Source organism: Capnocytophaga sp. G2 (genome assembly GCF_035282625.1).
In the GTDB taxonomy this organism is placed as follows: domain Bacteria; phylum Bacteroidota; class Bacteroidia; order Flavobacteriales; family Flavobacteriaceae; genus Capnocytophaga.
The window spans coordinates 57,672-115,342 of the sequence record NZ_JAYKBU010000002.1 but is presented as its reverse complement, the minus strand read 5'-3'; the positions used below and the strand labels follow the sequence as shown (position 1 = coordinate 115,342).

Annotated in this window: 55 protein-coding genes and 1 other RNA gene (2 of these 56 cut by a window edge); 29 read left to right on the top strand and 27 right to left on the bottom strand. The window is 39.3% G+C overall.

Going from position 1 to position 57,671, the window contains the following annotated elements; translation table 11 throughout:
• Window positions 1–680 carry the 3' portion of a helix-turn-helix domain-containing protein gene (locus tag VJJ03_RS02100; protein WP_323973533.1) on the top strand. The gene continues 130 nt to the left of window position 1, outside the view, so the window shows 680 of its 810 coding nt (coding positions 131–810); its start codon lies off the left edge, out of view; the stop codon is at window positions 678–680.
• A 66-nt stretch (window positions 681–746) separates the two neighbouring features.
• On the opposite strand, the gene VJJ03_RS02095 is transcribed toward VJJ03_RS02100, so the two are convergent.
• Both VJJ03_RS02095 and VJJ03_RS02090 read right to left on the bottom strand, forming a co-directional pair.
• On the bottom strand, window positions 747–1,817 hold the full coding sequence (locus VJJ03_RS02095; protein ID WP_323973531.1) for a hypothetical protein: 1,071 nt from the start codon (window positions 1,815–1,817) through the stop codon (window positions 747–749).
• Window positions 1,818–2,007: 190 nt separating this feature from the next.
• On the bottom strand, window positions 2,008–2,649 hold the full coding sequence (locus VJJ03_RS02090; RefSeq protein WP_323973529.1) for a helix-turn-helix transcriptional regulator: 642 nt from the start codon (window positions 2,647–2,649) through the stop codon (window positions 2,008–2,010).
• Window positions 2,650–2,734: 85 nt separating this feature from the next.
• On the opposite strand from VJJ03_RS02090, the gene VJJ03_RS02085 reads away from it, so the two are divergent.
• From VJJ03_RS02085 to VJJ03_RS02065, 5 genes are all read left to right on the top strand, one after another.
• The gene (locus VJJ03_RS02085) at window positions 2,735–3,586 is read left to right on the top strand and encodes a CPBP family intramembrane glutamic endopeptidase (RefSeq protein ID WP_323973527.1); all 852 of its coding nucleotides are present in this window, start codon (window positions 2,735–2,737) and stop codon (window positions 3,584–3,586) included.
• 454 nt (window positions 3,587–4,040) lie between these two features.
• Entirely contained in the window at window positions 4,041–5,666 is a 1,626-nt protein-coding gene (locus VJJ03_RS02080) for an OstA-like protein (RefSeq protein ID WP_323973525.1), read from the top strand.
• Window positions 5,666–6,178: a hypothetical protein gene (locus tag VJJ03_RS02075; protein WP_009746454.1), complete on the top strand. Its 513-nt coding sequence runs from the start codon at window positions 5,666–5,668 to the stop codon at window positions 6,176–6,178. The genes VJJ03_RS02080 and VJJ03_RS02075 overlap by 1 nt, the downstream gene beginning before the upstream one ends.
• 165 nt (window positions 6,179–6,343) lie before the next feature.
• Window positions 6,344–6,886 (top strand): bifunctional pyr operon transcriptional regulator/uracil phosphoribosyltransferase PyrR, encoded by a 543-nt coding sequence (gene pyrR, locus VJJ03_RS02070; protein WP_009746455.1) that lies wholly within the window; start codon window positions 6,344–6,346, stop codon window positions 6,884–6,886.
• 28 nt (window positions 6,887–6,914) lie between these two features.
• Window positions 6,915–7,844: an aspartate carbamoyltransferase catalytic subunit gene (locus tag VJJ03_RS02065; protein WP_323973523.1), complete on the top strand. Its 930-nt coding sequence runs from the start codon at window positions 6,915–6,917 to the stop codon at window positions 7,842–7,844.
• 9 nt (window positions 7,845–7,853) lie between these two features.
• Here VJJ03_RS02065 and dapA read toward each other — a convergent pair whose 3' ends face one another.
• Both dapA and VJJ03_RS02055 read right to left on the bottom strand, forming a co-directional pair.
• Window positions 7,854–8,732 carry a 4-hydroxy-tetrahydrodipicolinate synthase gene (gene dapA, locus VJJ03_RS02060; RefSeq protein WP_323973521.1) on the bottom strand — a complete coding sequence of 293 codons (879 nt, stop codon included), beginning with the start codon at window positions 8,730–8,732 and terminating at the stop codon, window positions 7,854–7,856.
• A complete protein-coding gene (locus VJJ03_RS02055; protein ID WP_009746458.1) occupies window positions 8,729–9,241 on the bottom strand; it encodes a DUF6913 domain-containing protein in 513 nt (170 codons plus the stop codon). The genes dapA and VJJ03_RS02055 overlap by 4 nt, the downstream gene beginning before the upstream one ends.
• A 76-nt stretch (window positions 9,242–9,317) precedes the next feature.
• On the opposite strand from VJJ03_RS02055, the gene VJJ03_RS02050 reads away from it, so the two are divergent.
• Together VJJ03_RS02050 and VJJ03_RS02045 are read left to right on the top strand one after the other, a co-directional pair.
• On the top strand, window positions 9,318–10,085 hold the full coding sequence (locus tag VJJ03_RS02050) for a 5'-nucleotidase C-terminal domain-containing protein (RefSeq protein WP_009746459.1): 768 nt from the start codon (window positions 9,318–9,320) through the stop codon (window positions 10,083–10,085).
• A gap of 3 nt (window positions 10,086–10,088) precedes the next feature.
• Window positions 10,089–11,006, top strand: a complete 918-nt coding sequence (locus VJJ03_RS02045) for a metallophosphatase (RefSeq protein ID WP_323973519.1) — start codon at window positions 10,089–10,091, stop codon at window positions 11,004–11,006.
• 84 nt (window positions 11,007–11,090) lie between these two features.
• On the opposite strand, the gene VJJ03_RS02040 is transcribed toward VJJ03_RS02045, so the two are convergent.
• The 4 genes from VJJ03_RS02040 to VJJ03_RS02025 form a co-directional block, all read right to left on the bottom strand.
• A complete protein-coding gene (locus VJJ03_RS02040) occupies window positions 11,091–12,806 on the bottom strand; it encodes a TonB-dependent receptor (protein ID WP_323973517.1) in 1,716 nt (571 codons plus the stop codon).
• 7 nt (window positions 12,807–12,813) lie between these two features.
• Complete coding sequence (locus VJJ03_RS02035; RefSeq protein WP_323973515.1) at window positions 12,814–15,801, bottom strand: tetratricopeptide repeat protein; 2,988 nt, start codon at window positions 15,799–15,801, stop codon at window positions 12,814–12,816.
• 73 nt (window positions 15,802–15,874) lie between these two features.
• Window positions 15,875–16,903 (bottom strand): ferredoxin--NADP reductase, encoded by a 1,029-nt coding sequence (locus VJJ03_RS02030; RefSeq protein ID WP_323973513.1) that lies wholly within the window; start codon window positions 16,901–16,903, stop codon window positions 15,875–15,877.
• A 98-nt stretch (window positions 16,904–17,001) separates the two neighbouring features.
• Entirely contained in the window at window positions 17,002–18,339 is a 1,338-nt protein-coding gene (locus VJJ03_RS02025; RefSeq protein WP_323973511.1) for a dihydroorotase, read from the bottom strand.
• Between the two features lie 150 nt (window positions 18,340–18,489).
• On the opposite strand from VJJ03_RS02025, the gene VJJ03_RS02020 reads away from it, so the two are divergent.
• From VJJ03_RS02020 to VJJ03_RS02010, 3 genes are all read left to right on the top strand, one after another.
• The gene (locus VJJ03_RS02020) at window positions 18,490–19,710 is read left to right on the top strand and encodes an HD domain-containing protein (protein WP_323973509.1); all 1,221 of its coding nucleotides are present in this window, start codon (window positions 18,490–18,492) and stop codon (window positions 19,708–19,710) included.
• 218 nt (window positions 19,711–19,928) lie between these two features.
• On the top strand, window positions 19,929–20,591 hold the full coding sequence (gene folE / locus VJJ03_RS02015) for a GTP cyclohydrolase I FolE (RefSeq protein WP_323973507.1): 663 nt from the start codon (window positions 19,929–19,931) through the stop codon (window positions 20,589–20,591).
• A gap of 108 nt (window positions 20,592–20,699) precedes the next feature.
• On the top strand, window positions 20,700–23,021 hold the full coding sequence (locus VJJ03_RS02010) for an ATP-dependent helicase (protein WP_323973505.1): 2,322 nt from the start codon (window positions 20,700–20,702) through the stop codon (window positions 23,019–23,021).
• Between the two features lie 134 nt (window positions 23,022–23,155).
• Here the strand turns inward: VJJ03_RS02010 and VJJ03_RS02005 are convergent, their stop codons facing one another.
• The 3 genes from VJJ03_RS02005 to VJJ03_RS01995 form a co-directional block, all read right to left on the bottom strand.
• Window positions 23,156–23,758, bottom strand: coding sequence for a murein L,D-transpeptidase catalytic domain-containing protein (locus VJJ03_RS02005; protein WP_323973503.1), 603 nt, complete (start codon window positions 23,756–23,758; stop codon window positions 23,156–23,158).
• Between the two features lie 51 nt (window positions 23,759–23,809).
• Window positions 23,810–25,222, bottom strand: coding sequence for a TolC family protein (locus VJJ03_RS02000; RefSeq protein ID WP_323973501.1), 1,413 nt, complete (start codon window positions 25,220–25,222; stop codon window positions 23,810–23,812).
• Between the two features lie 115 nt (window positions 25,223–25,337).
• Window positions 25,338–25,898, bottom strand: coding sequence for a Crp/Fnr family transcriptional regulator (locus VJJ03_RS01995; RefSeq protein ID WP_009746470.1), 561 nt, complete (start codon window positions 25,896–25,898; stop codon window positions 25,338–25,340).
• Between the two features lie 223 nt (window positions 25,899–26,121).
• Between VJJ03_RS01995 and VJJ03_RS01990 the strand changes: the two genes are divergently transcribed.
• Together VJJ03_RS01990 and msrB are read left to right on the top strand one after the other, a co-directional pair.
• Complete coding sequence (locus tag VJJ03_RS01990) at window positions 26,122–26,946, top strand: 5'-nucleotidase, lipoprotein e(P4) family (protein WP_009746471.1); 825 nt, start codon at window positions 26,122–26,124, stop codon at window positions 26,944–26,946.
• Window positions 26,947–27,186: 240 nt separating this feature from the next.
• Window positions 27,187–28,254: a peptide-methionine (R)-S-oxide reductase MsrB gene (gene msrB / locus VJJ03_RS01985; RefSeq protein WP_009746472.1), complete on the top strand. Its 1,068-nt coding sequence runs from the start codon at window positions 27,187–27,189 to the stop codon at window positions 28,252–28,254.
• A gap of 29 nt (window positions 28,255–28,283) precedes the next feature.
• Here the strand turns inward: msrB and VJJ03_RS01980 are convergent, their stop codons facing one another.
• The 4 genes from VJJ03_RS01980 to VJJ03_RS01965 form a co-directional block, all read right to left on the bottom strand.
• On the bottom strand, window positions 28,284–29,024 hold the full coding sequence (locus VJJ03_RS01980; protein ID WP_009746473.1) for a shikimate dehydrogenase family protein: 741 nt from the start codon (window positions 29,022–29,024) through the stop codon (window positions 28,284–28,286).
• 140 nt (window positions 29,025–29,164) lie between these two features.
• Window positions 29,165–30,085 (bottom strand): ribosome small subunit-dependent GTPase A, encoded by a 921-nt coding sequence (rsgA, locus tag VJJ03_RS01975; RefSeq protein ID WP_009746474.1) that lies wholly within the window; start codon window positions 30,083–30,085, stop codon window positions 29,165–29,167.
• Between the two features lie 152 nt (window positions 30,086–30,237).
• Window positions 30,238–31,152, bottom strand: a complete 915-nt coding sequence (locus VJJ03_RS01970; protein WP_323973497.1) for a DUF6291 domain-containing protein — start codon at window positions 31,150–31,152, stop codon at window positions 30,238–30,240.
• 235 nt (window positions 31,153–31,387) lie between these two features.
• Entirely contained in the window at window positions 31,388–31,639 is a 252-nt protein-coding gene (locus VJJ03_RS01965; RefSeq protein WP_009746476.1) for a hypothetical protein, read from the bottom strand.
• A 299-nt stretch (window positions 31,640–31,938) separates the two neighbouring features.
• Between VJJ03_RS01965 and VJJ03_RS01960 the strand changes: the two genes are divergently transcribed.
• The 13 genes from VJJ03_RS01960 to cls all read left to right on the top strand — a co-directional run bounded on the left by VJJ03_RS01960 (window position 31,939) and on the right by cls (window position 45,028).
• Entirely contained in the window at window positions 31,939–33,792 is a 1,854-nt protein-coding gene (locus VJJ03_RS01960) for a M1 family metallopeptidase (RefSeq protein WP_323973495.1), read from the top strand.
• A 96-nt stretch (window positions 33,793–33,888) separates the two neighbouring features.
• Window positions 33,889–34,311 (top strand): SufE family protein, encoded by a 423-nt coding sequence (locus tag VJJ03_RS01955; RefSeq protein ID WP_009746478.1) that lies wholly within the window; start codon window positions 33,889–33,891, stop codon window positions 34,309–34,311.
• Between the two features lie 3 nt (window positions 34,312–34,314).
• Window positions 34,315–34,647, top strand: a complete 333-nt coding sequence (locus VJJ03_RS01950; protein WP_009746479.1) for an iron-sulfur cluster assembly protein — start codon at window positions 34,315–34,317, stop codon at window positions 34,645–34,647.
• A gap of 10 nt (window positions 34,648–34,657) precedes the next feature.
• Window positions 34,658–35,395 carry a 3-deoxy-manno-octulosonate cytidylyltransferase gene (gene kdsB / locus VJJ03_RS01945; RefSeq protein WP_009746480.1) on the top strand — a complete coding sequence of 246 codons (738 nt, stop codon included), beginning with the start codon at window positions 34,658–34,660 and terminating at the stop codon, window positions 35,393–35,395.
• A 28-nt stretch (window positions 35,396–35,423) separates the two neighbouring features.
• The gene (locus tag VJJ03_RS01940; RefSeq protein ID WP_009746481.1) at window positions 35,424–38,060 is read left to right on the top strand and encodes a WD40/YVTN/BNR-like repeat-containing protein; all 2,637 of its coding nucleotides are present in this window, start codon (window positions 35,424–35,426) and stop codon (window positions 38,058–38,060) included.
• Window positions 38,061–38,204: 144 nt separating this feature from the next.
• On the top strand, window positions 38,205–38,804 hold the full coding sequence (locus VJJ03_RS01935) for an NUDIX hydrolase (protein WP_009746482.1): 600 nt from the start codon (window positions 38,205–38,207) through the stop codon (window positions 38,802–38,804).
• Window positions 38,805–38,939: 135 nt separating this feature from the next.
• A complete protein-coding gene (locus VJJ03_RS01930; protein WP_256378933.1) occupies window positions 38,940–39,074 on the top strand; it encodes a hypothetical protein in 135 nt (44 codons plus the stop codon).
• Between the two features lie 191 nt (window positions 39,075–39,265).
• Window positions 39,266–39,487, top strand: coding sequence for a DUF2795 domain-containing protein (locus VJJ03_RS01925; RefSeq protein WP_009746483.1), 222 nt, complete (start codon window positions 39,266–39,268; stop codon window positions 39,485–39,487).
• Window positions 39,488–39,526: 39 nt separating this feature from the next.
• The gene (locus VJJ03_RS01920) at window positions 39,527–40,054 is read left to right on the top strand and encodes a CvpA family protein (RefSeq protein WP_323973493.1); all 528 of its coding nucleotides are present in this window, start codon (window positions 39,527–39,529) and stop codon (window positions 40,052–40,054) included.
• 82 nt (window positions 40,055–40,136) lie between these two features.
• Complete coding sequence (locus VJJ03_RS01915; RefSeq protein WP_323973491.1) at window positions 40,137–40,991, top strand: hypothetical protein; 855 nt, start codon at window positions 40,137–40,139, stop codon at window positions 40,989–40,991.
• Complete coding sequence (locus VJJ03_RS01910) at window positions 40,978–42,333, top strand: peptidylprolyl isomerase (protein WP_040358530.1); 1,356 nt, start codon at window positions 40,978–40,980, stop codon at window positions 42,331–42,333. The genes VJJ03_RS01915 and VJJ03_RS01910 overlap by 14 nt, the downstream gene beginning before the upstream one ends.
• 162 nt (window positions 42,334–42,495) lie before the next feature.
• On the top strand, window positions 42,496–43,428 hold the full coding sequence (locus VJJ03_RS01905; RefSeq protein WP_009746487.1) for a malate dehydrogenase: 933 nt from the start codon (window positions 42,496–42,498) through the stop codon (window positions 43,426–43,428).
• Between the two features lie 148 nt (window positions 43,429–43,576).
• Window positions 43,577–45,028: a cardiolipin synthase gene (gene cls / locus VJJ03_RS01900; protein ID WP_040358100.1), complete on the top strand. Its 1,452-nt coding sequence runs from the start codon at window positions 43,577–43,579 to the stop codon at window positions 45,026–45,028.
• A gap of 12 nt (window positions 45,029–45,040) precedes the next feature.
• Here the strand turns inward: cls and VJJ03_RS01895 are convergent, their stop codons facing one another.
• The 9 genes from VJJ03_RS01895 to VJJ03_RS01855 all read right to left on the bottom strand — a co-directional run bounded on the left by VJJ03_RS01895 (window position 45,041) and on the right by VJJ03_RS01855 (window position 53,208).
• Window positions 45,041–47,167, bottom strand: a complete 2,127-nt coding sequence (locus VJJ03_RS01895) for a suppressor of fused domain protein (RefSeq protein WP_323973489.1) — start codon at window positions 47,165–47,167, stop codon at window positions 45,041–45,043.
• Between the two features lie 51 nt (window positions 47,168–47,218).
• Window positions 47,219–47,317, bottom strand: an RNA gene (ffs, locus tag VJJ03_RS01890) — signal recognition particle sRNA small type.
• Window positions 47,318–47,603: 286 nt separating this feature from the next.
• Window positions 47,604–48,647, bottom strand: a complete 1,044-nt coding sequence (locus VJJ03_RS01885) for an endonuclease/exonuclease/phosphatase family protein (RefSeq protein ID WP_009746491.1) — start codon at window positions 48,645–48,647, stop codon at window positions 47,604–47,606.
• 250 nt (window positions 48,648–48,897) lie between these two features.
• Window positions 48,898–50,013 (bottom strand): hypothetical protein, encoded by a 1,116-nt coding sequence (locus tag VJJ03_RS01880; RefSeq protein ID WP_323973487.1) that lies wholly within the window; start codon window positions 50,011–50,013, stop codon window positions 48,898–48,900.
• Window positions 50,014–50,137: 124 nt separating this feature from the next.
• Window positions 50,138–50,617 carry a hypothetical protein gene (locus VJJ03_RS01875; protein WP_323973485.1) on the bottom strand — a complete coding sequence of 160 codons (480 nt, stop codon included), beginning with the start codon at window positions 50,615–50,617 and terminating at the stop codon, window positions 50,138–50,140.
• Window positions 50,611–50,976 (bottom strand): 3-hydroxyacyl-ACP dehydratase, encoded by a 366-nt coding sequence (locus tag VJJ03_RS01870; RefSeq protein WP_009746494.1) that lies wholly within the window; start codon window positions 50,974–50,976, stop codon window positions 50,611–50,613. The genes VJJ03_RS01875 and VJJ03_RS01870 overlap by 7 nt, the downstream gene beginning before the upstream one ends.
• An 18-nt stretch (window positions 50,977–50,994) precedes the next feature.
• Window positions 50,995–51,600, bottom strand: coding sequence for a hypothetical protein (locus VJJ03_RS01865; RefSeq protein ID WP_323973483.1), 606 nt, complete (start codon window positions 51,598–51,600; stop codon window positions 50,995–50,997).
• Entirely contained in the window at window positions 51,578–52,198 is a 621-nt protein-coding gene (locus tag VJJ03_RS01860; protein WP_040358536.1) for a LolA family protein, read from the bottom strand. The genes VJJ03_RS01865 and VJJ03_RS01860 overlap by 23 nt, the downstream gene beginning before the upstream one ends.
• 41 nt (window positions 52,199–52,239) lie before the next feature.
• The gene (locus VJJ03_RS01855) at window positions 52,240–53,208 is read right to left on the bottom strand and encodes an alpha/beta fold hydrolase (RefSeq protein WP_323973481.1); all 969 of its coding nucleotides are present in this window, start codon (window positions 53,206–53,208) and stop codon (window positions 52,240–52,242) included.
• A 238-nt stretch (window positions 53,209–53,446) separates the two neighbouring features.
• On the opposite strand from VJJ03_RS01855, the gene VJJ03_RS01850 reads away from it, so the two are divergent.
• Together VJJ03_RS01850 and VJJ03_RS01845 are read left to right on the top strand one after the other, a co-directional pair.
• Window positions 53,447–54,376 carry a hypothetical protein gene (locus VJJ03_RS01850; RefSeq protein WP_323973479.1) on the top strand — a complete coding sequence of 310 codons (930 nt, stop codon included), beginning with the start codon at window positions 53,447–53,449 and terminating at the stop codon, window positions 54,374–54,376.
• 97 nt (window positions 54,377–54,473) lie between these two features.
• Window positions 54,474–55,007 (top strand): acyl-CoA thioesterase, encoded by a 534-nt coding sequence (locus VJJ03_RS01845; protein WP_009746499.1) that lies wholly within the window; start codon window positions 54,474–54,476, stop codon window positions 55,005–55,007.
• Here VJJ03_RS01845 and VJJ03_RS01840 read toward each other — a convergent pair.
• Window positions 55,001–56,287 carry a replication-associated recombination protein A gene (locus VJJ03_RS01840; protein ID WP_323973476.1) on the bottom strand — a complete coding sequence of 429 codons (1,287 nt, stop codon included), beginning with the start codon at window positions 56,285–56,287 and terminating at the stop codon, window positions 55,001–55,003. The genes VJJ03_RS01845 and VJJ03_RS01840 overlap by 7 nt on opposite strands.
• Window positions 56,288–56,325: 38 nt before the next feature.
• Here VJJ03_RS01840 and VJJ03_RS01835 point away from each other — a divergent pair, with 38 nt between their 5' ends.
• Window positions 56,326–56,892 carry a methylated-DNA--[protein]-cysteine S-methyltransferase gene (locus tag VJJ03_RS01835; RefSeq protein WP_323973474.1) on the top strand — a complete coding sequence of 189 codons (567 nt, stop codon included), beginning with the start codon at window positions 56,326–56,328 and terminating at the stop codon, window positions 56,890–56,892.
• Here VJJ03_RS01835 and VJJ03_RS01830 read toward each other — a convergent pair.
• On the bottom strand, window positions 56,882–57,427 hold the full coding sequence (locus tag VJJ03_RS01830) for an RBBP9/YdeN family alpha/beta hydrolase (protein WP_323973471.1): 546 nt from the start codon (window positions 57,425–57,427) through the stop codon (window positions 56,882–56,884). The genes VJJ03_RS01835 and VJJ03_RS01830 overlap by 11 nt on opposite strands.
• A gap of 8 nt (window positions 57,428–57,435) precedes the next feature.
• On the bottom strand, window positions 57,436–57,671 hold the 3' end of the coding sequence (locus VJJ03_RS01825) for an aminotransferase class I/II-fold pyridoxal phosphate-dependent enzyme (protein ID WP_323973469.1). Its footprint extends 1,030 nt past the window's final position; the window shows 236 of its 1,266 coding nt (coding positions 1,031–1,266); the start codon falls outside the window, past its right edge — the gene reads right to left on this strand; the stop codon is at window positions 57,436–57,438.

The following is a 57,671-nucleotide window of genomic DNA, read 5'->3' as shown; positions in this document are numbered from 1 at the left end:
ATTTTGTGCTCGAAGCCGGACAAACGATGATTATTCCTTATCAGCAGTTTATAGAGGCCGTTGTGCCCTCACCCTACTTGCAAGCTACTTGTATCTACCTCACTCCTGAATATGTTGAATACTGCACCCCGCGTAGCAATTACGGCATACGGGGGGCTTTGGCACTGTTTGCAAACCCTATTATGCTCCTTACCGAAAAGCAGTTTGCCCAATTGCAATACGATTTTCAGCAAATAAAACACCGACTGACCGATACCACTCACGCTTTTCAAGAGGAAGTACTACACAGTGCGGTGCAAATGCTTATTTTAGATTATTTTGATATTCATACCTCGCTGTTTGGGAAGCAGAAAATAACCTTTCAGGACAACGATCTTATGGTGCGTTTTATGGCATTGTTAGAACAAGAAGAGTATGTGCAACATCGCGAAGTGGGCTATTATGCCGATAAGCTCTTTGTCTCGCCTAAGCATCTATCGGAAGTATGCAAACAGGTGAGTGGTCGCAATGCCCTCTTTTGGATTAACCGATTTACTACCATACATATACGTAAACTATTGCAACAAAAAACACACTCTATCACCTCCCTTACCGACCTTTTTGGTTTTTCTTCTACCGCCTATTTCTCTCGCTTTGTACAGCAACACTTGGGAGTGAGTCCGAGTGCATTTTATCAGTAATAATAAAACTCCCCGTGTGGTATGTGTATCACACAGGGAGTTTATTTTTGTAGCTACAGAAGCTTACTATGGTAATTTTGGACCTTTCCAGCCTCTGGTTACTAAAACATATTGAAAATAATCGGTAGTATATTTACCCTCCTCAGGCGTTATTTTTCCGATAAGAAAACTAATAGGTGATTTGAAACCAACAACATCTTGACAGCGTGCATAAGGAGAATCTTTACTGTTGAGCTTGTAAAGCACTATTGAAGGATTTTCAGAGGCTTCTTTGAAATTTTCTGCATTTGTGAAATAGGAGATAGGCCCATCGCAGTTTGCCCAAGAAATCATCTCGTTAGGGCTCGTTGGCATACCCAAACCTTTTGGAAGATACATTTCTGAATCAAAAGGGCGATGCATCACAGAAATCACTGTATAATCTTTCTGTTTTAGAAGAGTAGCAAAACATTTTCTTGCGTTGTATTTTTCCTGATAGATATGTCCGCTACCCAAAGAGCAATAATAGTTTCTTTTTGTATCACTCACACTATCTAACTGATTGATAGTTAAATCAAAATTACTCATCATAACACTATCGCGATTGTGCTTAAAGGCTTCTTGTTTACCTAAAAGTCCATAAACTCGTATCTTCTGATCCTTTGGTAGTGTTTGATTATAGTTGTAAAGTATCTTCCATTTTTCAAGATACTCCTGTGTTTGGCGCTGCGGGATATTCTCTTTAAGATTGTTGAAGTGTTGTTTCAACAACGTTTCATCAGGAATGTCAGCATTTAGATATTGATTTAGAAGTTCAGCATCTTCGGTAAAAAATTCATTAAAATAATCAGTAACTCCAAACTTTTTATTCAGGTACATCAAGAGTTGAGCGTCAAAAAGTTGTGTCTTGGTAAATCCGTGAATCTCACCAAACATAAACACAGTAGGTGTATTAACCTCTGTAAATAATGTTGTATCGGAGATTGTGCTTTCTGGCGGTAATATTATGCTATTAGCTTTAAGGTAATTTACTTTTTCTTCACTAATATTACCACGAAGGAAGAACCCATAAATAAAGAAATACGCTATGGGCAATACGGTTAAGAGCAAGAAAATAACAAGGATAGTAAGTAGTATTTTCTTTATTACTTTTTTCATAACATAACTATTTAGTTAATAAATATAAACTCACAAGAATCTAAGTAAAAAGAATCTCATTTCCTTAAATTCACAACAAAAGTATAAAATTAATTTTAATGAATAGATAATTAATGAATATTTTTTGTACGGCAACATTTAGAGGTAAGTCCGAGTGAATTTTATTTATTGCGTGTTGTGCTACGACCAATTATCTTATTGCTTCAATCATATTATCTACTTGTAGTTTTTCGAGGATATTTTGGCGGTGGCGGTTTACGGTATGTATGCTGATGTTCAGTTTTTCGGAGATTTCTTTGCTGAACATTCCCTCTTTGGCAAGGGCGAGTATCTCTCTCTCGCGCGGAGTGAGCAGGACATCGGTAGCACTTTCGATAGTGAAAGGTACAATCTCATCGGTAAGGCAGTTTTTTATCTGAAAACGAACTGAAGTGTTTGCCGATTGTTCAGGAGCGATGTCTATGATACCCATTGCCAAAAAATTATCCCCTTTGAAGGCTAATATGCGCATTTGATAAATCATTCGTACATACTTCCCTCTATCCCATACTCTCATCTCATAGATGTATTTGTAAGCCAATTTTTCCTCCTCGGGGAGTGTGTCTAAAAACTCCCATACTTTTTTATCAATTCTTCTTACGATCTCCCAATCATCAGGATGCACCAATTTTTCAATGTCAATTTCTTGAGACGCTTCTATATATTCGGTTACATAATAGTAATGCCCGAATCTATCCGATAGAAAAACAGCAAAACTACCCGCTTGTTCCAAGATTTTCATATAAGAAATGTATTCTTGGGCTATTTCCTCTATGCTTTTATTGGTTGTCATCTTTAAAAATGGTTATTATTCAGTATTGTGTAGTGATGCGCACTGGTGTAATTTTGCGATAAAGATAATCAAATATTTTTAAAACATGAGGAATCAAATACAAACAATTCGCAATTTATGCCTTTTCATTTTCGTAGCCCTCAGCTGCGGCTGGGTAGGCGTATGGGTAGATGCTCTCACAGGAGAAACAACAGGTAATTTCAGCGACACCTACAATGGTACCAGCGGAATGGGTATTTTTATTGTTGCCCCAGTGCTTACTTGGCTCCTATTGCGTGCCTTCATGGGCGATAGCTGGCGTGATGCAGGTTTGCGTCCGCTTATCAAGAGAAACTTGCGTTGGTATGGGGTAGCAACCCTTATTTACCCTGCGGTGATCGCTCTTACCTTGCTTATAGGGGAACTCTTCGGGTGGCTAAAAGTAGAAATCCGTTGGACGGACTACCTCGGTGGGTTTGGTATCTTTGTATTAGCCGAATTTGTAAAGAATTTCTTTGAAGAATCGGCATGGCGGGGGTATCTTACCGCCCGTTTGCTCAGTTTGAAGATTAAAGATGTGTGGCTCTATCTCATCGTGGGAGTGGTGTGGTGCTCGTGGCACTGGCCTTACTTCTTCTACTTTGTAAAACCCGAACAGCTATTTGCTGTATTCCCTTACGACAAAGTAACTTTCTGCATCATGGCATTGGTGTGCTGCACCTCGTGGACGGTAATGTATACCGAGCTTTTCCGCCTTACGGGCTCTATCTGGGCTGGAGTGTGGATGCACGCTATTGAGGATACCACCATCAACAGTTTGATATATGATAAGCACATTCTTATTGAAACAGGTAAAGAAATTATCATTTCTCCTGTTTCGGGGATGATCCCTTGTCTGTTGTACCTTGTCGTAGGTCTATGGCTAAGAAAAATCAGAATCACCCGAGAGGTACAATAATAGTAGAAACTCCCCGTACGATACTCTTACTACACGGGGAGTTTTATTGCCTGTTGTGCTATAACCTAATTAACGTGAGTGTTTCTCAAAGAAATTTAACAATACTTCAAGATTCTTTTATAACTTTGTTCTAAGTTAATCATTGTATTTAATTATTTGTAAACCAATTAAATATACGATTTTTTTTAATCAAAAAACACAATGAGTTGTTATAAATATTCAGACCAACTATTCTTTTTCTCCATCATCTTATCTTTATAAAACCAAGAGTTTTTCTACTTAACAAAGACTAATACCTCTAAAGTGTTATCCTTTAATGATGGTGATAGGTATACCTTTACTTTCTAAGGAAAAGGTAGTCATTTTCCCACAATATAACAAATTTTTCACTTTTCATTTTTAACTTAAATATGTATCTTTGCACAAAATTCTTATACATAGGACAAGACCCTTTATGCTAAAGATATATTACCTATTTATTACCTTTTTCTTCTTATTGTCAATGGCAAAAGCGCAGGATACAACCTCCAAACAGATAGAGATTGTCTATGCAGGTACACTTACTATTGATAATGACAAATATCCAGGAGCAACGATTTTCAATTCTGATGAAGAGCGTAAAGTGCAGTTTCGTCACCAAGGGATGGATATCTGGTGTGATGTAGCAATACTCTATCAGAAGACAAACCAAGTAAAAGCCTTTGGGGATGTTTTCATACAACAAGGGGATTCGCTAAAGATGAATAGCAACTTCATAGAATACAATGGAGATACTAAGATTGCCATTGCCAAAGAGAATGTAAAACTACGCAATGAAAAGATGACCGTTGAGACCCAAGAACTCTTCTTCGATCGCAATACCCAACAGGCTTATTACCTGAACTATGGGAAAATTTTTGATGATGAGAATGTACTTACCAGCAAGGAAGGTCGCTACTTTGTAACCCCTAAGAAGAGCCAGTTCACTACTCAGGTGAAAATCACCAATGCTAATTTTGAAGTGAATTCGCTTACCTTGGACTACTACCATGCCACGGGACACATCTATATGTTTGGACCTACCACCATTACTGGAAAGGATTATGTAGCCTATGGGGAAAGAGGGTTCTATGATTCCAAAATAGAACAAGGATACTTCATGGATCGGGCACGAATAGACTATGATAATAAGATACTTACAGGAGATAGCCTTTACTTTAACAAATTCAAGAGTTTTGCCTCAGGAACCAATAATATCATTATCAGAGATACTATCAATAAAACCCTTGTTAAGGGACATTACGGAGAAATATATAAGGCTCAGGATTCCATGTATATTACCAAAAAAGCCATTGTTATCAGTGAGGTAGAAAAAGGAAAAGATTCCCTATACATTCATGCTAAGAGAATCATGGTAACAGGAAAAACAGGAGCTCGCATCATTCGTGCTTACCCTAATGCACGTATCTTCAGGACAGATATGCAAGGCAAATGTGATTCCATTCACTCCAGCCAACTTACAGGGCTTACCAAACTCATCGGAAATCCTGTCGTTTGGAGTGGTAAAAGCCAAATGACAGGGGATCATATCCATATCTTAGCCAATACTCAAACAGAGAAATTGGACTCCTTAAAAGTATTTGATAATGCTTTCCTCATTGAAAAAGATTCTCTTGGGACAGGCTTTAACCAAGTTAAAGGAAAAATTTTAAAGGGAAAATTCCAAGAAAACAAACTAAATAACGTAAATTTGTATCAGAATACAGAGGTTATCTATTACGCTTATAATGATCAACAGCAATTAGTGGGGATTAATAAATCCAAATGTAGCCAAATCCGTGTAAACTTTGATGAAAACCAACAAATAAGTGAAGTTATTTTCTATACTAATGTAGATGGGAGCATTTATCCAGAGGATAAAATCAGTAAGAAAGAGCTACTTTTTGCTAATTTCAATTGGCGTGGTGATGAGATGATCCAAAGCAAAGAGGATATTTTCCCAGAAGAAGAAAAGAATATACAACTTGTCCCTATTCGCGGTATAAAGTCGGAAGAAATAGACTTAATTGAAGAAAAATTACAACCTAAAGTAGAAAATTAATGTCCTTGTGGAAGAAATATTTGCTTTTCCTATGGAAATCCACCAATGAACATGGTGTACACTCCCCTTTTGTATATCAATTGGTTACCCAATGCTTTTACAATTCTAAAAGAATCCCTTGTGAGTACTATCCAAAAGGAATTTCAAAGAAAAAAGGACAATTTTTGTTGCGACTTATAGCGTATTTCACACCTAAGAGCCTGAAAATATATGGTGATACTAAGGATTTTCTAGCACTTTTTCCCATTGCTATGATAGAAGCCACCTCTCAAAAGAAGGATATGATCCTGCTTTATCAGTGTAAAAGTTTTCCAAGTGTGGAATACTTATTGGCAGAGATGCACAATGACAGCATACTTGTATTAGTAGCACCGCATCACAGGAATAATGAGACTTTTTTCAAGCAATTATCCCAAAACAAAGCCTTTAGTGTAGTGATAGATACTTTTTCATTTGCTTTATTTTTTATCCGAAAAGAACAAGAAAGAGAATGTTTTGTGATACGAGCATAGTAATGAGTAGTTAGTCCTATGTTAGTACAAGCTACAAGCCCTATCATGATAGGTGTAAACTAAAGTCGCTGAATACTTGCAAGCGAATATGTAACTCGCATCAGCGAAAATTAGAGTTTTTATATTTCAACTTTTGATTCATAATGAATACCTAAACCCTAAAATATGGAAAAAAAACAATTATTAAGTAACACAGAATTACAAGTTATCCTACACCGTTTGGCATGTCAGTTGATAGAGAATCATACTGACTTTTGCGATACAGTACTCATAGGCTTACAACCTCGCGGGGTATTTTTAGCGCAACGCTTGGTGGCAATGCTTACAAAGGAATACCAAATAGCGGACATACAGTATGGAGCATTGGATATTACCTTCTTTCGAGATGATTTCCGGCGAGGGGAAAAGCCCCTAACTGCCAATACCACTGATATTCCTTTTTTGGTAGAAGATAAAAAAGTGGTTTTCATAGATGACGTTCTCTATACGGGACGTAGTATCCGTGCAGCCCTTACAGCTCTGCAATCCTTTGGTCGTCCCAGTAAAGTAGAGCTCTTGGTACTGATAGACCGCCGGTTCAGTAGAGACCTTCCCATACAGCCCGACTATATAGGAAAGGCAGTAGATGCCATCAATAAGGAACGGGTGGTCGTACATTGGACAGAACAAGACGGGGAAGATTCCGTGTATTTGACAGAGAAAATATAACTCCTAATTATAATCTAAAAACATCACAATGAATCAGTTAAGCGTTAATCATCTGTTGGGTATCAAGTACCTTACTGCTGAGGATATAGAACTTATCTTCACCACTGCCGACCAGTTCAAGGAGGTCATCAATCGTCCCATCAAAAAAGTTCCTTCCCTTAGGGATATCACCATCGCTAATTTATTTTTTGAGAATAGTACTCGTACGCGCTTATCTTTTGAATTGGCAGAGAAGCGTCTTTCTGCCGATGTAATTAACTTCTCTGCGGGACAATCCTCCGTAAAAAAAGGAGAAACCCTCATTGACACAGTCAATAATATCCTAGCGATGAAAGTGGATATGATAGTTATGCGCCATCCGAATCCAGGGGCAGGTGTTTTTCTCTCCCAGCATGTAAAAGTTCCTATTGTTAATGCAGGGGATGGTGCTCATGAACATCCTACGCAAGCCTTATTAGATTCCTATTCCATACGAGAACGTTTAGGGAGTGTTGCAGGGAAAAAGGTGGTCATTGTAGGGGATATATTGCACTCACGGGTTGCTCTCTCCAACATATTTGCCTTACATAAGCAAGGAGCTGAGGTAGCCGTTTGCGGACCCAAAACACTTATTCCAAAATACATACATGAATTAGGGGTACAGGTAGAAACAGACCTTAGGAAAGCACTTCGCTGGTGCGATGTAGCCAATATGCTCCGTATCCAGAATGAGCGTTTGGATATTCCTTACTTCCCTTCCACACGGGAATATGTGTTACAATATGGGCTCACCCAAGAGATTTTGGATGAATTGGGTAAGGAAATAGTTATCATGCACCCAGGTCCTATCAACCGAGGTGTAGAACTTACCAGTGAAGTAGCCGATGGCAAGCAATCCATCATCCTCGACCAAGTAGAAAACGGGGTGGCTATTCGCATGGCGGTCATTTATCTACTTGCCTCACAGATAAAAATGTAAAGACTTCTTCTATTTCATTTTTTGTAGGAATTCCTTAAGCTGCTTTTGTAGCTGTTCAGAGGCAGTACACAAAGGAAGACGTACCTGAGGGGTTCCTATTCCCAAGAGAGAGAGCAAAGCCTTAATTCCCACTGGGTTTCCTTCCTTGAATATCAAATCCATAGCCTCAAGTAAGTGATACTGAGAGGCATTGGCTTCATTGTTTTTAGCTTCCAAGCCATGATGTATCATCTGAGAACATTGTTTAGGAAATGCTTGTCCTAAAACAGAAATAACCCCATCACCTCCCAAGAGCACTGTAGGTAAAGCGGTGGCATCATCCCCAGAAATAATCAGAAAATCCTTTGGGCGCCCCTGAAGCAAGTGCATAATCTGAACAATATTCCCTGAAGCCTCTTTGATTCCTATGATATTAGGCACCTCCTTGGCTAAGCGTAAGGTAGTATGATAATCCATATTAATCCCTGTTCGTGAAGGCACATTATAGAGCAAGATAGGGAGCGGAGAAGCCTGAGCTATTGCCTTATAATGTTGGTAGATTCCCTCTTGAGAAGGCTTATTATAATAAGGGGAGACCGAAAGAATAGCCTGGTAATCATCCTTCTCTACGGCTTGTACTTGTTCTACGATTGCTTTCGTATCATTTCCTCCTACTCCGAGCACCATAGGGATCCTACCATTATTAGCACGCTTTACAGTCTGTTTGACAAGTTGTTTTTCCTCAGTAGAGAGGGTTGGAGTTTCTGCTGTAGTTCCTAAAACTACTAAATAATCAATACCGTTTTCCACTTGGAAATGTACCAACTGTTCAAGGGCTTGTACATCTACGGATTTGTCCTGTTTGAAAGGTGTGGTTAGTGCCACACCTGTTCCTTGTAATTTTTTCATTGTAGTGTATTTATGATTTTTTTGGCTTCTTTAATAAAGGTCATTCCATCCTTAAGGGGTGTATCAATGATAATATCATTGAAAATAGGGTCAATTCCTGTAACTCCTATACGCAACTTGGCTCTTACTCCTGAGGAGAGCAATAATAGAGGGAGCTTTGGAGAAGAAAAGCAATTAATCAGAAGGTCATACTCCAACTCCCATAACCTATCTGCGTGATAGTTACGTATATTTCCAGAATAGTTAATATCCTTCCATGAGAAAAGGGGGATTCCTTGTATTTGAATATCCATACCCCTATCTTGGTATCCCAAAATCACATAGTTCTCAGAATTGATTCCATAGCTTTTTATGAAATCCTTTAAGAATTCCACCTTAGAAACTTCCTCTGTATCCACAATGCAGCCAATACGATGAACATGTAATTTACTACCATTCAGTTTATTATCTATTCTTTTTAGATTTTTTCGTATGCGCCTATTAATGGCAATATTCTTAAATAGTTTCAAAATAATTTTTCTAAAGATTTCCCTGCAAATTTAATCAATTTTTATTAATTTTGCACACTGGAACTAAAACATTTTTATGAAAAAAATATTCTTGGGAGTCTTTGCTTTATTACTATTATTATCATCTTGTAAATCAAGCGGTTACTACACTCAAGCTCTTCAAGGGGAGCAGCTTCAGATTGGTAAAGAGACCGAAGAAGATGAGCAAATAAAGGATTATCTTTCTCCTTTTCGGTATCACTTGAACAAATATTTGGACAAGGTACTCTCCTATAACAAAACAGCCATGATTAAGGTTCTTGAGGCAGACGTTATGAATATGCCTATTGGAAATTTCTTTGCGGATTCCCAATGTGAACAGGCGGATTCTTATTTTCTCAAGAAGAAAAAAAGGCATATTGATTTTGCTATGTTCAATTGGGGAGGAATCCGAACTGAGATCCCTCAAGGGGACATTACTATACGGCAAGTATACCAGATCATGCCTTTCGAGAATCAATTAGTAGTGGTAGAACTCACCGGGGATACCCTCTATAAGATGGCTAAATACCTTATTGAGAATCAACTTCCTCATCCTCTTTCCAAACAAGTACAACTAACCATTAACAAAAGAGGAGATGTTGTAAGCTTTCTCATCAATAAAAGACCTGTTCAACGCAAAAAGCGCTATTTTGTATGTACTTTTGATTATCTGTATCAAGGGGGAGATCGTATGAATTTTTTCAAAGATGCCCTAAGTGTTACCAATATTAACTATCCTTCAAGAGATGCTATCATTGATTACCTTAGGAAAACAGATACTTTAGACTTCAAAACCGATGAGCGCTTCAGAATAAAGAAATAGATTATGGAAAGACGTAATTTTGTAAAAAATATAAGTGCGGGAGCCTTATTATTAGGAATGGGAGGTGTTTCCTTTGCTCTTGGCAAGGAAAAGACTCCCTTAAAAAATCACAAGAAGCACATTACAATTCTTCATACCAATGATACACATAGCCATATAGACCCTATGCCTGTAGATGATCCTCATTATCCTGATAAGGGGGGGGTAGCTCGCCGTGCTGTACTGATAGAACAGGCACGAAAAGAGAATCCTCATACCTTGCTCTTTGATGCTGGCGATATTTTCCAAGGGACACCCTATTTTAATTACTATGGAGGAGAATTAGAATTCCGCTTAATGTCCATGCTCAAGTATGATGCTGCTACCTTTGGCAATCATGATTTTGATAATGGATTGGAGGGATTACTCTCACAACTCCCTCATGCTAAGTTTGACTTTATCTGTTCCAATTATAACTTCAAGAATACTATTTTAGAAGGGAAAACCAAGCCTTATAAAGTATTTGTAGTAGATGATGTTCGCATAGGAGTCTATGGTTTAGGAGTAGAACTCAAAGGATTGGTTACTAAAGAGAACTACCGAGAGACTCAGTATCTTGACCCTGTGGAGATAGCCATTGACATGGAGAACAAGCTAAAAAGGAGCGAGAAATGTGATATTGTTATCTGCCTCTCGCATCTTGGTTATCAGTATCATTCTAATAAGGTGTGTGACCTGACTATTGCCAGAAGAACCTACGACACAGACCTTATTATAGGAGGGCACACTCATACTTTCCTAAATGAACCTGTTATTGTAAAAAACAAAAATAATCGTGAAATCCTTGTCAATCAAGTAGGTTGCTATGGTATTAATTTAGGACGTATTGACTTCTATTTAGACAATAAGATTACAAGCAGTGGTACACAAATCCTAGTATAATAAAAATATTTTTTTATCATAGATGATTTTCTGAAAGAGAGAGGCAATTCACAAATGAATTGCCTCTATTTTATTTTTTAAAGTTTACTTTATATTGAAGCTATACTTTACTCCTGCCAGGAATTGGAATCCTTGTACAGGATAGTTTGTCCAACGGAGGTAATTCTCTCCTGCTACATTATTGAGATTGACAAAGATTGTCCATTGCTTTAGGAAGGTATAATCGGTAGAGAAATTAAGGTCAAAGAAGCCCTTGAGAGTTACCTGCTCACGGGGCTGAGTAGAAAGCGTATGCTTTAGATCCTTTCTTTCACCTACATAAAAGAACTCAGCGGCGATATTCCAATTTGGAATAATTTGATAATGAGCAGCAAGTGCAGAGGTAAAGGAAGGTTGGTTCCAAGCCTCTTCCTCCTGCTTATCCATTGAGAATCCATTCGCCTTAAGAGAAAAATCCATATCAAACTGATCCGATATTTTGCCTGTTAGGTGAGCTTTTATTCCATATTCCATAGCATCCTGATAAATTATTTTATAAGTATTATCATACTGATAAGGAGCATACTGAATTAAGGACAGTTTTTCATTGGCTTGGAAAAGAGGCATATTCTCCAAGCGCTTGTAGAAGAGATTTATATTATAGGAGAATCCCTGCCCCAAAGCACCTTTTACCCCGCCAAATATATCATAAGGGGTAAAGGTAGGATGTAGCTCTTGGGTTGGAGAAAGGTATGGGTTTTCAAGGCTTTGCTTACGATAAGAGAGTTGTTCTATATTCCCTGTAATCCCTCCATAGAGGATGAAATTATCTCCAAAGGCATCATAAGAGAGTTCTGCATCAGGGAAGATTTTGAGATCATGACCATTCTCATAGTCTTTTTCCTTGGCATAATAAGCACCCAAGCCTAATTTGATAGAGAAATTAGGAATAGAAAAGCGATAGGAAGGCTTTATCCCTATAAGGGCTGAACGATATTCTATCTTATTGTTATTGGAAAAATGTTGGTCAAAACTTCCTTGCAAGTAATCCACATCCAATATAGCAGTAACAAACTGTTGTTGGTTGATATCAAACTTAAAGGTGGGACGTAGTTTGACCTGTGTTTCTCCACTTTGGAAGTGATCCTTTGCTCCCTGAATCCAAAAATCTATTCCATTAAATACACTTTTATTCATAGAGAAAAAGCCTGAGAGCCCTCCACTGAGGTAGCTTTGCCTAAGAGAAGCCTCAATAGGAAGTAAAGTTTTGTCCTCCACTCCATACCAATGCATTAAGCGATTGGCGACATTGGCTGAGAGTCCCAACTGATAGTCATTATCCCCATAGCGATAACTTGCCTGTGCCTCTGTATTAGAGAAATTATTATCTAAGGTTACCCCCTTCACTTTTCCTTTGGAAGAATGATGTGTAAAATCCAATGAGAGATCAGATTCTTCATTCAGCGGGATAGCTACAAATCCATCTCCATAGAATGAAGCATAACTTCCTGCTCCTAAAGCAATATAGGAATGATAAAGAGTATCCTTACGTTGGGAAGCGGTAATCCTTACTGCTTTTCCTTTTTCAGGAACAAAGGTAGAGGCAACCGGCACCGAATGAATGGTATAATTGATTTTCTTTTTAGCCACTGTTACAGAGTCCTTCTTAGGAGTTTCCTCTTGTGGCTTATGTACATCGGCGATAGTAGGGGTATAAGGCTTGACAATATCCACAGAGATGGTTCCCAACTTATCCTGAGCATAAGTAGAGAAGGTTGAAAATAAGAAAAGAGTGGTAAATATATGGTATAACTTTTTCATTTTCTTTTTATTTAGTAGGTTTATTTTCATCCTCTTTAACCTGAGCGAGCACCTCTTTGGCTTGGGTGATTACCTCAGGATATGCTTTAAAATTGGCGATTACGCTATTGAGAATATAGTTGGCTTGGTAGAGGTCTTTCAGTCCATAGAAGTTCTTAGCCATTACCACCAATCCTTTAGCAGAGAATTCCTTATATCCTCCATATTCCTTAGCCAGTTTTTGGATTACTTCGTTAGATTTTTTGTATTGTCCTGCTTTGTTCTTAAAATAAGCATCATAGTACAATGCCTCTGCCATAAGGGCGTCGGTCGCTGTTTTACGTACCTCTGCATATTGTTTTTCTGCTTCTTCCTCAGCTCCTGTAGCCATATAAGCCCTTGCCATAATCACACGAGCATCATTCTTTAAGCGGTTATCAGCATTTTTTTCGGCTAATATCTTTTTAGCATATTCTATTGCTTGGGGATAATCTTTTTGTCTATAGAAACCCTTCATCAAGTTAGATCGTGCAAAAATCAAATTTTGAGCGACTGAGGAGGTTTTTTCAATTTCCTTAAGCAAAGGAATCACTTTATCTATTTCTTCTTTCTCTAAATAGATATTACTCAACCTGACCAAGACTTGTTCAGAATATTCATTACGTCCTTCTTCTAACACTTTTTCATAGAGAGGGAGTGCTTTTTCTTTTTGGTTTGCTTCAAAGTATAATTGAGCTAAATAGAAACGGGCTTGTGCTGTATTGGCTCCTTTAGGAAACTCTTTTAGATATTTTTCCAGAGCTCCTTTTGCCTCTTGCTTTTTATTTTGTATATATTGTCGTTCAGCCGCTTCAAAGGCAGCGTTATCCAATTCATTATCAGATACCTCCACATAACCTAAACTTTTTGCCCATTGTGCATACTGCTCTACCTTACCCATTTCTACATAAATACTTTTAGCCGTATTTATCGCCTGCATAGCTTCTGGGGAATTGGGATATTTTTCTGTAATTTTTCTAAATACAGTTAAGGCTTTTTGATTTTCATTTTTGTTATAGAGCATGAGCCCTTCACGAAGCATAGCACGAGCTGTGTAAGTACCTCCCTGATATTGATTTTGCAATTGTTGATATAAGGCAGCTGCTTTTTCATTATTTCCTTGTGCCACATAGGTATTTGCCAATTCATAAATAGCATCCTCACGCAGATTGGATTTAGGATAATTTTTTATAAAAGCATTGAGTTCCTCTATTTTTTTAGGAACTCTATCCACAATACCATAGCTAATAGCCTTTTGGAAGGCAGCATAATCTGTATCTCCTACATTAATGGTCATTACTTTATTATAGTTTTCCATAGCAGGCCAATACTTACCAATGGCAAAATAGCTATCGGCAAGGCGCAAGTGAGCATCGGCAAGGCGGGAAGCCGTTGGTTTTGTCTCTATATATTTGGAAAAATTCTCTGTAGCTTCAAGATATTTCTTTTGATTGAAAAGAGCATATCCCAAGCCATAGTAAGCATTAGGGTACTCAGGAGCTGATTTCAGACCCAGTGATAGGAAATCATGAAAATCTTTCTGTGCTTCTGCATATTGTTGGAGTTGATAATGAGTTTCTCCAGACCAATAGATAGCTCTTGCACGGAGTAGTTCATTGGATTTTCCTTGTGCTTTTTGGAAATAAGAGAGTGCCTCCTTATAGTTACCATCGGCATAAAGTTGCAAAGCGTAGAAGAAAGCTACTTTTTGGTATATTTTCTCATCGGCAGAGGTGGATTTCTCCAAGAGATTCATTGCAGATTGAAAGTTTCCGGAAGTAATATAAGAATCTACCAATAGTTCCTTAAGTTCTTGAGTATGGTCATTAGGATAGGTCTCCATGTAGGATTGTATCACCTCAGGGGTGGATTCATAAGCATTTCCCACCTCATAGCTCAAGCGCGCATAATTTAGGTGAGCATCTTTTTTTATCTCAGGGACAAAATTCATTTGAGAAGCATTACGGAAGGCATTTAGAGCCTGTTGCTTCTGGTTGGTATTGAGATAACATTCAGCCAAGTGGTAATAAGCATTTTGAGCAACTTCATTCTTGCCATCAATAATTCTATTAAACTGACCTATTGCCTTTTGATAGTCCTTTTGTTTGTAGTAAGCATAGCCCAAGTAATATAGGTCGGTATTGGTATATTTACCTTTTTTTCCTCTATAAGCTTCCAGATAAGGAATTGCTTTATCATATTGCTTTAAGTTAAAATAACTTTCTCCAATAATCTTATTAATCTCAGAGCGATACTGAGGGTTATTGGTTTTCTCCAACTGATGAAGTCCTTCTTCTAAGGCTTTTTGGAAGTTTCCTTGCTTGAAGTTCATATCTGCCTGATAGTAGGAGAGATTTTTATTAAGTTCTTTTTCCTGTCCTACCTTTTGAAAAAATTCATTGGCTTGCTTATAATCATCGGCATCATAGGCAATATACCCCAAGTAATAGGAGGCTTTCTTTCCATATTCTTTAGAGTCTTTCACTTGGGAGAGATATCGTTGAGCGGTTTCCTTATCCCCATGAGCGAAGAGGGCATAACCATATTGGAAGTTAAATTTTTCTCTTTGGGCAGCTGAAAGAGAAGAGATTTGCACCTTATCATACCAAGCAATGGCACTCTTAGTATTTCCCTTACTAAAATAGTATTCTCCTATTTCAAAATTAGCATTTGTAGCATAAGGAGAGGAGGGATAATCCCTCAAATATTGCTCCATTTGGGCATTAGCTCCGGCTTGTCCGAGTCTTAGTGCAGAGGAAGCTATATAGTACAAGCATTGTTCACGAGTGGTTTCATCGGTTTGCTTCTGTAATTCCTTTTTAAGAAGATGTTCCGAAGCCTTATACTGCTTTTGATGATATAAAGAAAGTGCTTTCTGTAAAGAGGCATTTCCAGCGGTATAATGAGCCGTACGCTGAGCAAGAGTTGCTCCTGAGACTAACAATCCTGTTAGAAAAAAAATATTTTTATACTTCATAATCCATATTTTAGAGACAAAAGTAAGGCTTTTTATCCAATAAAAAGAGAGTATATGGTTAATTAACAAAAACTTAGTAATCGAACTCTACCCTAATTTGTTGAGAGGTAGGGTGAGCTTGGCAGGTAAGTATCATTCCCTTAGCTATTTCTTCTTCAGAGAGTACTTGATTTTTATCCATCTCGGCACTTCCTTCAGTTACCTTTCCCAAACAGCTGCTACATGCTCCCGTTAAACAGGAATAGGATACTTCCAATCCCTTAGCGAGGAGCTGACTTAGTATATTTTCCTTACGTTCTATAATGAAGGTATATTCTTTATTTTCTAAGCGTACTGTAATCTCTGAAGTTCCTTTATATTCTTTTTTAGAGGTCTGCGTTACGGTAAAGAGCTCTGTATGAATTTTCTTTTTGTCATAATCCTTTAGGAGTTTTTCCTTAATAGCCTCAACCATTGATTGGGGTCCACAGATATAGAAACGACCGAATTCCACCTCCTTGTAGGTCTCTTTGAGCAATTGCTCCACCATAGGTGGATCTATATGTCCTGAAAGGGCACCCTCTTGCTGGGTCTTGCTATAGACATATTGCACCAAAAGCCTATTGGGATACTGCGCCCTAAGTGCCTCTATATCCGAGAGAAACATAGTAGTCTCAGGCGTTCTGTTTCCATAGACTAAGAGTATCTTGCAAGAGCTTTTCACAAGGGCGACCTTAATAATGCTAAGCATAGGAGTAATACCACTTCCAGCGGCGAAAAGTCCTAAATTCTCAGGAGATATTTCAGGGATATAGGCAAACTTACCCTCTGGGAGAAATACCCCCAAGGTTTCTCCTTCTTGCAACTGCTTACAAGCATAAGTGGAGAACACACCATTGGGTACTTGCTTAATGGCTACACTGATAATATCCTCATAAGGCGAGGAACATATAGAATAAGCACGCCTTACAGCCATCCCCTCAATTTCTTTTTCGAGGGTGATGTATTGTCCTGCAAAGAAGTCAAAGGAAATTTTATGTTCTTGAGGAATTTTAAAAGATACTTTAACCGAATCCGAAGTGAGTTTTTCTACCTGTGATACGGGTAAGGAAACTGATTTCATTGAATAACTATTATTGTTATAATTTTTAGGCAAAAATACGAAATTAATGAGGATTGAAGAAGAATGAGCAACTAATTTTTTAAGTACTTCAGAGATGATTAGTTATCAAAAAGGACTCGCTTTCCTTTTTCTTGGGTAAGAAGTGTTCCTTGATCATATACCAAATTTCCATTAACAAAGGTATAAGCTACCTTATAATCAAAGGTTGTTCCTTCCAAAGGAGACCAACCACATTTGTAGAGGATATTCTCTTTAGAGACTTGCCAAGGGGTATGTTCAGCTACGCAAGTGATATCGGCATAATAACCTTCCCTGAGGTAACCTCTCTCGCGGATTCTAAAAAGGATGGCCGGATTATGGCACATTTTCTCCACTAAGCGTTCTAAGGGGATTCCTCTTTTTCGAAACATTGTAAGGGCAGCTACTAAGGAATGTTGTACCAAAGGGGCTCCAGAGGGAATCCTCTGGTATTCCTTTTGGCTTTTCTCTTCTAAGGTATGGGGAGCGTGGTCGGTAGCTATCACATCTATACGATTGTCCAAGAGAGCTTTCCAGATGCCTTCACGGTCTGCTTGGGATTTCACTGCCGGATTCCACTTAATAAATACTCCTTTCTGGTCATAGTCCTTATCAGAAAACCAAAGATGATGGATACAAGCCTCTGCTGTAATTTTCTTTTGCGACAAAGGAATTGTATTGTCCAAGAGCTCTGTTTCCTTAGCTGTGGAGAGGTGAAACACATGCAATCTTGCACCTGTTTGTTTAGCAAGCGCTATTGCTCGTGAGGAGGAGAGATAGCAAGCCTCCGCACTGCGGATAAGTGGATGACACTCAATGGGGATTTGAGCTCCATAGAGGGAAAGATAGTGTTCCAAATTACGCTTAATAGTTTGTTCATCTTCACAATGGGCAGCAATGAGGGTAGGTACATTCTTAAATATCCTTTCAATAGTTTTCTCATTATCCACGAGCATGTTTCCTGTGGAAGAGCCTAAGAAGAGCTTCACTCCGGCAGTATTCTTAGGATTGATCCGCTTGAGTTCCTCTATATTATCATTGGTTCCGCCGAGTAGAAAAGAGAAATTAGCTACTGAGCTACTGGCAGCTATGGCAAACTTATCCTCCAGAGCATCAATGGTTGTGGCTTGGGGAATGGTATTGGGCTGGTCAAAAAAGGTAGTTGTTCCTCCCGCCACAGCAGCTATACTCTCAGAGGCAATGGTCGCCTTATGGGTGAGTCCAGGTTCACGGAAGTGTACTTGGTCATCAATCACGCCGGGGAATACCAGCATCCCTGCAAGGTCAATAACTCTCTGTGCTTCTTTGGCAGAGATCGCTGAGGCAATCTTAGCAATACGCTCATTCTCAATAAGTAAATCGGCTTCTTGAATATGGTTGTCAGAAATGAGCTTACCGTTCTTTAATAAAGTTTTCATGAGAAATCAAGGATTAGAAATTTGGTGACAAAAGTAATTGTTTTTGTCATTTAAAAATACTTTTTTATACTTTTTTTAATTGTGTTCTAAGAAATTTACTTATAATATTGGTAATATAGCAAAAAATGTATATCTTTGCCCAAAAAAGTGATGAAAATACATAACAGGCTTAAAATAGTGAATGATCCTGTATATGGGTTTATTCATATCCCCAATACTTTTATTCTCGCTCTTATAGAACATCCTTATTTTCAGCGCCTTTGCAGAATTTCTCAAATGGGACTTTCCTACTTGGTATATCCAGGAGCAAGGCATACACGCTTCCATCACGCCTTAGGATGTATGTACCTTATGCAACAAGCGGTGCAAACACTCCGCTACAAGCAGGTAGAAATCACCCCAGAAGAGGAAGAGGGCTTATATATAGCTATTCTCCTACATGATATTGGTCATGGTCCCTTCTCCCATGCTATGGAACACAGTATTGTGGAAGGAATCTCTCATGAGGAAATATCCTTGGCGTTCATGGAAGAACTCAACAGACAATTTGAAGGAAGGCTCTCAGTTACTATAGAAATCTTCCAAAAGAAATATAAAAAACAGTTCATGAATCAGCTCATCTCCAGCCAATTGGACATGGATAGGTTGGATTATCTCAAGCGAGACAGTTTTTACTCAGGGGTAAGTGAAGGCAATATTAACTCCGAGCGAATTATTGCCATGCTCACCGTCAAGAACGATACGCTCATTGTAGATGAAAAAGGCATCTATTCCATAGAAGAGTTTCTGGTAGCTCGCCGATTGATGTATTGGCAGGTATACCTACACAAAACCAGTATAGGGGCAGAATTTGTTCTTATCCGGATATTGGCACGCGTAAAGGAGCTTACAGGACAGGGGAAAAAGCTACCCATGACCACCGCACTACGTTTTTTTGTAGAGAATCACATTACAAAAGAGACTTTTGACCGTCATGCCTTACACTTATTTGCTCAATTAGATGATTATGACATCATCTCAGGACTTAAGGAATGGCAATATGGGGAGGATTGGGTCTTAGCTAAGCTCAGCCAAATGATTCTTAACCGCGATTTGCTCCGTGTTAAGCTTTACAAAAGCCCTGTAGAAAAGGAAAAAATACAACAACTCTTACAAGAGACTGCTAAAAAATATGACCTTCCAGAGGAATTAGCACATTACTTTGTTTTCACCGGAGAAGTCTCCAATACTGCCTACCGAAAAGATGAGCAGAATATCCTTATCTATACTAAGAACAATAAGGTTATAGATGTTACCCAAGCCTCTGATCAAATGAATTTAGATGCACTATCCACCAAAGTTACTAAGTATTACCTATGCGCTCCTAAGTGAAAAGTGAAAAACGAAAAATTGCTATAATCATTAAAAGTTAATCATTAATTATTGTTCTCTTCGCTGGTGCGAGCCTGATACTCGCTTGCAGGTATTCAGCAACTTTAACTCATGCCTACCCTATTAGCGAAAAGTGAAAAGTGAAAAAAAATTCACTATTCACTATTCACTATTCACTTTATTTCGTACTTTTGTCCCCTTAAACAAATAAGTAGCAAATGAACCATTCAGATGATTTTATAGGTAAAAACCACCTCAGTACCTCAGCTAAGACTCCCTTGCGAGCTGATGCCTTTGCCCTTTCTGATGAACAGAAAATCGCTCGCATTCAAAAATCAATGGCAGAGATTATGGAAACTCTTGGACTTGACCTTACGGATGACAGTCTCAAGGGGACTCCCCTAAGAGTGGCTAAAGCCTATGTAAAAGAACTTTTTGCAGGACTTGATCCCAAGCGCAAGCCCAGTTCCTCTACTTTTGAAAATAACTACCACTATGGGGAGATGCTCATAGAAAAAAATATTGTCCTCTACTCCACTTGTGAACATCACTTTCTCCCCATTGTAGGACGTGCTCATGTGGGCTATATCTCCAACGGAAAGGTATTAGGACTCTCTAAGATGAACCGTATTGTGGATTACTATGCCCGTCGTCCTCAAGTACAGGAACGCCTTACTATACAAATTGTACAGGAAATGCAACACCTCTTAGGCACGCAAGATGTAGCTTGTGTGATTGATGCCAAGCACCTCTGTGTTAATTCCCGTGGTATCAAGGACATTGAAAGCAGTACTGTTACTGCTGAATATGGCGGTCAATTTAAAGATCCTATTGTAAGAAAAGAATTCTTAGAATACATAAAAATGGAAACAAAATACTAAGCAATGAAAACAAATGATGTATAACGAAAGGTAAATAACCTTTCGTATTCTTAGCAACTATTTTTCATTACTTACTGTTCACTTTTTAACTCAAAACTCAGAATTCAATTGAACTACTTAGACGAACTTAATGAGGCACAGCGTGCTCCTGTAGTACATAAGGATGGTGCCGTGATGGTCATCGCAGGGGCTGGTTCTGGGAAAACACGTGTACTTACCTATCGCATTGCTTACCTTATGCAACAAGGAGTAGATCCCTTCAACATTCTTGCACTGACTTTTACCAACAAGGCAGCCCGGGAAATGAAGGAGCGCATTGGACGCATCGTAGGACAAAGCGAAGCACGTAACCTATGGATGGGAACCTTCCATTCTGTCTTTGCCCGTATTCTTAGGGAGGAAGCCTATAGGCTGGGCTTTCCAAGAGATTTTACCATCTATGACCAACAGGATTCCCAACGGCTTATCTCCGCTATTATCAAGGAAATGGGCTTAGATAAGGAGGTGTATAAGTATAAACAAATAGCCTCCCGCATTTCCTCCTATAAGAATAACCTCATTACCGTAAAAGCTTACTTTGAGAACCATGACCTTCAAGAAGCCGATGCTATGGCAAAGCGTCCTCGCATAGGAGATATTTATCGCAACTATGTAGAAAGATGTTTTAAAGCTGGAGCCATGGATTTTGATGACTTACTGTTACGTACCAATGAGTTACTTAACCGATTCCCTGAGGTGCTCGCTAAGTACCAAAATCGTTTCCGCTACATCTTGGTGGATGAGTATCAAGATACGAACCATTCCCAATACCTTATTGTACGTGCCCTTGCCGATAGGTTTCAGAATATCTGTGTTGTGGGGGACGATGCACAGAGTATCTATGCCTTCCGTGGGGCAAATATTGATAATATCTTTAATTTCCAGAAGGATTACCCGAAGGTAGGCATCTATCGCTTAGAGCAGAACTATCGCTCCACTAAGAATATTGTGGAGGCAGCCAACAATGTCATAGAGCATAACAAAGCTCGCTTAGAGAAGGTAGTCTGGACAGAAAATGAAAATGGAAGCCGTATCAAAGTACACCGTAGTCCTACCGATGCCGATGAGGGACGCTTTGTAGCAGGTACTATTTTTGAAACTGCCATGCAGAAACAACGCTCCTATGGAGATTTTGCTGTTCTCTATCGTACCAACTCCCAATCTCGTGCTATAGAAGATGCCCTGAGAAAGCGAGATATTCCCTATTACATATACGGGGGACTTTCTTTCTACCAACGTAAGGAAATTAAGGATATCTTGGCTTACTTTAGGCTGGTCGCCAATGAGAATGACGAGGAAGCACTTCAGCGTATCATCAACTTCCCTGCTCGTGGTATAGGGGATACCACTATGGAAAAACTTACCCTCTGTGCCAATGAATTCAAAGTACCTATCTTTACCATTATTAAGAACTTAGCAACCATGGACTATGGGCTTAAAATCAATTCGGCAACCCGAAACCGCCTATTGGAGTTTGCCAATATGATTCTTAGTTTCCGTATTATGATGGAGACCCATGATGCTTTTTCTCTGGCAGAACACATCACCAAGCGCACTGGGATTCTCAATGAGTTCAAGAAGGATGGCACCCCCGAAGGCGTGGAACGCATGCAGAATATAGAGGAACTCCTCAATGGTATTCGCGATTTTGTGGAAGGACAACAGGAGGTGGAGGATGCCTCCAACTCTCTGGTTGAATTCCTACAAGATGTAGCCTTAGCGACTGATATGGATAAGGAAGTTGAGGACGATAACCGTGTATCGCTGATGACCATACACCTCGCCAAAGGATTAGAGTTCCCTTATGTATTCATTGTAGGCATGGAGGAGGATTTATTTCCTTCAGCCTTGAGCCAGAATACTCGTGCCGAGTTAGAGGAAGAGCGACGTCTATTCTATGTAGCGCTGACCCGTGCCGAGAAGCAGGCGTACCTTACCTATACAGAGAACCGTTACCGATGGGGAAAGCTCATGGATGCTGAACCCAGTCGATTTATTGAAGAGATAGACGAACGTTACTTAGAATACCTTACCTCCAAAGAGAACTATCGTTACAAGCCCCTCATCAATGTAGATACTTTTGCGCCCATTGATAAGAGCAAACTACGTCAGCAAAAGCCCACTAATACACCTCCACCCGCCTACAAAAAGCCTAATGAGGAACAACTCAAGAAGCTCCGCCTACAAAAGCCCGAGCAAGCTAAAGCAATCTCGGTAGGAGATATTCCAAAAGTTGTGGTAGGAAATACCATTATACACGAACGCTTTGGAAAAGGAAAAATTACAGAAGTGGAAGGCGCAGGTGCTGACCGCAAAGCAAGAGTACGTTTCGAGAATGGAGGAGAGAAAACCCTCATCCTTCGCTTTGCAAAATTCAAAATAATAGAATAATCATTGAAGCTATATAAAGTAATAGAGCCACATGAGGACAACTCTTTGTTGTTACCCCCTCTGTTATTAAGAATACTCGGCTTGTATAAGGCTTGAATTTTTGGGGTTAGTCTTCTTTGAAGCTGACATTATCTCTAAAGAATCCATAACAATACAGGCTTTTTGCTTTCCTGGAGCATGGTATCCAAAAGTTGCATAAATGCATTAGAGACGGCAGGGCAACCCCAACTTAGGGGACTATAACGAGGATAAATCTCCCTATCGGCGACAGCCTCCCAAGAATGTAATACAATCACTCGCTTCTGAGCATTGTTATTACTTGTTTCCAAACCTTGTAGCCAATACTTTACCTTGATACCCCACGAGCTATAATCTCGCTTTCCTATTTTATATTTGCCCTTAGCTGAACAATGGCTATTGGCTTGATTACTGTATTTGGCTACTTCAAATTTGTTAGGATTGGGTTCTTTTACATCACAGCTACCATGAGTAACCAACTTCTCATAAAGGTTCTTCTCTTGCTTGAAATCATACACAAAAAAACGGTTTTTGCCCGAATGTAAACTCAGATCAATCAAGAAATAGAAATCCTCATTCATTTTATGTGCCTTGCAGTAAGCCAGTGCTTGAGTATGCTGTAACGTATAGTCCTTTGCTAAGGGCTGCGCTGTGGAGGATTGCCCCTGATGACAACCAAAGCAAAAAATAAAACACAAGGGAAATAAAAATCTTCTCATTATGATAACATTCATTTTTCACTGCTTACTTATCTTCTCGCTCAGGCGACTTTACTTTTTACTTAAATAATTAGTGTATTCTTGGCTAAGTCCACAGGTTTCCAAGAGTTGAGCAAGCACCTTATCCATTTCGAAGAGGGCTTGGTAACATTTTATTTCAATGGAGGCTAAGTAGAGGTTCGCATCGGCGACATCAGTGGAAGATGAGAGTCCTTCCGCAAAAGCCTTATTCCTTACCCGTACCAATTCCTGAGCGAATTCTAAGCTTTTTTGTAAACTTTGAAGCTGTTCACGCTGTTTCTCTATCTCCGTATATTGTTTTTTCACTAAAGTTTGTATGTCTTTTTCAGCCTGAGCGGTAATGAGCTGCACACTTTCACGTTGGGCTTTTGCTTGTTCTATCCTATTCTTATCGGAGAAGCCATTAAAGAGATTCCACTGTAGACCGACGCCTACCACCCAGTTATCCGGTTCAGTGATAGGAAGGTTTTTTGACCATAAATATTTTTTACCAATAAGGGCTACATCGGGCAGGAAAGCGGCTCTCTGTGCCTTCACATTCTGGTCGGTAAGTTGTTTTTTAAGTCGGGCTTGTACAATAAGCGGATAGTTTTCCTTGGCTTGCTGTTGATAGTAATCCACAGGTTGCAGGGGAGCCACTTCAAACAGGGAAGAAGAAAGGGTCGTAAGGGGAGGAAGCTGTTCACCAATAACTCCATAAAGGGCAGTTTGTGCCAGTTCTATATCCTTCTGGCAAGCAAGTACTTCGCGTTGTGCATCGGTAACGGCTTTCTTGGCTTGCATGGTTTCCACAGGAGCCACCATACCATTTTTCTCAAACTTTTGAGCATTACCATAGTGCTGTTCAGCTGTTTCGAGAGCTTTCTGTCGTACTCGTAGCGCTTCTTGGGCTAATTGTACTTGAAAGTAACGTTCTGCTAGTTCGGAGATTAGCATATTCTCTGTTTTCTGGCTTTCTACTTTGGCAATTTCACTATTGAGCTTGCTTACCTTATTCCCTACACGTACCTTACCCCCTGCATAGAGTACCCAACGAAGGTCTGCAGAGAGCTTCCAAATATCCTGCTTTTGAAATTCATACCTCCAATCCTGTGCAAAAAGAGGTTGGAGCCTGCCCAATAAAGGTCTGAAAGCTGGTTGTAAAGGGGCAGGAATAGCCCCTGCTAAGGAGGTAAGTCCACTTTGCAAAGGTGTTTTATATTCATTAAAACTTAAAGAAAGAGGGTCACTCAAGTGTGCATAGCTTGCATTAATGCTCAACTGTGGTAAGTACAAACCTCTCATTGATTTTTCTGTATAAGAGGAGGCTTGTGTTTGTTTTTCAACTCCTTTGAGCTTCTGGTTAGCGCCTTGCATACGTGCTAAGGCATCGGAGAAAGAAAGGGATTGAGCAAGGCTGAATGTAGTAACACAAAGAAAAACAAAAGTATATATATGTTTCATTCTGAATACATTTTAAAATAAACAACTTACAAATTATCGGATTGCAAAAATAGAGTAGATTTGTGAAATAAGAAGCTCTTTTTTGCAATAAGTTTTTAAGATAGATTAAAAAGCGTTATTTACCTGAACGAATTACACTGAGGGTTTGCTGAGTAATCCCTAAGAAAGAAGCAATATGCCCCAAGGGAACTCTCAGAAGTATCTTAGGATAATTCTTCAATAACAACTCATAACGCTCCTGAGCAGTTTGGAACTTAATGGCATAAATCCTATCGGAAAGACTCTTGAGAAAAGAAACCAGAAGCATCCGCATAAAACGCTCCAACTGAGGATTATTATTAATAATTTCTTCCACTTGGGCGAATTCTGCCACCCGTACCAAGCAAGGTTCTAAAGCCTCTAAAGCGAAAGGATAAGGCTGGTGAAAATAAATATTCTCTACAGGCATATAGAAATCATTTTCCATATAGAAAGCATGGGTAATATCCTTCTCTTCCTTCGTATAGAACTGTCGCATGATCCCTTCCTCTATATAGAAGACTTCCTTAGAGGGGCTTCCTGCCTTAAGAAGATAGCTATATTTCTTGTACTGCTTAGGAATAAAAAGAGTATCCAATGCCTTAAGGGTCTCATTATCAATAAGTGTTTTCTGATGTATATAGTCAATAAAATTCATAGGGCAAAGATACAAATAATAATGCTTCATAAGTCAAGGAATCATCAATTTTCATATCCCCAACTTATTCTCAGAAACAATTTTTAACTTTTATAAAGAATAATTATCATTATGAGAAAAAATTTAACTTTAAATTCTCTTATTTTTAATGACTTTAGCTTATAGTTTCTTTTTGTATTACACAGATATTTTGTAATTTTGTAGCCCGAAAAATTTACATAGCATGAAAAAAATCTTTATTTTCTTGGGAGTTGCCGCTATCTGTGGTGCTTGTTGTTCTCAAAAGGGGACTATCTCTTCCGCAAACCCCACTCAAGGCAGCAGCCATCAGCTCCTTACCAAAGGAAAACTCTATGCTGCTTTCTTCCAACAGCAAGCCGCTGAATATGACGCCCTATGCTTACAGGCTTTCAATATAGCTCGTTTGAGGTTGGATGAGGCTCTTGCCCAGTCAAGTGATAAGCCTATCGCTATTGTTTCAGATATTGATGAGACCTTCATGAACACTTCCTACTATGCCGTACAATGCGGCAAGGAAAATAAGGAATATGAGAAGAAATCATGGGAAGCATGGACTGCTAAAGGAGAAGCAACCCCACTGGCAGGCTCTTTGGACTTCTTCCGATATGCCGCAGAGAAAGGGGTACACATCTTCTATGTAACCAACCGTTCCACTGCCGAACATGATGGGACTGCTGCAAACCTCAAGCGCTATGGCTTCCCTATTCAGGGAGATGACCACCTTATATTCCGTAATGCTGAAAGAAGCAAGGAAAATAGACGCTTGGAGATCGCCAAAAGATATAATATTGTCCTACTTTTAGGGGATAATTTAGCAGATTTTGACAAGGATTTTGATGTTCCTACTACCCAAGGACGCTTTAATGCCGTAACAAAGAACCGTGAGGCTTTCGGAAAGCGCTTCATTGTGTTGCCTAACCCCTCCTATGGGGATTGGGAAAATGCTGCTTTTGGTGGCAAACCCCTCCCTTTAGAAGAACGTGAGGCTATTATCCTAAAAGTCCTTAAGGACAAACCTTCTATGTAATATCTTTATTTTTCCATAATATTAATCAAGTAAAAGGCTTCTTCTTTACAAAAAGAAGAGGCTTTTTCATTGGACAATAAAGATAGTATTTTCTCTATCTTACAGCACTTTTTACAAAATTTTCTTCTACCTTACCCTATTTTGGCATGCTTTTTGTGAATATCTTTTTACTTCTTCCCTACAAAATCTGTTACAAACCCTTATTTATAAACTTTTAAAATACCGGCTATGAACAGAAACATGACACTCTGGGCAGCTTGTTTGCTCTCTTTTTTAACAAGCTATTCACTATTTTCACAAACCAAACTAAAAAAAATGGACACTAAAGAAATCTATTTTGCAGGAGGATGCTTCTGGGGTACAGAACATTTCTTCAAGCAAGTGCGAGGCGTAGTGGCTACAGAAGTAGGCTATGCCAATGGGAACATCCAGAACCCTACCTACAAAGAAGTTTGCCAAGGCGACACCCAATTTGCTGAAACAGTTAAGGTAGTATACAACCCTACAGAAGTAAGCCTCTCTCAGCTCGTGGAACTCTATCTCAAAACTATTGACCCTACCTCCCTGAACAAACAAGGAAATGACAGAGGTTCACAATACCGTACAGGCATTTACTATACGAATAAAGCTGACCAAACTACAATAAGGGCACACCTTATCGCCCTTGCCAAACAATACAGCAAGCCTATTGTCGTGGAGAACCTTCCTTTGAAAAACTTTTATGCAGCAGAGGGGTATCATCAGGACTATTTGGATAAGAACCCTCATGGTTATTGCCACCTCTCCCCTGCTCTTTTTGAGATGGCTCGCAAAGCAAATCCTAAGAAGGCCCAAACTTCACCCAAAGTTACCTATACTGTTAAGGATAAGGCTACCCTTAAGAAAGAGCTTTCTAACATGCAGTATGAGGTAACCCAAAATAGTGCTACTGAACCACCCTTTCGTAATGAATATTGGAACGAAAACCGTGAGGGCATCTATGTAGATGTAACCACAGGCGAGCCCCTATTCTCCTCTGCCGACAAGTATGATGCTGGTTGTGGATGGCCAAGCTTCACCAAGCCTATTGATAAAAAACTTGTCAAGGAATACATGGACAAATCCCATAACATGCTCCGCACTGAAGTAAGAAGTAAGTTGGGAAATGCTCATTTAGGACACGTATTCACCGATGGACCTAAGGACAAAGGAGGATTACGCTACTGTATCAATAGTGCTTCTCTACGCTTCATCCCTAAAGAAGAAATGGAAAAAGAAGGATACAGCCTATCCTTAATAGGAGGAAAAAGTAAAAACGTAGTTAAGTGAAAAACGAAAAATAAATAATTTTTCACTGTTCACTTCTCACTATTCCATATTTCCCACGATGCTTCTGCTTGGAGGGCAAGCATGGGGTAACCATTAAGGATGGTAGCCCCCTGTGCTTCTCCCTTAGCGAGAAAAACCGTCTTTTCAGGGTTATAGATAAGATCATATAACAAATGCTTATCTGTAACAAACTCATAAGGAATCGGTGGAAAGGCTTGCGTATCAGGGGAGGTACCCAGAGGAGTCGTATTGATAATTAGCAGATGACTCCTGATGATTTCCTCCCCAAGCGATGCGTAAGAGATTGCCTGAGCAGAAGCCTTACGGGAGACAAGTATATAAGGAATTCCCAACTGCTCAAGGGTAAAGATGACTGCCTTACTTGCCCCTCCTGTACCTAGAATCAGTGCTTTATTATGGTGGGGTTTTAAGTAAAGGACTAAGGAATCATGAAAGCCTATATAATCCGTATTATAGCCCTTAAGCTTTCCTGTGGGGAGTACCTTAATGGTATTACAAGCTTTGATGGTCATAAGTTCCTCACTCTGCTCATCAAGCAAAGGAAGTATTGCCTCCTTATAGGGAATGGTTACATTCATACCTACAAGGGTAGGGGTAGTACGGATAAGTGCAGGAAGCTCTTCTATGGTGGGTATATCAAAATTGACATACTCACTATCGGTAATCTGCTCATGAGCGAATTTCTCTGCAAAATATCTCCGAGAGAAAGAGTAAGAGATGTTGCGCCCCACTAAAGCAAATGTTTTCATCGTTTTGAGTTGCTCATTTTTTATTTTTATTATTTATTTCTCGCTCATGCGACTTTCCAGACTATGAGTACTCGCTGGCTATAACTTTTCACTCTTCATTTTTCACTCACATATCCAGCTGTGGGTATTCGCTGGCTATACTATTCACTTTCCCGATAAGTATCCTCTCCTTCCAGAAGTTGTAGATAGCTTTTATACCGGCTCCAGTAGAGCTCATCTCTGTCCAACGCTTCCTTTACAGCACATTGAGGTTCATTCACATGTAGGCAATTATGAAACCGACATTGTTTTTTTAAGGCAAAGAATTCAGGAAAATAATCTCCTATTTCCTCCTTATCAAAATCCACTACTCCCAAGCCCTTAATTCCTGGAGTATCAATAATGCGGGCGTCAAAGTCCAAGTCATACATCTGGGCAAAGGTGGTCGTATGTTGTCCCTGTCCATGTAGCTGGGAGAGAGGTTGTGTTCTAAGGTGTAAGGAAGGCGAAAGGGCATTAATAAGAGTGGTTTTTCCTGTTCCGGAGTGACCCAACACCATCGCCGTTTTCCCTTCCAAACGCTCTTTTACCAAATGGAGATTCTTACCTGTCTGCGCCGAGATACCAATGCACTCATAACCAATATCACGGTACATATATGCCAAGTACTTCACCTGTGCCAGCTCATCAGGGAGATAAGTGTCCACCTTATTCATTAGCAAAACGGCAGGAATACTATAAGCCTCAGCCGTTACCAAGAAGCGGTCAATAAAAGCCGGATAGGTAGTGGGATTATTAAGCGTTACTAAAAGAAATGCTACCTCTATATTGGCAGCAAGAATATGCGTTTGCTTGGAGAGGTTCACCGACTTGCGAATAATATAATTCTCCCGTGGGAGAATCTGGGTAATAACCCTCTGTCCTTCCTTCTCAAAGATCACCCTATCCCCCACGGCAAGCGGATTGGTATTTTTTATTTCCTTAAGGCGAAAACGCCCCTTAAGGCGACATTCATAGAACTGCTGGTCTTCCCCCTTGACCATATACCAGCTCCCTGTGGATTTATAAATGATTCCCCTCATAAATAAAGTGAATAATGAAAAGTGAATAGTGAGACCATTCCTTTTGGAGCACAAAAGTACAACATTTTAGAAGTAAAGTCAAGCAAAAAGATGAAAAGTTATTAACACTTTCTTATTTTATTGATTTTCTTTATCCCAAGAGTATAAAAAGACTACCAACCTTGCAAGTTGGCTCTAAGAGTCTCTGCGGTTTGTCGTCCTGCAACGTAAGGACTTGTGTTGGTGCTGGTTGTGTTGAAGTAGGTAGGGTTGAGTATGTTTCCATTTTGGTCAATTGTGATAGGTTCTTTTCTATTTAGTGAAGGGTGGCTTAGGGTCTCTAACCAACTTGCCTCAAAGCCTTTCCATTGTTTTTGGACGATGAGCTTGAGGATGATGTTTTTCTCCTGTTGGGTAAGCTGTACCTGCTCAAGGAAGAGCTCAAAGGCATGCTCACTGTTAATGGCTTTCTTTGCCTTGCGTATCTTGAGCCATTCGTCAACAAGGTCGGGAGCAAATCCTTCTGCAAGCATAGCCGCTCTGAAATCAAAGGACTTCTCCTTCTTTTGAGCTTCTTTTTCTTTTTGGGCGGAAATTTTTTCTTTTTCTTTTTTTTCCTCTTCCGAAGAGTCATTTAAGGGAGCTTCTAAAAAAGAATTTTCTTTTTGAAAAAAATTTTCTGGAGAAACACACTCTTTTTTTTGTTTCTTTTTGCAAAAAAAAGAAAGAGAATCATTGATATTGTCATTTATATTATCATTTATATTTGCATTGTTATTTATATTATCATTTACATTGTCATTCACATTAGGTTGTTTTAGGTTTTGATTGGGTTGTTTTTTCAAAGCATTTCTATTTCCTTTAGGGGCACCTCCTTTTCTACCATTCTCGAAACGTTGGTTATTGGCATCTAACTGAGGCTTGATAAGGGTAAAAACAGACTGCACTACTGTTGAGAGGTGTTCACTTTCCTCTCCATCAAGGGCATAACGAAGTAAAGCCGAAAGAGCTTCCATCTGTGTTCTCTTGCTTAAAGGAAGGAGCGCTTGATAGAAGCTACGATAGAAAATAAAAGAATCTCTTTTCATTTGCATACGATTTAATAATCAATAGAAAACGTTTTACAATATATTTGTATTATTTGACTACAAAAATACATCTTTTTTGCGGTAATGTCAAGAGAATTCATTACTAAAGTTTTGTTAATAACAAAAGAAGAGAATCCTAAAAAAGGCAATAAGTATTCTCAACTTATTGCCTCTACGAAATGAAAAAGTTCTCTATTTTTAGAGTTTTAACAGTAGTAAAACATTCCTTCGTTAACTATGCTTCTGCAGTGGTCTCTGGAGTCCATTCATTACAAAGCATTCCTTCTGCTGCATGGGATTGGTTCTCACAAAGGGAAGTGTTGTACTTTGCACAGGAAAGACAATCTACTTCATCCTTCAAACTGGGACGCATATTGAAATCGTCACAAGTGTGTTTTACCTCTACTTTGGTATTATAGAGTCTGCATACATTTTCCGCTGTGAGATTCTCACAATTCACACAGCCATTTACAAGTCTGATAGCCATAACTATTTGTTTTTAATGTTAATAATATTTATTTCTATTTTCTGGGTGCAAAGATACGACAACCCTTCTTTAGAAACAAAATAAATTACTCATTTTCAGTTATATATATTTTGAATAAGTAAAAACAACAAACAATGATTAATGATTAATTTTTCATTTTTCACTGTTCACTGTTCACTGTTCATTCACATACCCAGCTTTGGGTACTCGCCAGTTATATTTTTTACTTTTCATTTTTCATTGTCCACTTTTTTTTGTACTTTTGCCACATAGATGAATCAAAAAACCAAAAACTCAAAATGATTAAATTTGTTCTTTCTTCACTTCTTACCTTAATAGGTTCTTTGTATAGCTTCGCTCAATGGCAACAGCACATTGACTATCAAATGGATGTTCAGATGGACGTAAAATCCTTCCAGTACAAAGGCAAGCAGGTAGCCATCTATGAGAACCACTCACCCGATACGCTGCGTACTGTTTTTTACCACTTATACCTAAACGCTTTTCAGCCCAAGAGCCAAATGGATATGAATATGCGTCAGGTACCCGATATGCCCGCTCGCTTCATGCAGAATGTAGGCTCTGAAGAATCTCCTAAATACGAAAGCAAATTAGCTCATCTGAAGGAGAACGAACAAGGATTCATTCACATACGTACCCTCACTCAAAATGGCAAAGTTGCCCCTTATCAGGTAGTAGGAACTATCCTACAGGTAACCCTCCCCGAGCCTATCCTTCCTCATGGGAAGGCAACCCTTGCTATGGACTACACTGCACAAATCCCCACTTTTGCGATGCGTATGGGGCGCAATAACTCCGATGGCGTCGCCCTATCCCTCTCCCAGTGGTACCCTCGTATCTGTGCGTATGACAGCCAAGGTTGGCACCCTTACCAATATATATTCGGCGAGTTCTATGGGGATTGGGCTAACTTTGATGTAAAGATTACCATAGACAAGAATTACCTTGTTGCCGGCACTGGAGACCTGCAAAATGCTCAGCAAATAGGCTTCGGCTATCAGGGCATCAAGCCTGTGAAAACCCACCAGAAGACTCGCACCTGGCATTTCAAAGCCGAGCGAGTAATTGACTTCTCTTGGGCGGCTGACCCTTCCTTTCAGCATGATGTGGTAAAGACCAAGCGTGGAGTAGAACTCCATTTCTTTTATAAGAATTTTCCTGAAAGCTGGAAGAAACTACAGCAAATTATGCCCCAGGTACTGGACTTCTACGAGGAAAAGGTAGGCGCTTATCCTTGGAGCCATTACTCCTTTATCCAAGCTGGACAAGGAGCTATGGAATATGCAATGTGTACCTTTATAGAAGGAGGAAAAGACCCCAATGCCCTTGTGAAAACTGCCTGCCACGAGCTGGCGCACACTTGGTTCCAACATATTTTCGCTATAGATGAACAACAATACCCTTGGTTTGACGAAGGGTTCACCTGTTTCCTACAACTATGGGCAGATGCCGAGGTAGTCAGGAAAGACCCTGTAGCCAATTTCTCCGACTTTCGCCATAAGGCTTTCCTTAAGTATATGAGTGAAAACCATGAAGAAGATCCTTCCATACGGGCGGACTTCTTCGAACGAAGTCGTTCTTATTTTAGTACTGCCTATGCCAAAGGCACCATGTTCGCCTCTCATCTGGATTATATCATCGGACGTAAAGCGATGGAGCGTACCTTCAAGCGCTTTTATAAGGAGTATGCCTTCACCCATCCTACCCCTGAAAACTTTGTACGCTGTGCCGAAAAGGAATCCGGTATGCAGCTCTTTTGGTTCCTCAAGGAGTTCATGCACACCACCCATCACATTAGCTATTGCATTGAGAAGTTGGAAGCCAAAGGCAACAAGACCTTAGTAACCCTTGTCAAAAAGGGACGCATCCCCATGCCTTTGGATATTATCATCATTCCTAATGGACAAAAACCATTCTCCGTATATGTCCCTACCGATCTTACCTTTGGGGAAAAGCCCAATCCGTTCATCAATATGGAGCGCATTGTCCTTCCTGTATGGAACTGGGCTGAAAACACTTACCAGTTTGAACTCAACCTCCCTTCTTCTCAGGTAAGAAACATCAGTATAGACCCTCAAGAGTTCATGGCAGACCCTAACCCTGAATGCCATCACTTAAAAAGTGAAAAATGAAAAGTAAAGTCGCGTGAGCGAGTATGTGGATGAAAATTTAATCCTTAATCATTAACCATTAATCATTATTTTTCGTACTTTTGCCCCAAAAAAAGAATGACCATCACTGAAATACAAAATGCTATTATTGAGGATTTCTCTTTTTTAGAAAGCTGGGAGGATCGCTATGAATATATGATTGACCTTGGCAAGAACCTACCGCTAATTGATCCTAAGTACAAAACAGAGGAATATCTGATCAAGGGTTGTCAAAGCCAAGTATGGCTACATGCCGAGAGCCAAGGAGATCTCCTTACCTTTACTGCCGATAGTGATGCCATCATCACCAAAGGAATTATTGCCATCTTGGTTAAAGTCCTTTCCGGTCAGAAGGCGACCGACATTCTTGCGGCTGATATGAGTTTTATTGACAAAATAGGGCTTAAGGAACACCTCTCTCCTACCCGTGCCAACGGGCTGGTGAGCATGATAGAACAGATGAAACTCTATGCCAAAGCAATCACCTTAAAGAACCATTAAACCATGCCAGAAGAAAAAGCACCTATCAATACCGACCTTATTGGAGAGAAAATCGTTGAGGTACTCCATACTATCTATGACCCTGAAATCCCTGTAGATATCTACGAATTAGGGCTTATCTATGATGTATTCATTAATGAGAATCACGATGTAAAGATTCTCATGACCCTCACCTCCCCCAACTGCCCCGTGGCGGAAGTACTCCCTCAAGAAGTCTATGAGAAAATAAGTAGTATTGATGAAATTAACGAAGTAGAAGTAGAACTTACCTTTGACCCTCCTTGGGGACAGGAGATGATGAGTGAAGAAGCTAAATTAGAACTTGGTTTCCTTTAACCTAAAGCCGATGAGAAAGATAGCTGTTATTCCTGCCCGCCTTGAGGCAACACGCTTTCCTAAGAAACTCTTACAGGACTTAGGGGGAAGAAGTGTTATTGAGCAGACCTATCTTGCCACCGAACGAACCTGCCTTTTTGACCAGGTGTGGGTGGCTACCGACAGCGTGGAAATTGCTCAAAGAATCACCACTATAGGAGGAAGGGTATTCTTGAGCAAAGTAGCTCATAGCTGTGGTAGTAATCGCATTGCTGAAGCCGTAGCGAACCTCCCTGCCGATATCATTGTGAATGTGCAAGGGGATGAGCCTTTTATCCAAAAAAAGAGCCTACAGAGCCTCTTAGAGGTCTTTGACCATGACCCACATAAGCGGATTGACCTTGCCTCCCTGATGATGCCTCTTCTTGAGCAAGAGGAGATCCTAAACCCTAATAATGTAAAGGTGGTAGTAGACCATGAACTATTCGCCCTCTATTTCTCTCGTAGCCCAATTCCTTTCCTAAGAGACCCCAATAAGGAATACACCTATAAGAAACATATAGGCGTTTATGCCTTTCGCAAAGAAGCCTTAATGGAATTCTATCGCCTTGCTCCTACTCCTTTAGAGGAAATAGAAAAGCTCGAGCAATTGCGATATTTAGAAAATGGCAAACGCATCAGAATGGTACTCTCTCCTGTGGAAAACATAGGAATAGATACTCCTGAGGATTTGGAGAAGGCACGGCAATTATGGAAAAATACTTTTTAAATTAATATCCTATTAATCTCTACAGATTATGAAAAAAATACTATTCTTAACCGCAATCCTCTCTGTAATGGGTATAGGTACTGCTCAGAACAGGCAGGAAGCCATTCGTTTACAAAATTTGCAAAAATCCTGGGTTAAAAATATTCCCTTCCAAGCCCTCCCCCTTAGCAGAGGAGCAGGAGAGATTATCCAAGTAGATAGAAATCCTAAGAATCCTTATGAACTCTATGTAGCTTTATCCCATTCAGGGGTATGGTATAGTGATAACAATGGCGCCAGCTTTACTCCTACTTTTACCGATGCCATGTCCCCACAAACTACCGCTATGGCAGTCAATTGGGATACGCGTACCCTTTGGGTAGCTAATCATCAGGGGGTCTTTTTCAAGGAATATACCAAAGATTGGCAAACAACCTCTTGGACAGGTAATGTGAATATTCGCCAAATTACCCTCCTTTCCGATACTTCTGTTTGCCTTAGTGCCTTAGGAGATATCTCTGGAGATAAGGGCGTATTCTGTACTACCGATAAGGGAAAATCCTGGAACCAAACCTTCGGTCAGGTAGGCGTTAATGAGCTAAAGAAGGTACCTTCTGCTCCTGAAACACTCTTCCTCGCTGCTTGGGATATGGAACAAACCCCTTCCAACATCATTCCCGCAGGTAAGAAATCAGGAATCTATAAGAGTAGCAACTCAGGAACTACTTGGGAACTTATGACTGGGGCAGGCTCTGGCTTCCCTCAAGGGAATATCGGGAAAATATCCTTAGCGGTATTCAGCCCTACTTCCCTTTATGCATTGGTAGATAACCGCGAACGTGCCAAGGATGAGGGAGACGATGTGCTTTTCCATAACCTTTCCAATAAGGATTTCCTTGCCTTAGAGGATGAGAGGATTGAACAATACCTCTACAATCATTCCTTACAGAACAAATTCTCTGCCAATAATCTCCGTGAAATAGTACGCTCAGGAGCCGTCAAAGCCAGTGATATTCCTAAGTTCACCGGAGCCCTCCCAAGGGTTATCGGCGCTGAGGTGTATCACTCCGCCGATGGAGGAAAATCCTGGGTGAAAAAAAATAACTCCCCTCTGACCAATGTGTTCTACAGCAAAGGATATGAAGTAGGAGCTCTATGTGTAAATCCTAAGCAAGAGAATGAACTATACCTCTCAGGAATTCCTACACTCAAATCCAACAATGGAGGTATTACCTGGACACTCATCAAGGACAATGACAAAAGTCAAAAGGTGTATCAGCTCTTTGCCGATGAGAGACAAATCATCTTGGTAACCAATCAAGGAATGTTTCAATCCCTTGACCAAGGTCGCACTTGGGCAAGACAAGAAATGCCACAAACGGTTTATGTAACCTCCCTCTCTATCGGAAATCCTAAAGATGCTACCCTCTATGCAAGCATCCTTAACGGTGGGGTACTCAAGTATACCTCCAACCAATGGTTTCTCTCCAGCAATGAAAACGGACGCTTAGTCGTTACCCCTGAAAATAAGCTTTACCTTGCCCAATCATTAGGAAGTATCCTCCCCTTAAGGCAAAGCAAAATCACCCTTCCTTATGATAGAAAAACCAAACAACGTTACCCTTTGCAGACAGCACTTTCTCTTTCCCCTCAAAACAATACCATTCTCTATGCGGGGAGCAATGTGCTATTCCAATCCCTTAACGAAGGCAGACAGTGGAGTGCTATCTCCACAGACCTTACCAATGGAGATAAGGGTGGGATCCTCTCCTATGGTACTATATCCGCTATCGCTGAGTCCCCTTTTCAGTTCGGACTCATCTATACAGGAAGTGATGATGGAATGATTTATACTACCCAGAATGGAGGCGTTTCTTGGCAAATGATTTATTCCTCATTTCCCTCTCCTAACCGAGTAGTTTCATTGCTTGCCTCCAAGCATAACCAAGATCGTGTATATGCTATCCTACAGAATGATAACCACCAAGCCCTTATCTTTCGTAGTAATAATATGGGGAAAAGTTGGGATAACCTTAAGGCAAACCTTCCTGAGGAAACCGTTAATGTTATCGTAGAGGACCCCACCAACGAACAAGTCCTCTATTTAGGTACCGAAAACGGACTCTATGTTTCCTTTGATATGGGCGAGAAATGGCATATCTTTAAGGAAAATCTCCCTCGTACCTCTGTAAGCGCTATTGTGATAAATACCCAAACCAATCAGCTATATGTAGGTACTAAGGGACATGGCTTTTTCACTGCCAATGTAGCCGCTCTCAAGGAAATACGTGCCGCTGTACAAGATCAACTCTTCTACCCACTGAAGGAAACCTATTCCATTCCGTACTCTCCAAAATGGGGAAATGCCCCTAGCCCTTGGCAAGAACCTGAAGTGCCTACCTTATACTTGGAATCTTTTGCCTCAAAGGCAGGTAGCAATATTAAAATAAGTATTGTTAAGGACAAAATTACCCTTTCTAAGTTCACTTACCAAACCAAAATAGGACTTAACTTTATCCCTTTTGATTTGGTCTTTAACGAAGAAGGACGTGTTGCCTATGAAAAGAAACTCTTAACAACGTTCAAGAAGGCAAGCAATGGTAAGTATTACCTCCCTAAGGGTACTTACAGAATTATCTTTGATAGTGATGCCTTTGATGAAGAACGTACCCTTGTTATCGAATAAATTGTGTTTTTCATATTTAGTTTTTGTATTTAGAAGCTCCCCAAAAAGGAGCTTCTGTTATTATACATCATAAAATGTTAAAACTATATAAAATATTCCTTATTCGCTAAGAAAATTGTATCTTTACGGAAAAATCTGAACCAGATGTATAAAGTTTTCTTTGATGATAAAAAGATATTAGTAACCAATAAGCTTAAGAAATCCTATAAGAAAAAATACCGCATTTTCCTCAGTGAATCGGTCTCAGTGAAGGATTTTATCAAAAAAATAGAAGGTTACAGATATGGCAAATTTGTTTTTTATATAGATAAAAAAGAAAATTACTTTGATGATTTTGCCTCTTTTTTTGTCCAAATAGAAGCCGCAGGAGGTCTTGTGCGTGACCATAAAGGGAAAATCCTATTTATCAAACGAAAAGGGAAATGGGACTTACCCAAAGGAAAATTAGAGGAAGGAGAACTCTTAGAGGATTGTGCCCTTAGAGAAGTACAAGAAGAGACAGATGTCTCCCCCTTAGAGCTCTTAGGACTAAGAACCATCACCTATCATATTTATAAGCGAGAGCACCAGTACTACCTTAAGGAAACACATTGGTATAATATGTATAGCGATTACCCTAAAGAATTACACCCTCAAAAGGAAGAAGAGATAGAAATATGTACTTGGAAAAAACCTAAGAAGCTCAAAAAACTTCTGAAGAATTCATTCTCAAGCATCCATGAAGTGTTCAAAGGGGAATACTAAGTTAGTGAAAAGTGAAAAGTGAAAAACGAATAGTGAAAAATGAATTTCTCGCTGGGGCGAACCATATACTCGCCTGCAGGTATTTAGCGATTTTAGCTTGTGCCTACCCTATTATGCAAAAGTGAAAAACAAATAGTGAAAAATGAATCTCTCGCTGGGGCGAGCCATATACTCGCCTGCAGGTATTCAGCGATTTTAGCTTGTGCCTACCTCATTAGTGAAAAGTATAGCCAGCGAGTGCCCACAGCTGGGTATGTGGATGAAAAGTGAAAAATGAATCTCTCGCTGGGGCGAACCATATACTCGCTCATGCAACTTTACTTTTTACTTACAAATAATTGATTATCATTAGGATAAACAATATTCTCAAAAAAGATAGTAAAAAATGTCTTGGATATCAATATTTTTTATACTTTTGCACCTTACTTGAGAATGATTATTTACAAATAAATTCAGTTTATATGTATTGGACATTAGAACTTGCTTCCTACTTAAGTGATGCCCCTTGGCCTGCTACCAAAGAAGAAATCATTGATTATGCCCTTCGTACAGGTGCCCCCATGGAAGTGGTGGAGAACCTTGAAGCTCTTGAAGATGAAGGGGAAGTATATGAATCTATTGAGGAAATCTGGCCTGACTATCCCACTGAAGAGGATTATCTTTGGAACGAAGATGAATATTAAAATTCTTAAAGAGATGGCTTCCATCTCTTTTTTCATAGTATGACTCATATTGACATTATTTTAGGTATTTTCTTAGCCATAGGCATTGTACAAGGGTTCCTCAAGGGGTTCATCTGGGAGGTAGCCTCTCTTATATCTGTATTTGTTGCCTTATGGATCTCCATTCACTTCTCTGCCAGAGTAGCTCCTTTTGTAAGCGACCTTTTTTCCTTCTCTGCAAAAGCCAATCAGGTACTTTCTTTTATCATCACCTTCTTGCTTGCCCTTATCTTAGTAGGGCTAGCAGGAAAGCTCTTAACGAAGATTTTAGAAAGTGCTGCCTTAGGATCAGTAAACCGAGTGGCAGGAGCTGCCTTTGGAATGCTTAAGTGGTCACTCATTATAGGAACGGCACTAATGTACCTAAACCAAGGTGCCATTGAGCTTATTCCTAAAGAAACTACCCAGCAATCCGCTCTCTATCACCCTATCATCAAGACAAGTAGCTGGATATGTACCTATATTTTCCAATATAAGGATACCTTTAACTCTCTCTCCCAATTGCCTTCCTCCCCACATGAAAGTTAAAAATATTTTAATTGATTAGTTTTATTTTTCAAATTACTGTAACTTGCGATGTTTTTGCGCAACTCTCTTAAGAAAAGTTAAAATGAACTTGAAAATAATAACCACTTACTCCTTACTCACTGTTCTCCTTAGCAGTTGCTATTGGCTGGACACCCCTAAGAAAAACAGTCATGCAGTGGCTCGAGTAGGCGATTATTACCTATATGAGGAGGATATCCGAAAACTACTCCCTAAGGACTATACGCTGGAGGATAGCCTACAAATTGTAACCCCTTATATTGATAATTGGGCACTAAAAAAGCTCCTCTTACTCAAAGCAGAGGAGAATATCTCCAATGCCAAAAAAGAAGAATTTGAACATTTAGTAAGCCAATACCGAACCGATTTGTATACCCAATCCTACTTAGACTTACTCTCTCGACAGGTGGATACCGCAATTAGCAAACAAGAAAGAGAGTTATTCTACCAAGAAAATAAGGATATCTTTAAGCTTAATGAGGAATTGATACAACTTCGGTATATACAGCTATCTCCCAGTAGCTTAAGTCCTAAAATCATCAACGCTTTCAAAAATTTTTCTCCTAAGGATAAGCAATATATTGATTCTTTAGCCCCTCACTTCACCTCCTCTTTCCTCAATGATAGTATGTGGGTAAGGGCAAGTGAAGTCCGTGAGAAGTTGCCTATGCTCGCCTCAAGGCTCAATAAGCGATTCTCACATCAGTTCCTTGAGGATAGGGATTCCACCAATGTGTACCTATTAAAAATAAATAACTTCTTGGACAATACCGACTATGCTCCCTTGAATTATGTATATCCAACCCTGCAACAAATTATCCTAAATAAGCGCAGGAGCAATTATATCAATGACTTAGAAAAAGAAATCATCAATAATGCAATTGAAAAGAAACAATTTGAAATCTATGAACAGAATTAACTATTTGGGTACATTATTTTTATCCTTTTTCCTCTGTATCCCATGCCTTTGGGCGCAATCTTCTAAAACGAAAATAGATGGGGTTGCCGCCGTCGTAGGAGATTATCTTATCTTAGAGACCGATATTGACCGTGCTTTAATAGAACTCCGCTCTCAAAATGTGGATACCAAGAATGTAACTCGTTGCCAACTCTTGGGTAAGCTCATGGAGGATAAGCTCTATGTGAACCAAGCCATCCAAGATAGTATCAAGGTTTCCGATACAGATATCCGTGATGGAGTGAATCGCCGTATTGAGTTCTTAACAGATCAGTTGGGAGATATACAAAAGGTCATTCAGTTCTATCACAAGGATGATGAGCAGTCCCTCCGCGATGAGCTCTTTGATATCCTTCGCCAAAACGAACTTAGCTCCCGTATGAAAGCTAAAATCGTAGAGAATATTGAGGTTACTCCTGAGGAAGTAAAACAGTTCTTTAACAAAATACCTAAGGATGAACTTCCTACCATTGGTACAGAATTAGAAATCGCACAAATAGTGATAGAACCTAAAGCACCTCAAAGTGAGGTGAATAAGGTCATTGAACAACTCAAGGAAATCAAGAAAGATGTACAGGAGAATGGGGCTAGCTTCCCCACCAAGGCAATCCTTTATTCTGCCGACAGAGCTACAGGAGGTAAGGAACTAACTTTCAATAGAAAATCCAGTTTTGCTAAAGAATTCAAGGATGTGGCTTTCTCCCTACAAGAAGGCGAAATATCTGACCCCTTCAAAACAGATTTCGGTTGGCATATCCTACAGGTGGTCAAGATACGGGGGAAGGAAGTCTCTGTACGACACATTCTGATGGTACCACAAATCCCACAAAACTCATTGGAAGAAGCAAAAAAGAAAATTAATGATATCCGCAATAAAATTATCAATAAGGAATTCACTTTCGCAGAAGCCGCTAAGAATTTCTCCGATGAAAAGGAAACTAAGGAGGACGGAGGGCAACTGCTAAATCCTGAGAACTATTCTACCAAGTTTGAACTAACTCGTATGGAACCTCTCCTCTATTCACAAGTATCTTCCTTGAAGGATGATGAAATATCCTCCCCTATCATGGATGAGGACAGAACAGGAAGAAAAATGTACAAAATATACCGTATTACCAACCGTATAGGCGAACATACCGCTGATTTTATCAATGATTATACACGAATCCGTGATCTGGCATTGAAAGAAAAACAACTAGAAGCTGTGGGTAAATGGATGAATGAGGCTATCAAAAAAACCTTTATTTCTGTAAAAGGAGAATACAAAAAGTGTTCTTTTTCAAATAATTGGTTAAAAAAATAGAATTTTCTTAGTTAATTTTTCGTAGAATAAGGCTATCTGCAAATAATGCAGGTTGCCTTATTTTTTTACTGATTACAAATAAAAATCAGAAAAATATTGTTTATTTGATTTTTTCTTTATACCTTTGACAGCACATACAATAACATTTTAAAGAAGATTTTTATGAAAGTAACCGTAGTAGGCGCTGGAGCAGTTGGCGCAAGTTGTGCGGAATACATCGCACTGAAGAATTTTACTGCTGAAGTTGTTTTAATTGATATCAAAGAAGGTTTTGCCGAAGGAAAGGCAATGGACCTTATGCAAACAGCCTCCTTGAACGGGTTTGATACCCGTATTATAGGAGTAACTAATGACTATTCCAGAACGGCAGGAAGTGATGTAGCTGTGATCACCTCCGGTATTCCTCGCAAGCCAGGCATGACCCGTGAGGAACTCATTGGTACTAATGCAAATATTGTTAAGTCTGTAGTGGAACAACTGGTTAAGTATTCTCCCAATATCATTGTAATTGTGGTAAGTAACCCTATGGATACTATGACCTATCTGGCACATAAAGCTACCAAATTACCTAAAAATCACATCATTGGTATGGGAGGTGCTTTGGATAGTGCTCGTTTCAGATATCGCTTAGCAGAAGCCCTAAACAGCCCTATCTCCGATGTAGAAGGAATGGTAATTGCTGCTCACAGTGATAGTGGCATGCTCCCCCTTACCCGATTGGCAAGTTATCGCGGAGTGCCTGTTACTGAGTTCTTATCTGAAGAACGTCTCAGCCAAGTTGCTCAAGATACCAAAGTAGGAGGAGCTACTCTTACCAAACTTTTGGGAACTTCCGCCTGGTATGCTCCAGGTGCTGCCGTTTCCGCCTTAGTACAAGCAATCGCTTGTGACCAGAAAAAACTCTTCCCTTGTTCAGCACTCCTTGAAGGAGAATACGGACAAAAGGACGTGTGCGTAGGAGTCCCTGCTATCATCGGTCGTGATGGTATTGAGAAAATTGTAGAAATAAAACTCAATGATGCTGAAAAAGCTAAATTCAGTGAAAGTACTCAAGCTGTACGTGAGGTAAATAAAGCCTTAGAAGGCGTTTTATAAGCCATTAAACAAAAAGAATGGGAGGCTATCTTTTAGGACAGCCTCCTTATTTTCTAAAAATACTCCCTAAAAACACTAAATACAACCTTCTATATACACATATCCCCAACTGCTGCCCGTGTTAGCCTTACTTTTCCCCTCATATCAGATGAAACCCATCCTTATTGTTCAGATTCTCTACGTCCTACTTATCATCATGGTGTGTTTACGCATTATATGGGATACCCGCTCAGTAAGCAAAGCCTTAGCCTACCTGCTCTTGGTAATCTTTGCTCCTATCGTGGGGGCTATTTTCTATTTCTCTTTTGGTATTAACTACCGCAAACACAAAATATACTATAGGAAACTAACCATTGACCAACGCTTCCGAAAAACCTTGCAAGAACATTTTCCTCAATTGCGCAATCATCTCCGCTCATTAGCACCCTATGTAACTTCCTCTTATAAGAAAAGCCTACGCTTTTTATCACATATTGAACAGCGCCCTTCTATTATTCCTAACGAAGAGGTAAAGATAATCTGTAATGGCGAAAATTTCTTCCCACAACTGCTTGAAGCTCTTAAAAAAGCAACACACCACATCCATATTGAGTTCTATATCTATGAAAACGACCATATAGGGAATGCTATCAAGGATATTCTTATTCAGAAAGTAAAAGAGGGGGTAGAGGTACGCTTTATCTATGATGACTTTGGCAGTCAGGATATTCGTAAAAATATTGTAAAGGAATTAAAAGTGCATGGCGTACAGGCTTTCCCTTTCTACAAAATCACCTTCATTAAGCTCGCCAACCGCATGAACTACCGCAACCACCGAAAAATAGTAGTTATTGATGGCTATACGGCTTTTGTAGGGGGAATCAATATCAGTGACAAATATAACAATGCAGAAAAGAATCCCCTCTACTGGCGTGATACCCACTTGATGATACGCGGTTATTCTGTCTACACCTTACAAGCTATTTTCTTACAGGATTGGAACTTTTGTAGTGGGGAAAATGTTAATATCAATGCTCTCTACTTCCCTGTAGATATTACTCCCTATCCCACGAATTATTTTACCCAAATAGTATCCAGCGGAGCTGATTCTGACTTACCTAATATCCTTTATGCTACAGTACAACTTATCTATGCCGCCAAGCGAGAAATACTCCTTACCACGCCCTACTTTGTCCCAGATACCTCTCTGCAAGAAGCCTTAATAATAGCTGCTCTAAGTGGTGTAGAGGTGAAATTACTCCTCCCTAAGGAGGGGGATTCCGTGTTTGTACATACCGCCAGCGAATCCTTCTTTGAAGAACTCCTCAGAGCAGGGGTACAGATTTATCGTTATGAGAAAGGTTTTGTACATGCCAAAACTTTCGTAATTGATAGCGAAGTAGCCTCCGTAGGGACTGCTAATCTTGATGCTCGTAGCTTTGATCTTAATTTTGAAGTAAGTGCTATAGTCTATAACAAAAAGGTAGCCACTGAACTCCGCCTTATTTTCTACGAAGATATAAAAGAAGCCGCTCTACTTTCCATTGACCAATGGAAAAAGCGCAGCCGACTTAAACAGCTCTTAGAGCGCATGGCACGGCTTCTCTCACCTTTCTTGTAGTCAACATCGTTCTTAAGAACCACAGTTGATAAAAATTACTGGAGTACCATCCTCTTCATAGCCCTCTATATCAAAGCCTTCAAAGAAAATATGGTCACCCAAATCTTTATTTGCCAACGTGTTATGAATAAGCCATAATAGTTCTAATGCTCCAAAAGCAGTTCCGTCCCCTGAGTAGAGTTCCGCAACAATAAGAGCATCATACAAGCCTCTTTCATCGGGGGCTTCTTCAAAGAGATTCTCATTGGCAAGAATTTCAAAGTCATGTAGCTCTTTTCTACTCTTGATCCATGCCCGATACATTATCTTCACCTTAGGCGAACGGAAAATGGTTCCAAAAGGATTAAAATCCTCTATATCATTCTCTATATCTGCATTATAAGCCTTTACACTCTCCCAGAAAATCATCAGTCCAGGGTAATGCTCCTGAGTGAATGCCCAGGCTATATTGTCCAAAAGTCCTGTATTCTGAGTAGGAGAGAAATCCGCACATACATTAGGACGATTTACATCCACCACTGGAGGATAAGGAATATCCCTTTCGCTGAAGCGCTCTAACAGAGCACTACTATCATTCTCCAATTTGTAGAGCATCTCCTGTTCATAAAGGGGTACTATACTATAAAAATGTACCTCTTTTCCTGTAGGAAGTTGTGCTATGGCATTTTCTCCATCTTTATCATCGGCTGTAATGAGTAGCATACAAGTGAAGTCAGTTCCTTCCAAAGGATCGCCTGTAGGGATAGTATGTCCCCAAGCTAAGAAAGTATCCTGTTCAATGGGGAGGCGAGCGAGAATCTTTAGCCAGCGAATAGGCCAATAATCCTTTTCTTCATTACTCTTAATATCCCAATGAGCAGGCAGGTTAATAACCATTTCAGCAAAAGGACTTCCTCCAAACCCTTCAGGTACATTCATTGCATAAGCACCCATTCCTCCTGTTACCAAAGTATAATAATTGCGCTCTTTAGTAGGCTTGACAATGTAAATATCACAATGAATATCCGGAGATACTATCTCATGGAATACTTCATCAAATTTTCCAAAATTCTCCTCTATATAATCCTCCAAAGCCTCTCTTTCCTCTTCTTCATAATAAGCGGGCTGACCATCCTTTGAAAGGAACTCCATGGAATCTTTCTCCTCAGAATAAGCCAATCGCCCTGTCTCTATCCCTTCTATTGTTTTAGTAAGCCACTGAAAAAGCCCTGAAAATACAAAAGAGATATCATATTCTTCCAATTCCTTGGAGGGAGTTACTCCTATAAGCTGACCATAAATACCTTCCTGTGGGTCATTATCAAGGTCAAAACATAGGTAGCTATCTATCTCTCCTTCTACCTCATGTATCATAAAAGGCACCCATTTATAATTGAAGAGCTGGTTCTTTATATAGCCTTCTTCCTCAAAGTTCTGTTCTGGAATTTGTAACTTCTGCCAGTTTTCACCAAAGGTGTCTTTAAGAAAATCTGATATTTTTTGTTGGCATTCTTCTATTTCATCAAGCCCTACAAAACGTTGCTCTGAGCCAAAGAAAGGTTTCTTTTCTCTCTGTCCATCAAAAGTTCTATGTAGTTGTTTGAAATCCTCAGGGAGGGTAAAGCCTAATCGTCTCTCAAGGGCTTCTATTTTCTCTTCCGTAGCTGGCTTCCCTAAGCGCTGTTCCATTTGTGGAGCATACTTCCGAATTGTCTTTACAAAATCTTCTAATATATACTCCACACCTCCTCTGCCTCCTTCTACAGCATCCAATAGTGTAATTCCTTTCTCCTGAGCAATAGTTACATAATGTAATAACTCCTGTGCTCCTGAAAGAGAAGCGGCTCTTTCAAGATGTTTTTTAGCATTCTCTATATCATTAAGGTAGAAGTAAGAATACCCTATACGATAATTCCACACCTCTGTATCACCTATTTCAGCTTCAAGATATTTGAAAATCTCCACAGCTCTACGCAGATATTTCTCATTTCCCTCAGATGAATCTAACCAATATAAGTTATTATAGGCACGTCCCAATTCACTGAGCACCGCTGTAGTCTTATCCTCATGAGGGAGATTCTCTATAAAGTCAATGATCGCCTGAATATGGTCGTCTTCATTCCACTTGTCAATTTTTTTTAAAATCTGTTGTTCTGTCATAGTATTGATTCTTATTTGTTTACAAAATTTTTCGTGCCTTTTTTATACAAAAAATGGCAAGCTACCTACATCGCACCGCTACAACCTTATACCTTTGCTGCGTTCCCACCCTGGAGGATTCTAAGGGAGCTGGTCGTGTAGGACTTGCCGAGTGCAAAGGTACAAAAAAAATGAAACAATACAAATTATTTTCAATCTTTTTTTGTAACTTCTCTGAGTACCTCTACTTACCTCTCTTGAAAAATCATAATCCACTGTATATTAATCTAAAAGAAAAGATAATTACATAGTAACGCTCTAGGGTTCTTCCATTACAAAAACTCATACGCTAGAAGGAAACATTATAACGGCTCATACGGGGAGCAAAAACGCCCAAAGAAAAAGTTTTTAATTCTTTGGACGTGTAAATCATCTCTATTAAAAAGATCTAGTGCTATTATTGTTCTTTTATCAAAAACAAATATACGGGAAAGTGATCGGAATAACCCCCTGTATAGCTTCCGTTAGCATAACTACGGAAAGGATAACCTGCATACCTCCCTGATGGATTTGCCAATTCTGGGCTGTTGAACACACCCGCTTTCCAATATTTATAGCCTTTCCCCTCTGGAGCAAGATATCCATAAGTAATTATAAACTGGTCAAATAAGCTCCAACTATCACGATATGCCAAAGTCCCTATCCCTTTCTTATACATGCTTTCCATAGGATTGTATAGCTCTCCTTGTCGTACTTTATTCTTGTCCGCTTTTGTTTTAAGCACTTTCTTAAACCCTGAATTGGTAGGATCATCATTGAAATCCCCCATACTAATCACCTTAGCCATAGGATTAATCGTAGTTAAGGAATCAAAGATTCTTTTATTTAAGGCAGCAGCGGCTTCTCTTAAAGGACGGCTTGCAGCTTCCCCTCCTGAACGTGAGGGCCAGTGATTAACAATAAAATGTATTTCCTCCCCGTCCATCTCTCCTGAAATAAGAATCTGATCACGTGTGTAACGGCGCTTCCCCGCAGCATCCTTGATATCTAAGAAATGTTTAGAGGTCTTTGTAGGCTTGAATACTCCCTGCTTATACAGAAAGGCTACATCTATCCCACGAGCATCAGGAGAATTATAATGAACAATCCCATAATAGTTACCCTTCAATGCTTCAGAATTTATCAAATCCTCCACTACATCACGATTCTCTACCTCTGCTAATCCTACAAAATCAGGGGCTTGCCCTGTAACATCTTTTCCTATCTTAGCAATTGTAGTACTAAGCTTATTGATGTGGTCAAAATAATGCTCACTTGTCCAATGATCTTTCCCCGTAGGAGTGCGATCATCATCAAATTTCTTGGGGTCATTTATCGTATCAAAGAGGTTCTCCACATTATAGAACGCTACAGTACGAACCTTATAAGTCTTAGATTGTGCTTCCACAAACAAACTATTTAACGTCAATAGAATACAAAAAGGTAAACAGAATTTTTTCATCTAAAGTAATTTTTGACAAAAATACGATTTTCTCCTTTAAAAAACAAATATAACCTAAAATATTCCCTCGTCAATTATCACAAATTTCTATGGTTTTTTAACTTTCCTTTTTCTACTTTTCTCATTGAATTTCCGTACAAAGAAGGTAATCGTAACTATCTGCACCTTGCCATAACACTCAAAGAAAAAGGGAAAGGGTATTGCCTAAATGAGCAATGCCCTTTCCCTTTATAAAATAACTAATGTAACTTTACTTTGAGAATTCTACCTTAATAATTACAACTCCATTCATTCCTTTTTCTTTAAAATCCTCTGTACGCTTAGTTCCTTTCTTGAAAACCGTAGTGGAAGTAATCTTAGTGATTTTGGAAAGTTCACTCTGTGAATACTCCATTATATCCTTATAATTAACCAGTACCAAAGGATAAGCTTCTGTTCTTTTCTGGTTCTTATTGATATAATTCTGATAATCTCGAAGGGATTTCTTTAGTTTTAGCTTAAAAGTCTCATTTAGGATTTTTTCTCCTCCTTGTAAGGACTCTGTAAAAGTTGCCGTTGTGGAGGAACTTCCTTGTGCCAATTCTGTATTAATGACCCTTTGACCGGTACGGAACTCTTCTGACTTTCGCTTCCTTTCTTCTTCCTTAGCTTTCTTTTCTGCTTCCTTCTTAGCATTGTATTCAGCTACTTCTTTAGCATATTGCTGCTTGGCTTCCTCCTCTGCCTTCTTTTTGGCTTCCTCTTCTGCTCTACGCTTTTCTACTTCTCTCTGAATAGCCTGTTTACGTTCTAATTCTGCTTTTTCCTTAGCCGCTTTCTCTTTCTCTAAGCGTTCTGTCTCTCTCTCATATTCAGCCCTTCTTTTGGCTTGCTCTTCCTTTTCTTTGGCTTTTTTCTCTGCTTTTTCCCTCTCAGCTTTCACTTGAGCAGCCAATACATCCTCATAAGCAGAGTCAAAAACAGGTTTCCCTTCAGCCTTTCCAAAGTTATAATTAAAGAAGAAAATAGGGCGTGTATCTTTCGTAGGTTTTGCTTTCCCAAAGAAAGCACACCATGAAGCATTTACACGTAAGTAATATCCCCATCCTTCAAAAAAACGAGTATATGTATAGTTCTTAAACCCAAATAGCTTAGTGGCTAAGCTATATCCCTCTACCTTAAAAGTAGGACTATTCGTTTCTATATACTTAATCTTGTTATTCTTATCCACCCCAAGAGAGTAATCCACCTTATTCACTGTTGTCTTCTCCTTCCTAAGGAATCCCAAAGGTGTCTCCAAGGTTTCGTTCAGATGATTGTCCTTCCATGTCTCCTCCAATTTAGGTTGAGCAAAGACAAAAAAAGACAAACAAAAACTCAAAGTCATCAAAAAATACTTTATTCTCATTTGTTTAGTAATATAAAATTCTTGATTAAAAAACTTTTCAGGGTGCAAACATACAAAAAAACTTAATACAAACCTAATTTCTACAAAAAATAATCTTATCTTCCTAAATCCCTATTCTTTCTTTATCTCCTTGAGTAAATACTTTTGACTTACTAATATAACCTTTTATGTATTTTCTTATTTTTTCAGACTCATTTCCAAGATTTTGTAATATAAAATCCTTATCCTCCACAATATTACTACGATAAGGGACTATCTTAGGCAAATGCTCCTGCACACTAAGGCGAATAAAATGAACCTCTATATCGGTAGGTGCTTCCTTTACAGCTTCCTCTATAAGTTTTTTGCCCTCCTTAAGCATTTGTCTTAACTTCCCTGATTGCTTGGAATACATCATCAAAGAAGCTCCCTTATAAGCTTTCTTTACGGGAGTATTTAAGGCTACAGATTCCATGAGGGTATAGAATTTTTCCGTACTTTCTTTGCTATCGGAGGCTTTGATATATTCCTTCTGTATTTCCTCTACAGATTGTGCCTGAAGGGGAAGGCAAACTATAAAAAACAACAAACATATTCTTAACATAGCTTATAAGTATTCGTTAGTTTCAGTGCTACCGTATCCCCAAAAGAAGTTATATTCTTTACAACAATAGCATCCGGTTGTTCTGTAAGTTCCAACTGTAATGTTAGTTCTGAAGAAGTGTTAGGATTAATCAGTGCCATGAACTTGACATTAGCAGTCTTGCTCAGAAAAAGCTCCTTATGGGTAATCCCCTCTGTGATATCTTTGATAATCTGCAACATACACACACCAGGCGTAATAGGGTTATTCGGGAAATGCCCTTTGAAAATAGGATGTAGCGGATTAAGAGAAATATAACAAGTATATTTTCCTTCTCCTAAAGATTGTATTTCATTAAGTGTATAAAAATCTTCTAACATAGTCTCTTTAGTTATAGATCATAATAAATTCAAGGTAATTTTCACTTGTAAAGTATGGTGTTCTATTATAACTTGCCTTAGCTCTCCTTTTCCTTCACAGGAGAATTTAAAAGTTGTATATTTATTTGAACCCTTAGTATTTATCTGTTGATATACATTTTTATCTTGATTTACAAACAAATAGCTTTTCTCTTTACCTTCTTCAGATAAATAGATAACCTCCCGTGAGGTTACATACTTTTCCGTACTGTGGAATGTCCTAAGCAAGTCCGAAAAATCACGCTGGAGGAGCCTAATCAAAATCTTCCTATCTAAGTCCTCATTAATATAATTGACCCTCCATTGGTCTTCCTTATTATAAGAAAAATCCAAGAGTGTATTTCCAAAATCAGTCGTAAGTGCTACCCTATAGAAAAGAGAGGTTGTCTTTATCGCTAAAATTCCATTAAAAGTATGCCCATAAGCCTCTATCGTAGCACGAAAGAGGTATTCTTCTCCGGATTTAAAATAAGGATTCTCAATCCTTTCCTCTATCTTTTCTCGCTGAGAATCCTTCGGTACATAAAAGGGAGTCCCACAACCTAAGAAAAAGAAAAAAATACTATATATTAAAAACCGATGCATCAATAGGAGTATTGAGTTTTTTGTTCATAAAAATAATTTCAGTATAATCCTCTGTAGGTTCTATAAGCTTAACGCGCCCCACAGTAGCATCTGAGGAAAAGAATAAATGGATTTCCTTAATATACTTTTGCAAAGTCCTATCCTTAGGAGAGAACTTTGCCAAGGTCTCATTCCCTGATGTATACAGAATTATCGCAAACTCCTTATCATCAAACATGTTACCGCTCACAGAACTGACAATCAGCTTATTTATCTTCTTAAAAATCTTATTATCAGCTTTCATCTGAGAGACTTTCCCTTCGTCATTCACTTTGATATTATCTCTCTGGAAAACAATTTGATAGCGATAAGGAGTGGTATACTGCCAATTCAGCTGATCAGGCTTTAAAAAAGCCATTTTCCCCTTCGTTTCTATATCTTTGGACATGAATTCCAAATGTTTTCTCTGTTTAAAATCTGCCTGTAAGGTTTCAATAGTCGCATTCTTCTCTATCACCTTAGCCTTGAAAGCAGTAATTTGTGCTTGAGTAAGTGCCTTTTCCTGCCCCCATAGCAAGGTGGTCATTATAAGACCAAAAAATAGGTATCCGTACTTCATTCTATAGTTTTTTATAACAGACTCACAATAACTATGCCATACTAAACAAGGCAAGGACGTATAAAGGCATCCAGCTGCTGATATTCTATCAAGAACGCATCATGACCATGAATAGAAATGATCTCATGATAGGTTACTCTCTTATCCATTTGTTGTAATCGTTCAAAGGTCAAACGGTTCTCTTCGGGGACAAAATATAGGTCAGTATTGGTAGCAATAATATGAATTTGTGTAGTTACCCGAGCCATTACCTGCTCAAACGTTCCCCTATCCTTACCTATATCAATCGTTTTAACCAATTGATTCATTAACCTATAAGCAGGTAAGGTAAACCGGTTTTGGAGCTTCTCACCATGATGTAAAAGCCATGTTTCCGTATTGAAGAGATTCTTATCAGGATTTACACTACGGTCAAATTTTTCTTTGAGAGAAGCAGGGGTACGATAGCAAAGCATCGCATGCATACGCGCATCGTGTAGGGGATTATTCCCTTCCAGAAGCCTCTCTTGGATAAGACAGTTAGCAATCACCCAATCGGTCGTCTTCCAATCGGTCGCTACTGCGAAAAAATGAGTAACATATTCAGGAGCGAGGGCTATCATCTCCCAAGCAATCCCTCCGCCTAAAGAGCTACCTGAGAGAATTTCCAGATGATTCACCTGCAGTTGCGCCAAACCTAATAAAAAGATACGCGCTACATCCCTCGCTATCCATTCCTTATAATCCTTAATCAATTCGTGTTCCCTGCTGCGATAACCGTTCCCTGGTATATTAAAACAAATAACCGTATGAGTAGTGGTATCAAAAGCCTTTCCCTCCCCTACTGTCTGGTTCCACCAACCTTCCTTACCTATTACTTGTGAATTGCCTGTAAGAGCGTGATTAACCACTATTACCGGTGCTTCTCCTAAAGGCTTCCCAAAGGTTTGATAGGTAAGGTTCAGTAAAGGATATTTTCTTCCTGATAAAGTAACAAAGTCTTTGATTTCTATACACTTAAGCTCCTTCATAGCAATATAACCTATAATCAAAATAAATAACTTATCTTTCTTTTTACTTTTAAACGCAAAAGTAGTCTTTTATAATAAAATAAACAAATCTTTATAGGTTTTTTTCTAAGAATCCTATATTCCCCATAAAATAATAAATTATTACACACAAATATTTAAAAATCATTATATTATGAAATAATAAATAATTTTTCCTTTTTTATTTGTTTATACCACTTTTTTGATGTACTTTTGTCCTATGGAATTAAACAAAGAAGCCATCTCTAAAAGGCTTAATGAAGTATATATATATTTGCGTAAGCATACCGAATATGTATCCCAAACCCTCTTAGCTCAGAAAATAGGAGAGTCCAGGAGTAATTTCTCTGCTGCCCTCAATGGCAATGAAAAATATATCACAGAGGGATTAATAAGAAAGTTAGTCAATACTTTCCCAGAGATAAGTAAGGATTGGCTCCTACAGGGAAAGGGAGAAATGCTCTCCCCTGATGAAGAATTAGAGGAAAATTACCTAAGAGACCAACGCAAGAAATATGGGCTCTCTCTTGCCGAAATAAGCGAATATACCAAGATTCCTCTGCAGAACCTGAAGGCTTACGAGTATGATGAGAAAAGAATCCCTGTGAAAGTTCAAGCTCTGTTAGAACGCTTCTTTGAACGTGTGGAATATGAATATGAAAATCGCAATGAGGATATTGACTCCCAAATCCCTGTACTACAAACCGAACAGATAATCTCCTCGGTGAAGGTACCTTATTATGATGTGGATTTTGCAGGAGGATGGACTTCTATGGAGTTATTTTCACAAGTGAAACCTTCCTTTATCATAAGTTCTCCTGATTTTGCACGGGCTGAATTCGCTTGTAACCTCGTTGGAAATTCTATTTCCAGACGCATTAGGAGTGGGTCTATTATCGGACTTCGCAAAATAGAAGACTGGCAAGTGTACTTTCCCACCAGCGAACTCTATGCTGTAGTACTCAAAAATAACTTACGAACAGTCAAGATTGTTAAAAGAAGTAAAAAAGAAGGATTCTTGGAGCTTATCCCTGACCCTCTCCCTGAATATAATCATCCTCCTTATGAAATGGAGTTAGTTCCTATGGATTACGTGATTGAATTCTATCAAGTAGTTGCCTACGCTTTCTTTGAACGGCTTACTATGTAAGATATAACTCTATAAGATCATATTTATTTTTACTTTATATTTTACTTTTATTTTTTCATCTAAATATTGTACCTTTGCGCCCTAAAAATATGTAGTAATGAAAAATTTAGAGCCGAAAACCGTAGCTTTCTCTCGCTCTGTCTCCACGGATTTAGTATTGCCTAATGAGACCAACCATTATGGAAACATGTTTGGGGGAGAACTTTTAGCACGTATGGACAGGGTGGGGACTATTGCTGCTGTTCGTCATTCAGGAAATGTAGTGGTTACTGCTGCAGTGAATTCTGTTTCCTTTAATAAAACGATCCCACAAGGGAGCATGGTAACTGTGGAAGCTATGGTTTCCCGCGCCTTCACCTCCTCTATGGAAGTATATATAGACGTATGGGTAGAGGATCCTGAAAATGGGAATCGTGTAAAATCCAATGAGGCAATTTACACATTCGTAGCCCTCAATAAAGCAGGGCAACCCGTGGAAGTACCTCAAGTAATCCCAGAAACTTCTTTGGAAATAGAACGTTACCAAGGAGCCTTAAGACGTAAGCAACTGAGCCTTGTCCTTGCAGGACGACTTAAGCCCCATGATGCAAGTGAATTACAGGACTTTTTCCAAGACTTAGAGCATCAATAACCATAACGCTCTCCCCACAGCGACTTAAGGTAGCTGCGCAAAGCATTTTCCTTAGGATTATCACCTGGTTCATACAAACGTTTCCCTTGCAATTCTTCGGGCATAAAATCCTGAAAAACAAAGTTGTGAGGATAATCATGTGCATACTGATAATCTTTTCCATAGGAAAGTTCTTTCATAAGAGTAGTAGGAGCATTACGCAAATGCAAAGGAACAGAAAGGTTCCCTTGTTGTTTTACCCACTGTTGAGCCATATTAATAGCCTTATAGGAGGCATTGCTCTTAGGTGAACTTGCCAGATAAATAGCACATTGGCTTAGGATGATGCGTGATTCAGGATAGCCTATAACAGTTACTGCCTGAAAGGTATTATTAGCCATTACCAATGCCATAGGATTAGCATTCCCTATGTCCTCACTGGCTAAGATAAGCATCCTGCGAGCAATAAACTTGACATCCTCTCCTCCTTCAATCATACGGGCTAACCAGTAAACAGCTGCATTGGGGTCACTCCCTCGTATGGACTTAATAAAGGCTGAAATAATATCATAATGCTGCTCCCCTACTTTATCATAAAGGACTGTATTCTGTTGTACAATCTGTAATACTTTTTCATTGGTAATAAGGATTTCCTCTCCTTCTGAAAAGGTATTAACAATAAGTTCAAAGGTATTGAGGAGCTTACGACCATCTCCGTCCGAAAGGCGCAAAAGAGCTTCGGTCTCCTTAAGATTTATTTTTTTGTTTTTCAGCTGAATATCCTCTAAGATCGCACGATGAAGCAAGGCAAGCAAATCCTCTTTGGTAAATGGATGAAGGGTATATACCTGACAGCGTGAAAGAAGTGCTGGAATCACTTCAAAACTTGGATTTTCTGTAGTGGCTCCTATCAATGTTACCCAACCGCGCTCTACTGCTTCCAAGAGAGAATCCTGTTGAGTCTTATTAAACCGATGTATTTCATCTATGAAGATAATTGGATTCTTAGGAGTGAAAAGCCCTTGCTCTCGCTTGGATTTTTCAATAATATCCCTTACCTCCTTAATGCCACTGCTGATAGCACTTAAGGAGAAAAAAGCTCGCTGCCCCTCCTTTGCTATGATGTATGCCAAGGTGGTCTTTCCTGTTCCAGGAGGTCCCCAGAAGATAAGTGAAGGAGTAATGCCCTTTTCTATTTGCATACGCAAAGCCCCTCCCTCTCCCACAAGGTGAGATTGACTAATATAATCAGAAAGCCGTACAGGACGCATACGTTCAGCAAGAGGTCGTGAATCTATCATTGAACTAAATAGTGAAAATTTTAAAACTCAAAACTTTTATGAAACTGTATAAAAAAGAACTCAACACCCCCTTGGGAAACCTTATTGCCTTAGCCTCACAAGGGGAATTATTCCTCTTGGATTTTAGCGATAGTAAGGGGCTAACAGCCGAGATTAAGCAGGTGATCAATTCCTCTAAAGGTTTATTGGTACAGGGAGAGAGCAATCTTTTCCCTCTTTTGGAGGAAGAGTTATCCTTATACTTTCAGGGAGACCTACAGCAGTTTTCCATCCCTCTGCATTTGATAGGAACAGATTTTCAAAAAAGAGTATGGCAAGAACTTCTAAAAATCCCTTATGGCAATTACATTTCTTATCAAGAGCAAGCTCAAAGAATGGGGCAGCCTAAAGCCGTCAGAGCAGTAGCAGGTGCCAATGGTCATAATAAAATTGTCATTTTGATTCCTTGTCACAGGGTAGTGGGAAGCAATGGAACTCTTACAGGTTATTCCTGTGGACTATGGCGCAAACAGAAACTCCTAGAAATAGAACATATCTCTTGTGATGAAAAATACAGACTTTGTCAAAAAGAAATATTGACAAAGCCTGCTTCCCCTATATATTAAGTATATTCTCTATCTTCTCAAGCAGAGGAGGAAAAGTAACAAATCCATCTTCTTCCTTAAAATGACCTCCATGAGGAAAGCGTATCAGTACACTCTCCAAGTGGCGGGCAAGGGTATCTATATGCTCATAAGGAACATTCTTGTCATCCAAGGCAGCAAACACATAAGAATTCTTCAAGGGAACTATAGAAGGTTGTGCTCGATACAAATCAATAAAAGGGTTCAGTTGAGGTAATCGCTGCATAGGTTTATCAAATCCAGAAACAAGGATAGTGGCATAAGCATGCGCTCCTGTATTGGCTAAGAATGTAAGTGTAGCTACACAGCCCAAACTGTGTCCTATAAGGATTGTTTGCTCATCCATTTGGATTTCTTTCTTTAGAAACTCAAGCCATTGCTGTGCATCAGGGTTTGTAGCACAAGGCATTGCCAAGCACTTACAGGGAACATTCTTCTTAGCCAATACCTCTGTAAGCCAGCCAAACCAATGCTTATTAGGGGCTGAGTTCAATCCATGTATAATATATACTTTCATAATCAAACTTATTTTTCATCACCCATTTCCGCTTCTAAGGCTGCATTCTGTGCACGATATATTCCACCTTCAAGCTTGCTGCGTATAGCAGAAAAAGCCTCCAAAGTACGCTCTATATCTTCCATAGTATGAGAAGCTGTAGGGATAATACGTAAGAGGATCATTCCTTTAGGAATTACTGGATATACCACAATAGAAAGGAAAATGCCATAATTTTCACGTAAATCATTCACCATTGCCATAG

Bases quoted from the DNA above. Each gene is read 5' to 3' on its own strand.
- VJJ03_RS01835 (WP_323973474.1), top strand. From the start codon at position 56,326: ATGAAACTGTATAAAAAAGAACTCAACACCCCCTTGGGAAACCTTATT.
- VJJ03_RS01950 (WP_009746479.1), top strand. From the start codon at position 34,315: ATGCCAGAAGAAAAAGCACCTATCAATACCGACCTTATTGGAGAGAAA.
- VJJ03_RS02050 (WP_009746459.1), top strand. From the start codon at position 9,318: ATGAAAAAAATATTCTTGGGAGTCTTTGCTTTATTACTATTATTATCA.
- VJJ03_RS02065 (WP_323973523.1), top strand. From the start codon at position 6,915: ATGAATCAGTTAAGCGTTAATCATCTGTTGGGTATCAAGTACCTTACT.
- VJJ03_RS01850 (WP_323973479.1), top strand. From the start codon at position 53,447: ATGGAATTAAACAAAGAAGCCATCTCTAAAAGGCTTAATGAAGTATAT.
- VJJ03_RS02085 (WP_323973527.1), top strand. From the start codon at position 2,735: ATGAGGAATCAAATACAAACAATTCGCAATTTATGCCTTTTCATTTTC.
- VJJ03_RS01925 (WP_009746483.1), top strand. From the start codon at position 39,266: ATGTATTGGACATTAGAACTTGCTTCCTACTTAAGTGATGCCCCTTGG.
- VJJ03_RS02025 (WP_323973511.1), bottom strand. From the start codon at position 18,339: ATGAAAACTTTATTAAAGAACGGTAAGCTCATTTCTGACAACCATATT.
- VJJ03_RS01860 (WP_040358536.1), bottom strand. From the start codon at position 52,198: ATGAAGTACGGATACCTATTTTTTGGTCTTATAATGACCACCTTGCTA.
- VJJ03_RS01920 (WP_323973493.1), top strand. From the start codon at position 39,527: ATGACTCATATTGACATTATTTTAGGTATTTTCTTAGCCATAGGCATT.
- msrB (WP_009746472.1), top strand. From the start codon at position 27,187: ATGACACTCTGGGCAGCTTGTTTGCTCTCTTTTTTAACAAGCTATTCA.
- VJJ03_RS01840 (WP_323973476.1), bottom strand. From the start codon at position 56,287: ATGATAGATTCACGACCTCTTGCTGAACGTATGCGTCCTGTACGGCTT.
- VJJ03_RS01970 (WP_323973497.1), bottom strand. From the start codon at position 31,152: ATGAAAAGAGATTCTTTTATTTTCTATCGTAGCTTCTATCAAGCGCTC.
- folE (WP_323973507.1), top strand. From the start codon at position 19,929: ATGAACCATTCAGATGATTTTATAGGTAAAAACCACCTCAGTACCTCA.
- VJJ03_RS01965 (WP_009746476.1), bottom strand. From the start codon at position 31,639: ATGGCTATCAGACTTGTAAATGGCTGTGTGAATTGTGAGAATCTCACA.
- VJJ03_RS02090 (WP_323973529.1), bottom strand. From the start codon at position 2,649: ATGACAACCAATAAAAGCATAGAGGAAATAGCCCAAGAATACATTTCT.
- VJJ03_RS02005 (WP_323973503.1), bottom strand. From the start codon at position 23,758: ATGAGAAGATTTTTATTTCCCTTGTGTTTTATTTTTTGCTTTGGTTGT.
- kdsB (WP_009746480.1), top strand. From the start codon at position 34,658: ATGAGAAAGATAGCTGTTATTCCTGCCCGCCTTGAGGCAACACGCTTT.
- VJJ03_RS01980 (WP_009746473.1), bottom strand. From the start codon at position 29,024: ATGAAAACATTTGCTTTAGTGGGGCGCAACATCTCTTACTCTTTCTCT.
- VJJ03_RS02000 (WP_323973501.1), bottom strand. From the start codon at position 25,222: ATGAAACATATATATACTTTTGTTTTTCTTTGTGTTACTACATTCAGC.
- VJJ03_RS01960 (WP_323973495.1), top strand. From the start codon at position 31,939: ATGATTAAATTTGTTCTTTCTTCACTTCTTACCTTAATAGGTTCTTTG.
- VJJ03_RS01870 (WP_009746494.1), bottom strand. From the start codon at position 50,976: ATGTTAGAAGATTTTTATACACTTAATGAAATACAATCTTTAGGAGAA.
- VJJ03_RS01940 (WP_009746481.1), top strand. From the start codon at position 35,424: ATGAAAAAAATACTATTCTTAACCGCAATCCTCTCTGTAATGGGTATA.
- VJJ03_RS02035 (WP_323973515.1), bottom strand. From the start codon at position 15,801: ATGAAGTATAAAAATATTTTTTTTCTAACAGGATTGTTAGTCTCAGGA.
- VJJ03_RS02030 (WP_323973513.1), bottom strand. From the start codon at position 16,903: ATGAAATCAGTTTCCTTACCCGTATCACAGGTAGAAAAACTCACTTCG.
- rsgA (WP_009746474.1), bottom strand. From the start codon at position 30,085: ATGAGGGGAATCATTTATAAATCCACAGGGAGCTGGTATATGGTCAAG.
- VJJ03_RS02045 (WP_323973519.1), top strand. From the start codon at position 10,089: ATGGAAAGACGTAATTTTGTAAAAAATATAAGTGCGGGAGCCTTATTA.
- VJJ03_RS01855 (WP_323973481.1), bottom strand. From the start codon at position 53,208: ATGAAGGAGCTTAAGTGTATAGAAATCAAAGACTTTGTTACTTTATCA.
- cls (WP_040358100.1), top strand. From the start codon at position 43,577: ATGAAACCCATCCTTATTGTTCAGATTCTCTACGTCCTACTTATCATC.
- VJJ03_RS01915 (WP_323973491.1), top strand. From the start codon at position 40,137: ATGAACTTGAAAATAATAACCACTTACTCCTTACTCACTGTTCTCCTT.
- VJJ03_RS01880 (WP_323973487.1), bottom strand. From the start codon at position 50,013: ATGACTTTGAGTTTTTGTTTGTCTTTTTTTGTCTTTGCTCAACCTAAA.
- VJJ03_RS01905 (WP_009746487.1), top strand. From the start codon at position 42,496: ATGAAAGTAACCGTAGTAGGCGCTGGAGCAGTTGGCGCAAGTTGTGCG.
- VJJ03_RS01875 (WP_323973485.1), bottom strand. From the start codon at position 50,617: ATGTTAAGAATATGTTTGTTGTTTTTTATAGTTTGCCTTCCCCTTCAG.
- dapA (WP_323973521.1), bottom strand. From the start codon at position 8,732: ATGAAAAAATTACAAGGAACAGGTGTGGCACTAACCACACCTTTCAAA.
- VJJ03_RS02040 (WP_323973517.1), bottom strand. From the start codon at position 12,806: ATGAAAAAGTTATACCATATATTTACCACTCTTTTCTTATTTTCAACC.
- VJJ03_RS01830 (WP_323973471.1), bottom strand. From the start codon at position 57,427: ATGAAAGTATATATTATACATGGATTGAACTCAGCCCCTAATAAGCAT.
- VJJ03_RS01895 (WP_323973489.1), bottom strand. From the start codon at position 47,167: ATGACAGAACAACAGATTTTAAAAAAAATTGACAAGTGGAATGAAGAC.
- VJJ03_RS01995 (WP_009746470.1), bottom strand. From the start codon at position 25,898: ATGAATTTTATTGACTATATACATCAGAAAACACTTATTGATAATGAG.
- VJJ03_RS01865 (WP_323973483.1), bottom strand. From the start codon at position 51,600: ATGCATCGGTTTTTAATATATAGTATTTTTTTCTTTTTCTTAGGTTGT.
- VJJ03_RS02075 (WP_009746454.1), top strand. From the start codon at position 5,666: ATGTCCTTGTGGAAGAAATATTTGCTTTTCCTATGGAAATCCACCAAT.
- VJJ03_RS01885 (WP_009746491.1), bottom strand. From the start codon at position 48,647: ATGAAAAAATTCTGTTTACCTTTTTGTATTCTATTGACGTTAAATAGT.
- VJJ03_RS01910 (WP_040358530.1), top strand. From the start codon at position 40,978: ATGAACAGAATTAACTATTTGGGTACATTATTTTTATCCTTTTTCCTC.
- VJJ03_RS01955 (WP_009746478.1), top strand. From the start codon at position 33,889: ATGACCATCACTGAAATACAAAATGCTATTATTGAGGATTTCTCTTTT.
- VJJ03_RS02095 (WP_323973531.1), bottom strand. From the start codon at position 1,817: ATGAAAAAAGTAATAAAGAAAATACTACTTACTATCCTTGTTATTTTC.
- VJJ03_RS02020 (WP_323973509.1), top strand. From the start codon at position 18,490: ATGAAAATACATAACAGGCTTAAAATAGTGAATGATCCTGTATATGGG.
- VJJ03_RS01935 (WP_009746482.1), top strand. From the start codon at position 38,205: ATGTATAAAGTTTTCTTTGATGATAAAAAGATATTAGTAACCAATAAG.
- pyrR (WP_009746455.1), top strand. From the start codon at position 6,344: ATGGAAAAAAAACAATTATTAAGTAACACAGAATTACAAGTTATCCTA.
- VJJ03_RS01845 (WP_009746499.1), top strand. From the start codon at position 54,474: ATGAAAAATTTAGAGCCGAAAACCGTAGCTTTCTCTCGCTCTGTCTCC.
- VJJ03_RS01990 (WP_009746471.1), top strand. From the start codon at position 26,122: ATGAAAAAAATCTTTATTTTCTTGGGAGTTGCCGCTATCTGTGGTGCT.
- VJJ03_RS02080 (WP_323973525.1), top strand. From the start codon at position 4,041: ATGCTAAAGATATATTACCTATTTATTACCTTTTTCTTCTTATTGTCA.